The 56,470-nt window shown below is 66.8% G+C and carries 51 protein-coding genes (2 of these 51 running past the window's edge); 21 read left to right on the top strand and 30 right to left on the bottom strand.

The genetic code is table 11. The features are described 5' to 3' along the window. The 4 genes in view from fliF to flgB are tightly spaced (at most 35 nt apart) and all read right to left on the bottom strand, a layout consistent with a single transcriptional unit that may run on beyond the window. Positions 1-308, bottom strand: the start of a protein-coding gene (fliF, locus tag DND132_RS05555) for a flagellar basal-body MS-ring/collar protein FliF (protein WP_014321727.1). It extends 1,285 nt beyond the left edge of the window; 308 of the gene's 1,593 nt are visible here — the first part of the coding sequence; the start codon lies at positions 306-308; the stop codon falls past the left edge of the window. 35 nt (positions 309-343) lie between these two features. Continuing rightward, positions 344-673: a flagellar hook-basal body complex protein FliE gene (gene fliE, locus DND132_RS05550; RefSeq protein ID WP_014321726.1), complete on the bottom strand. Its 330-nt coding sequence runs from the start codon at positions 671-673 to the stop codon at positions 344-346. Between the two features lie 18 nt (positions 674-691). Beyond that, positions 692-1,129, bottom strand: coding sequence for a flagellar basal body rod protein FlgC (gene flgC, locus DND132_RS05545; RefSeq protein WP_014321725.1), 438 nt, complete (start codon positions 1,127-1,129; stop codon positions 692-694). Then, a complete protein-coding gene (gene flgB, locus DND132_RS05540; RefSeq protein WP_014321724.1) occupies positions 1,130-1,540 on the bottom strand; it encodes a flagellar basal body rod protein FlgB in 411 nt (136 codons plus the stop codon). A gap of 433 nt (positions 1,541-1,973) precedes the next feature. On the opposite strand from flgB, the gene DND132_RS05535 reads away from it, so the two are divergent. The 3 genes from DND132_RS05535 to hflX all read left to right on the top strand — a co-directional run bounded on the left by DND132_RS05535 (position 1,974) and on the right by hflX (position 5,519). Beyond that, entirely contained in the window at positions 1,974-2,537 is a 564-nt protein-coding gene (locus DND132_RS05535) for a tetratricopeptide repeat protein (RefSeq protein ID WP_014321723.1), read from the top strand. A 459-nt stretch (positions 2,538-2,996) separates the two neighbouring features. Continuing rightward, positions 2,997-3,593, top strand: a complete 597-nt coding sequence (locus DND132_RS05530; RefSeq protein ID WP_014321722.1) for an IMP cyclohydrolase — start codon at positions 2,997-2,999, stop codon at positions 3,591-3,593. A gap of 252 nt (positions 3,594-3,845) precedes the next feature. After that, positions 3,846-5,519, top strand: coding sequence for a GTPase HflX (gene hflX, locus DND132_RS05525; protein ID WP_014321721.1), 1,674 nt, complete (start codon positions 3,846-3,848; stop codon positions 5,517-5,519). 100 nt (positions 5,520-5,619) lie between these two features. On the opposite strand, the gene DND132_RS05520 is transcribed toward hflX, so the two are convergent. From DND132_RS05520 to DND132_RS05505, 4 genes are all read right to left on the bottom strand, one after another. Further along, entirely contained in the window at positions 5,620-6,105 is a 486-nt protein-coding gene (locus tag DND132_RS05520) for a hypothetical protein (RefSeq protein ID WP_014321720.1), read from the bottom strand. Positions 6,106-6,201: 96 nt separating this feature from the next. Continuing rightward, a complete protein-coding gene (locus tag DND132_RS05515) occupies positions 6,202-7,221 on the bottom strand; it encodes a cation diffusion facilitator family transporter (protein ID WP_014321719.1) in 1,020 nt (339 codons plus the stop codon). Positions 7,222-7,225: 4 nt separating this feature from the next. Beyond that, positions 7,226-7,813, bottom strand: coding sequence for a glycerol-3-phosphate 1-O-acyltransferase PlsY (gene plsY / locus DND132_RS05510; protein WP_014321718.1), 588 nt, complete (start codon positions 7,811-7,813; stop codon positions 7,226-7,228). A gap of 70 nt (positions 7,814-7,883) precedes the next feature. Further along, positions 7,884-9,938 carry a ribonuclease catalytic domain-containing protein gene (locus tag DND132_RS05505; RefSeq protein ID WP_014321717.1) on the bottom strand — a complete coding sequence of 685 codons (2,055 nt, stop codon included), beginning with the start codon at positions 9,936-9,938 and terminating at the stop codon, positions 7,884-7,886. An 87-nt stretch (positions 9,939-10,025) separates the two neighbouring features. Between DND132_RS05505 and DND132_RS05500 the strand changes: the two genes are divergently transcribed. Next, entirely contained in the window at positions 10,026-10,322 is a 297-nt protein-coding gene (locus DND132_RS05500) for a SemiSWEET family sugar transporter (RefSeq protein ID WP_014321716.1), read from the top strand. Positions 10,323-10,377: 55 nt separating this feature from the next. Here the strand turns inward: DND132_RS05500 and DND132_RS05495 are convergent, their stop codons facing one another. Beyond that, the gene (locus DND132_RS05495) at positions 10,378-11,652 is read right to left on the bottom strand and encodes a phosphoribosylaminoimidazolecarboxamide formyltransferase (RefSeq protein WP_014321715.1); all 1,275 of its coding nucleotides are present in this window, start codon (positions 11,650-11,652) and stop codon (positions 10,378-10,380) included. Positions 11,653-11,892: 240 nt separating this feature from the next. Between DND132_RS05495 and DND132_RS05490 the strand changes: the two genes are divergently transcribed. The 5 genes from DND132_RS05490 (at position 11,893) to DND132_RS05470 (ending at position 16,851) form a co-directional block, all read left to right on the top strand. After that, positions 11,893-13,596 (top strand): methyl-accepting chemotaxis protein, encoded by a 1,704-nt coding sequence (locus DND132_RS05490; protein ID WP_014321714.1) that lies wholly within the window; start codon positions 11,893-11,895, stop codon positions 13,594-13,596. A 152-nt stretch (positions 13,597-13,748) separates the two neighbouring features. After that, the gene (locus DND132_RS05485) at positions 13,749-14,144 is read left to right on the top strand and encodes a hypothetical protein (protein WP_014321713.1); all 396 of its coding nucleotides are present in this window, start codon (positions 13,749-13,751) and stop codon (positions 14,142-14,144) included. Between the two features lie 112 nt (positions 14,145-14,256). Then, positions 14,257-15,519, top strand: a complete 1,263-nt coding sequence (locus tag DND132_RS05480) for an adenylosuccinate synthase (RefSeq protein WP_014321712.1) — start codon at positions 14,257-14,259, stop codon at positions 15,517-15,519. Positions 15,520-15,529: 10 nt separating this feature from the next. Further along, a complete protein-coding gene (locus DND132_RS05475; RefSeq protein ID WP_014321711.1) occupies positions 15,530-16,369 on the top strand; it encodes a DNA polymerase III subunit delta' in 840 nt (279 codons plus the stop codon). 2 nt (positions 16,370-16,371) lie between these two features. Continuing rightward, complete coding sequence (locus tag DND132_RS05470; RefSeq protein ID WP_014321710.1) at positions 16,372-16,851, top strand: GNAT family N-acetyltransferase; 480 nt, start codon at positions 16,372-16,374, stop codon at positions 16,849-16,851. A 78-nt stretch (positions 16,852-16,929) separates the two neighbouring features. Here the strand turns inward: DND132_RS05470 and DND132_RS05465 are convergent, their stop codons facing one another. From DND132_RS05465 to DND132_RS05455, 3 genes are all read right to left on the bottom strand, one after another. Beyond that, positions 16,930-18,627: a Na+/H+ antiporter NhaC family protein gene (locus tag DND132_RS05465; RefSeq protein ID WP_014321709.1), complete on the bottom strand. Its 1,698-nt coding sequence runs from the start codon at positions 18,625-18,627 to the stop codon at positions 16,930-16,932. 177 nt (positions 18,628-18,804) lie between these two features. Next, positions 18,805-19,125 (bottom strand): antibiotic biosynthesis monooxygenase family protein, encoded by a 321-nt coding sequence (locus DND132_RS05460; RefSeq protein ID WP_014321708.1) that lies wholly within the window; start codon positions 19,123-19,125, stop codon positions 18,805-18,807. Continuing rightward, a complete protein-coding gene (locus DND132_RS05455; protein WP_014321707.1) occupies positions 19,101-22,943 on the bottom strand; it encodes a class I adenylate cyclase in 3,843 nt (1,280 codons plus the stop codon). The genes DND132_RS05460 and DND132_RS05455 overlap by 25 nt, the downstream gene beginning before the upstream one ends. A gap of 274 nt (positions 22,944-23,217) precedes the next feature. On the opposite strand from DND132_RS05455, the gene DND132_RS05450 reads away from it, so the two are divergent. The 4 genes from DND132_RS05450 to DND132_RS05435 all read left to right on the top strand — a co-directional run bounded on the left by DND132_RS05450 (position 23,218) and on the right by DND132_RS05435 (position 29,631). Further along, the gene (locus DND132_RS05450) at positions 23,218-25,386 is read left to right on the top strand and encodes an acyl-CoA dehydrogenase family protein (protein WP_014321706.1); all 2,169 of its coding nucleotides are present in this window, start codon (positions 23,218-23,220) and stop codon (positions 25,384-25,386) included. 289 nt (positions 25,387-25,675) lie between these two features. Continuing rightward, entirely contained in the window at positions 25,676-27,517 is a 1,842-nt protein-coding gene (locus tag DND132_RS05445; protein WP_014321705.1) for a 4Fe-4S ferredoxin, read from the top strand. Positions 27,518-27,802: 285 nt separating this feature from the next. Next, complete coding sequence (locus DND132_RS05440; RefSeq protein ID WP_014321704.1) at positions 27,803-28,612, top strand: electron transfer flavoprotein subunit beta/FixA family protein; 810 nt, start codon at positions 27,803-27,805, stop codon at positions 28,610-28,612. An 11-nt stretch (positions 28,613-28,623) separates the two neighbouring features. Next, entirely contained in the window at positions 28,624-29,631 is a 1,008-nt protein-coding gene (locus tag DND132_RS05435) for an electron transfer flavoprotein subunit alpha/FixB family protein (RefSeq protein ID WP_014321703.1), read from the top strand. A gap of 68 nt (positions 29,632-29,699) precedes the next feature. On the opposite strand, the gene DND132_RS17535 is transcribed toward DND132_RS05435, so the two are convergent. From DND132_RS17535 to DND132_RS05420, 3 genes are read right to left on the bottom strand one after another with little or no spacing between them, the layout of a single operon-like run. Beyond that, a complete protein-coding gene (locus DND132_RS17535) occupies positions 29,700-31,751 on the bottom strand; it encodes a GAF domain-containing protein (RefSeq protein WP_014321702.1) in 2,052 nt (683 codons plus the stop codon). Beyond that, positions 31,748-32,176, bottom strand: a complete 429-nt coding sequence (locus DND132_RS05425; RefSeq protein ID WP_014321701.1) for a response regulator — start codon at positions 32,174-32,176, stop codon at positions 31,748-31,750. The genes DND132_RS17535 and DND132_RS05425 overlap by 4 nt, the downstream gene beginning before the upstream one ends. A gap of 41 nt (positions 32,177-32,217) precedes the next feature. Next, positions 32,218-32,571: a DsrE family protein gene (locus tag DND132_RS05420; RefSeq protein WP_014321700.1), complete on the bottom strand. Its 354-nt coding sequence runs from the start codon at positions 32,569-32,571 to the stop codon at positions 32,218-32,220. 187 nt (positions 32,572-32,758) lie between these two features. Between DND132_RS05420 and DND132_RS05415 the strand changes: the two genes are divergently transcribed. After that, a complete protein-coding gene (locus DND132_RS05415) occupies positions 32,759-33,313 on the top strand; it encodes a cysteine hydrolase family protein (protein ID WP_014321699.1) in 555 nt (184 codons plus the stop codon). On the opposite strand, the gene hgcB is transcribed toward DND132_RS05415, so the two are convergent. From hgcB to DND132_RS05390, 5 genes are all read right to left on the bottom strand, one after another. Next, on the bottom strand, positions 33,310-33,600 hold the full coding sequence (gene hgcB / locus DND132_RS05410) for a mercury methylation ferredoxin HgcB (protein ID WP_476643947.1): 291 nt from the start codon (positions 33,598-33,600) through the stop codon (positions 33,310-33,312). The genes DND132_RS05415 and hgcB overlap by 4 nt on opposite strands. Before the next feature lie 11 nt (positions 33,601-33,611). Beyond that, complete coding sequence (gene hgcA, locus DND132_RS05405; protein ID WP_250697411.1) at positions 33,612-34,802, bottom strand: mercury methylation corrinoid protein HgcA; 1,191 nt, start codon at positions 34,800-34,802, stop codon at positions 33,612-33,614. Next, positions 34,799-35,143 carry an ArsR/SmtB family transcription factor gene (locus DND132_RS05400; RefSeq protein WP_014321695.1) on the bottom strand — a complete coding sequence of 115 codons (345 nt, stop codon included), beginning with the start codon at positions 35,141-35,143 and terminating at the stop codon, positions 34,799-34,801. The genes hgcA and DND132_RS05400 overlap by 4 nt, the downstream gene beginning before the upstream one ends. Positions 35,144-35,212: 69 nt before the next feature. Next, positions 35,213-36,145 (bottom strand): EamA family transporter RarD, encoded by a 933-nt coding sequence (gene rarD / locus DND132_RS05395; RefSeq protein ID WP_014321694.1) that lies wholly within the window; start codon positions 36,143-36,145, stop codon positions 35,213-35,215. A gap of 80 nt (positions 36,146-36,225) precedes the next feature. Then, positions 36,226-37,650 carry an aminotransferase-like domain-containing protein gene (locus DND132_RS05390; protein WP_014321693.1) on the bottom strand — a complete coding sequence of 475 codons (1,425 nt, stop codon included), beginning with the start codon at positions 37,648-37,650 and terminating at the stop codon, positions 36,226-36,228. Between the two features lie 139 nt (positions 37,651-37,789). Between DND132_RS05390 and DND132_RS05385 the strand changes: the two genes are divergently transcribed. The 4 genes from DND132_RS05385 to DND132_RS05370 all read left to right on the top strand — a co-directional run bounded on the left by DND132_RS05385 (position 37,790) and on the right by DND132_RS05370 (position 41,528). Beyond that, positions 37,790-38,500, top strand: a complete 711-nt coding sequence (locus DND132_RS05385) for an AzlC family ABC transporter permease (protein ID WP_014321692.1) — start codon at positions 37,790-37,792, stop codon at positions 38,498-38,500. After that, positions 38,485-38,811 carry an AzlD domain-containing protein gene (locus DND132_RS05380; RefSeq protein WP_014321691.1) on the top strand — a complete coding sequence of 109 codons (327 nt, stop codon included), beginning with the start codon at positions 38,485-38,487 and terminating at the stop codon, positions 38,809-38,811. The genes DND132_RS05385 and DND132_RS05380 overlap by 16 nt, the downstream gene beginning before the upstream one ends. Before the next feature lie 9 nt (positions 38,812-38,820). Continuing rightward, positions 38,821-39,510: an aspartate/glutamate racemase family protein gene (locus DND132_RS05375; RefSeq protein WP_014321690.1), complete on the top strand. Its 690-nt coding sequence runs from the start codon at positions 38,821-38,823 to the stop codon at positions 39,508-39,510. A gap of 125 nt (positions 39,511-39,635) precedes the next feature. Beyond that, the gene (locus DND132_RS05370) at positions 39,636-41,528 is read left to right on the top strand and encodes an AMP-binding protein (RefSeq protein WP_014321689.1); all 1,893 of its coding nucleotides are present in this window, start codon (positions 39,636-39,638) and stop codon (positions 41,526-41,528) included. Between the two features lie 95 nt (positions 41,529-41,623). On the opposite strand, the gene DND132_RS05365 is transcribed toward DND132_RS05370, so the two are convergent. The 3 genes from DND132_RS05365 to DND132_RS05355 form a co-directional block, all read right to left on the bottom strand. Next, positions 41,624-42,169, bottom strand: coding sequence for a peptidylprolyl isomerase (locus DND132_RS05365; RefSeq protein WP_014321688.1), 546 nt, complete (start codon positions 42,167-42,169; stop codon positions 41,624-41,626). A gap of 118 nt (positions 42,170-42,287) precedes the next feature. After that, a complete protein-coding gene (locus DND132_RS05360; RefSeq protein WP_014321687.1) occupies positions 42,288-42,674 on the bottom strand; it encodes a response regulator in 387 nt (128 codons plus the stop codon). A 168-nt stretch (positions 42,675-42,842) separates the two neighbouring features. After that, positions 42,843-43,085: a hypothetical protein gene (locus DND132_RS05355; protein ID WP_014321686.1), complete on the bottom strand. Its 243-nt coding sequence runs from the start codon at positions 43,083-43,085 to the stop codon at positions 42,843-42,845. A 143-nt stretch (positions 43,086-43,228) separates the two neighbouring features. On the opposite strand from DND132_RS05355, the gene DND132_RS05350 reads away from it, so the two are divergent. From DND132_RS05350 to DND132_RS05340, 3 genes are all read left to right on the top strand, one after another. Continuing rightward, entirely contained in the window at positions 43,229-46,099 is a 2,871-nt protein-coding gene (locus tag DND132_RS05350) for a sigma 54-interacting transcriptional regulator (protein ID WP_148266948.1), read from the top strand. 149 nt (positions 46,100-46,248) lie between these two features. Next, a complete protein-coding gene (locus DND132_RS05345; protein ID WP_014321684.1) occupies positions 46,249-46,593 on the top strand; it encodes a thioredoxin family protein in 345 nt (114 codons plus the stop codon). Positions 46,594-46,693: 100 nt separating this feature from the next. Beyond that, entirely contained in the window at positions 46,694-48,043 is a 1,350-nt protein-coding gene (locus tag DND132_RS05340; RefSeq protein WP_014321683.1) for a radical SAM/SPASM domain-containing protein, read from the top strand. A 158-nt stretch (positions 48,044-48,201) separates the two neighbouring features. Here DND132_RS05340 and aguB read toward each other — a convergent pair whose 3' ends face one another. The 7 genes in view from aguB to DND132_RS05305 are tightly spaced (at most 60 nt apart) and all read right to left on the bottom strand, a layout consistent with a single transcriptional unit that may run on beyond the window. Then, a complete protein-coding gene (gene aguB, locus DND132_RS05335) occupies positions 48,202-49,083 on the bottom strand; it encodes an N-carbamoylputrescine amidase (RefSeq protein ID WP_014321682.1) in 882 nt (293 codons plus the stop codon). A gap of 9 nt (positions 49,084-49,092) precedes the next feature. Continuing rightward, positions 49,093-50,163: an agmatine deiminase family protein gene (locus DND132_RS05330; protein ID WP_014321681.1), complete on the bottom strand. Its 1,071-nt coding sequence runs from the start codon at positions 50,161-50,163 to the stop codon at positions 49,093-49,095. Between the two features lie 49 nt (positions 50,164-50,212). Continuing rightward, positions 50,213-51,655, bottom strand: coding sequence for an aminobutyraldehyde dehydrogenase (locus DND132_RS05325; RefSeq protein WP_014321680.1), 1,443 nt, complete (start codon positions 51,653-51,655; stop codon positions 50,213-50,215). A gap of 11 nt (positions 51,656-51,666) precedes the next feature. Further along, on the bottom strand, positions 51,667-53,022 hold the full coding sequence (locus DND132_RS05320) for a putrescine aminotransferase (RefSeq protein WP_014321679.1): 1,356 nt from the start codon (positions 53,020-53,022) through the stop codon (positions 51,667-51,669). A gap of 60 nt (positions 53,023-53,082) precedes the next feature. Then, the gene (locus DND132_RS05315) at positions 53,083-54,639 is read right to left on the bottom strand and encodes an amidohydrolase (protein WP_014321678.1); all 1,557 of its coding nucleotides are present in this window, start codon (positions 54,637-54,639) and stop codon (positions 53,083-53,085) included. A gap of 49 nt (positions 54,640-54,688) precedes the next feature. After that, positions 54,689-55,729 carry a polyamine ABC transporter substrate-binding protein gene (locus DND132_RS05310; RefSeq protein ID WP_014321677.1) on the bottom strand — a complete coding sequence of 347 codons (1,041 nt, stop codon included), beginning with the start codon at positions 55,727-55,729 and terminating at the stop codon, positions 54,689-54,691. Next, positions 55,722-56,470, bottom strand: the 3' portion of a protein-coding gene (locus DND132_RS05305) for an ABC transporter permease (protein WP_014321676.1). Its footprint extends 73 nt past the window's final position; only the last 749 of its 822 coding nucleotides appear in the window; its start codon lies off the right edge, out of view; its stop codon occupies positions 55,722-55,724. Before DND132_RS05305 ends, DND132_RS05310 begins: the two co-directional genes overlap by 8 nt.

Raw genomic sequence — 56,470 nt, 5'->3', positions numbered from 1 at the left:
CCCTCGCCAGCCACCTTGAGGCGCAGCTCGTAGACCCGGTCCGCCGGGACCATGATGGTCGTGCCGTTGTTTTCGAGCTTGTAGTCCTCCTTCTGGGCCTGGAGCATGCCCACCACCCTGGAGGCGTCCTCCGGGTAGAGGTTGGTCATCAGGACCCGGTAGTCGGGCTTGTTCATCCAGTAGATCATCAGCGCAAAGGAGATGACCACGGCGGCGGTCAGACCGCCGATGAGGATGCGTTGGGACACGGTGCGGTCGGCCCAGATTCCCTGCATCTTGGACCAGTATTCGGCGACGAACGGGGGCATCTTCTCTTTCTCCGGCTAGCGTTGGCGGCAGCGCCCTAGAAGGACATCTGCATGATTTCCTTGTACGCGTTCATGATCTTGGAACGGACGGCGCCGGTCATCTGCATGGCCATGCCCGCCTTCTGCATGGAGATCATCAGTTCATGCACGTTCTGGGTCTTGCCCGAGGCGAACTCCTCGATCATGGTCTCCTTGGTCTCCTGAAGGTCGTTGACCTTGACCAGGGAGGACTTGAGGGTATCGCTGAAGCTGCGGACGGGTTCCTGGGGTTTTCTCAGGCTCTGGGAAACCGTGGAGTCCACCGTGCGGCGGCGGATATCCATGGCGTTCTGATAGGCGTTGAGGGCGACGCTTTTGACGACCATCTACCGTACCTCCTTGCCCTAGCTGCCTATGGTCAGGGCTTTCTGGAACATGTTCTTGACCGCCTGGACGGTCTGGACGTTGGCCTCGTAGCCGCGCATGGCCTGCATCATGTTGGCCATCTCCTCGACCACGTTGATGTCCGGGTAGAACACGTAGCCCTGGTCGTTGGCGTCCGGGTGGTTCGGCTCGTAGACCTGCTTGAACGGGCGGTTGTCGGCGAGCACGCCGGTGACCTTGACCCCCTCCAGGTTGCGGTTGAGCTGGTCCTGCATGGCCTGGTCGAAGGGCGAGTAGACCGGCGTGGCCTCGAAGGAGACCGTCTTGCGCTGGTATGGACCGCCCCCCGCCGTTTCGGTGGTGCGCATGTTGGCCATGTTCATGGAAATGACGTTGAGCTGCGCCCGCTGGGCCGTGAGCCCGGACGCGCTGATGTCGAGTGCCGTCATGAAGTCCATTTACTTGCTCCCTTCCTGGATGACCTTGCCCATGCCGTCGAAACTCTTTTTGATGACCGAGGCCAGGGCGTTGTACATCATGGTGTTCTTGGCGTTGGTGGCCATTTCCTTGTCCAGGTTGACCTCGTCCTGGCCGTATACCTCCCGCGCCTGGAGGTCCTGGATTCCGTCGCCCTTGAACCCGTTGGGGTCGAAGGCGATGGGCAGGTGGTCCTGCTGGGTGCGGGTCAGCTTGCCCAGGGCGTTCTGGTTCAGTGCGCTCTGGAGGCGTTCCTCGAATTCGAGACGGCGCGCCTTGTAGCCGGGCGTGTTCACGTTGGCGATGTTGCCCGTGACGATATTTTGACGTTCCAGGCGCAGGTCCATGACCTTTGCCGTGACGTTGAGGTTGTGCTCGAAAAGTCCTCGCATGCCTTGCTCCTCCTGCATTCGCGTGTCGGTTGCGGCCCGGCGCGGGCACGTTTTTCCGCCGGGGCCGCCAGACACTAAGCAACTCCCGTTCCAATCAAACAACCTATTGAAATTATGAATGAAGTGTGAAAAAGAACAGGGCCGACGTCAGACTCCCGGCCACGGACCGTGCCCGGGCCGGTCCCGGGCGGGCGGCGAAACAGGGCAGAATATTCCCTTTGGCCCGTTTCCGGCCGGTGCCGGGTGCGGACCGTTCACCGGGTGTATGATGTTAAAAGCGTTTTTATTCAGTATGTTGCAAATTTCTCGGCCGGGCGTCGGAACGCCGGCTTCCGCTCCTTGGCACATTGATTGCTAGATCGGAGTCGGCCGAATCGGCCAAGGAGATCTTTTCAGCCCGGCATCCCGGGTAAAGGAGAAATGGAGGGGAACTATGAGTGGTCATCTGGATTACGAAATCAACAAGGAACTCGGCGAATGCTACCTGTTCATGGGTGAGCTGGACAAGGCCGAGGAGTACTACAGGAAGGCCGTCAGCTCCAACGGCGTCCATCCCGACCCGTACCTCGGCCTGGCCACGGTCGCCGTCCAGCGCGGCGATCTGGAGGATGCCGAGGTCATGTACAGGAAGGCCCACAAGATCGAGCCTTCGGACAAGAGTCTTTCCGGGATAGCGCTCATCCGCATGGAGAACGGCGACAGGGACGAAGCCTTCACCCTGTTCGTCGAGGCCCTCGGCATGAATCCCGAAAACATGGTCGCCCTGTTCAGCCTGATCCGGCTCGGCCATGAAACGGAACGCATCGGCGAAATCATCCCGCACCTTGAGAACTATCTCGAAATCGACCCGGCCAAGCACGAAGTGCGCTACTCCCTGGCCGGGTGCCTCGCCTGCGTCGGGCAGATGGACGCGGCCATCCGGCATCTCGAGCTCATCCTGGACAAGGACCCCGAGAACGCTTCGGCCCGGGAAATGCTCGACCAGTTCCGGTCCTGATAACGGTCTCCCCTCCCGTTGATTTCCCGTCCCGCGCCGCGTGCGGAGGCGGGGCGGGAAATCAGCCTTGAGACCATCCCCGGCGCGCATCGGGCACGCCCACGCCCAGAGACGGCCCCTGCGGAAAGTCCGTGGGGCGGTGTCGTTTTTTCGCGTTCCTCCCGCGTTCGGCACCGGGCGCACCCTCCCTTCCGAACTTCCCCACGACTTTGCATCGGATTCCCGTTCTCCTGGCATTGCGGGCTGTTGAGACTCGTCGGCCCGCCCGTACCGGTCCGTCCCCGGCGGCTAGTCCCCGGTTTTTTCGCGGTTTTTGGACCCCGCCTCCGAAACGGTTTGCACACTTGTGGAAAAGTGGCCGGACCTTGCGCCGTTTTTCGGCGGAAACCGGGGCCTTCCGCGCCTTGCCTTTGGGCGGCAAATCTGGCAAGGGCTCTCAAAACATTAAGTGAGGTTGCGATGAATCTGTTGCCTGTTAAGCGAGCCATACTGTCCGTTACCGACAAGACCGGCCTGGCCGAGTTCGCCAAATTCCTGGTGGACCGGGGCTGCGAACTGGTCTCCACCGGCGGTACCAAGAAGATGCTGAAGGAGGCCGGGCTGCCCGTCACCTCGGTGTCCGACGTCACCGATTTTCCCGAAATCCTCGGCGGCCGGGTCAAGACCCTGCACCCGCACATCCACGGCGGCATCCTGGCCGACAAGGACGACGAGGCGCACATGGAGACCCTGCGCGACTTCGGCATCGAGCCCTTCGACCTGGTCTGCGTCAATCTCTACAACTTCGCCGACGCCGTGGCCAAGGGGCTGGACCTCAAGGCCGCGGTCGAGCAGATCGACATCGGCGGACCGACCATGCTCCGCGCCACGGCCAAGAACTTCCACTCCATCTGCGTGGTCCCGGACCCGAAGTACTACGAGACGGTCGAGCAGGAGATCGAGGAGCACGGCGGCCTGACCCTGCAGTTCCGCAAGGAGATGGCCACCCTGACCTTCCGGCTGACCAGCGAGTATGACGCCATGATCACGAAATACCTCAGCGAGAACGACGCCTAGGAATCACGCACGCGGCTTCCGATAGCGGGCCGTCTGCACATTTTGGGCTCGCGCAATCCGTCAACGTAGTCGGCTACGCCTCCGGTTGCGCTTCGCCCGGGAAAATGCACAGCCGACCCACTCTCGAAAGCCTTACTGTGGGATTAAAGAAAGAAATGCCCCTTCCGATCAGGGATCGGAAATCACCCCGAGGCAAAGAATCGGGATGATTTCCGGTCCCTGATCGAGTATGTGTCAATCAGCGTCGGTCCCATGGCCGAATCGGATCTTACCGGGAGCACGATCATAGCCCAGAAGCCCAAGGGCAACCTCCAGGGGTTGAAGCCCAACCAGATAAAGCGGCTGTCCCGCCTGTACCAGCGCCAGTTTCCGACCGGCGCGGTCTACACCACCGAGCAGGCCCGCGAGCTGGCCGAACTGTCCCAGGACACCGGCCGCCAGCTCGGCCTGCTCATCGACCGCCAGGGCAAGGTGGAGATGGTCCTGGTGGGCGACAATCGGTCCATCTACATCCCCGAGCTGCCCCGCGCGCGCATGGCTTCGGGCCGGTTGCGCGGCCTGCGGCTGCTGCACACCCACCTGGCCGAGGAGAGCCTGAGCCAGGAGGACCTCATGGACATGGTCTTCCTGCGCCTCGATTCCGTGGCCGCCCTGACCGTGCGCGAGGGGTTCCCGGTGGCCGTCGAGGCCGCCCACCTGCTGCCGCCCAACCCGGACGAGAAGAGCTACGAGCTGTTCCCGCCCGTGCGCTGGGACCGGTTCGAGCACGACCTGGGGGCCATCACCGCCGCCCTGGAGGACGAGTTCGGCCGCCAGGCTGACGGGCAGGGCACGGGCTCGGACGAGGACCGGGCCTTGTTGGTCAGCGTGGACGAGACCCCGCGCCCGGTGCAGGAACTTTCCCTGGCCGAGCTGGCCGAGCTGGCCGACACGGCCGGGCTGGTCGCGGCCGGGACCATGATCCAGCGGGTGCGCAAGCAGAACCCCAAGTTCATCCTGGGCAAGGGCAAGCTGGCCGACCTCGAGGTCCGGGCCCTCCAGGCCAACGCCTCGATCATCATCTTCGACCAGGAGCTGTCGCCCACCCAGATGCGCAACCTGGCCGAGATCACCGAGCGCAAGATCCTGGACCGCACCCAGCTCATCCTGGACATCTTCGCCCAGCACGCCACGAGCAAGTCCGGCAAGCTCCAGGTGGAGATGGCCCAGCTCAAGTACACCCTGCCGCGCCTGGTCGGAAAGAACCGGGCCATGTCCCGGCTCATGGGCGGCATCGGCGGGCGCGGGCCCGGCGAGACCAAGCTCGAGATCGACCGCCGCCGGGCCAACGACCGGCTGACCCGTCTCAAGGACGAACTCAAGCAGGTCCGCAGGCACCGCTCCCAGACCCGCGAGCGCCGCGCCAAGGCCGGGCTGCCCGTGGTCTCCCTGGTGGGCTACACCAACGCGGGCAAGTCCACCCTGTTGAATACCCTGACCAGCTCCAGGGTCCTGGCCGAGGACAAGCTTTTCGCCACCCTGGACCCGACCAGCCGCCGCATCCGCTTCCCCGAGGAGCGTGAGGTGGTCCTGACCGACACGGTCGGCTTCATCCGCCGCCTGCCTCCGGACCTGAAGGAGGCCTTCCGGGCCACCCTGGAGGAGCTGGACTCCGCCGACCTGCTGGTCCTGGTCTGCGACGCCTCCCACCCCGAGGTGGAGGAACAGGTGGAGGCGGTCCGGGCCATCCTGGACGAGATGGAGCTGTCCTCCATCCCGTCCATTCTGGTCCTGAACAAGTGGGACAAGCTCGACGAGGAGGGCCGCGCGGCCATGCGCAACGTCTACCCCGAGGGCATCCCGGCCGTGGCCGTGGACCGGCCGACCCTGGAGCCGGTGGTCCAGGCCATCCTGGCCAACCTCCCGTGGGATAAGCAGGTTTCCTAGAGGGTTATCGTTTCCCTTCTCGCCGCGCGGCCTTTCGGCGGCTGCGCCAGGCGTCCGCCACAAAGGCCAGCGAGACGAGCTGTTGGGCCATGAGGATGTATTATTCCTGGCTCCCCATCAGGGCCGCGCAACCGAGGTTGCCGAGGATGAACCCGAGGTAGCCGAGCGCGCTGCCCTTGGCCGACAGGTAGGCGCCCATCAGGAATCCGGCGGCCACGCAGAGTTCGAAGACCTGCGTCAGGGTCGTGATGCCCCCGAAATCGTGGAGGCTCGCGCCCAGGCCGAGGACCACCGACCAGCGGGCCAGGAGGTCGAGCCACCTCGGCTCGTGTCCCCGTCCGCGCAGGGCGATGATGAAGCCCATGAGCATGGCCGGGGACCCGCCCGCCTCCACGCTCGCCGCGATCCAGTTGCGTTCCATGGCGAAGACCGCGACCCAGGCGGGCAGCCCTGCCAGGAAGATGCCCCAGGACCACAGCCGCCATTGCCGGTCGCCTTCCGGCGTCGAGCTGCGCTCGGCGCCGCAAAAGCCTATCTTGTTGAGCAGGTAGCAGGACCCGCCCCATATCTGCAGGATGATATCCATACGAATGTCCCTCGTCCGGCCCGGGGCCGGTGTCGACGTTGCGAAAGACATGGGCCGGGGCCCATGACCTTGGTCGATGGAGAAGGGGAATCGGGGCTATTCGCCCGATTCGTCTTCGGGCGGGGGAGGGGGCGGCGGAGAGGCCTGGGAGGCCGGAGATGTCGGGGTTGCCGGGGAGGTCATGGGGCAGTCGCCGCCCAGGCTGGCCGCACAGGCCCCGCCCACGGACTTGCCGTCGTAGGAGGTCTCGCTTTCCAGCGGTTCCACGTGGATGGTCACCTCGGCGCGGGACAGCTTGGAGTGGATCAACTCTTCAATCAGTTCGCAGAGTTCGTGGGAATCGTGCACGGTCATGGAGCCGGGCACGAGGAGGTGGAAGTCGATGAACCGCTTGGGACCGGACTTGCGCGTCCTGAGCCCGTGGAAGGTGCACTCGTCCCCGGCGTAGCTCTGGATGGCCTTGGCGATGAGTTCCAGTTCCTCGGGGGGCAGGGAGTCGTCCATCAGTCCGCCCACGGACCGCTTGAGCAGGCCCAGGCCGGTGAAGACGATGTTCACGGCCATGAGCACGGCGATGATCGGGTCGAGAATCTTCCATTGGGGCATGACGATGATCACGGCCAGCCCGGCCACCAGTCCCACCGAGGTCCAGACGTCGGTCAGCAGGTGCCGGGCGTCCGCCTCCAGGGTGATGGAGTCGAAGCGGTCGGCCGCGCGGAGCATGATCCGGGCGACCAGGAAATTGATGACCGAGGAGAGCAGGGCCAGGAGCAGGCCGGGCCCGAGATGGCTCAGTTCCTGGGGCGAGAGGAAACGGTCGATGGCCGCGTAGCCGATGCCGAAGGCGGCCACGATGATCAGCACGCCCTCGATGCCGCTGGAGAAATATTCGGCCTTGCCGTGGCCGTAGGCGTGGTCCGCGTCGGCCGGGCGCAGGGCGATGGTGATGGCCGTCAGGGCGAGCACGCCCGCGGTCAAGTTGACCAGGGATTCGGTGGCGTCCGAGAGCAGCCCCACGGAGCCGGTCAGCCCCCACGCGCCGAACTTGAGCACCAGGGTCAGGATGGAGGCCCCGATGGAGTAGATGGCGTAGCGCTTGGGGGAGGCCTTCTGCACGGTCCTATCCCTTCTTGAGCCAGGGGTTTTCCTCGCCCCGGGCCAGCCGCCGGATGTTTTCCCTGTGCCGCCAGAACAGGATGAGCATGACGGCCAGGGCCACCGGGATGTAGGCGAAGTTGCCGGACAGGAGCATGAGCACGGGCAGGGACAGGGCGAAGGTCAGGGAGCCCATGGACACGTGGCCGGTCAGCCAGACCATGAGCAGGCACAGGACGATGCAGACCAGCGCGGGCCAGAAGGCCAGGCCCAGGAACGCGCCCACCGTGGTGGCCACGGCCTTGCCGCCCTTGAAGCGCATGAAGCAGGAAAAGACGTGGCCGAGGATGGCCGCCAGGGCGATCAGGGACAGGGCGAAGGGGGACTCGACCCAGGACGCGGCGAAGAGCACGGGCAGCAGCCCCTTGAGCACGTCGCAGGCCAGGGTGGCGATGCCGAACTTCATGCCGCACAGCCGGGCCACGTTGGTGGCGCCCGTGTTTTTGCTGCCGTCCTTCCTGGGGTCTATGCCGCACGCCGATCTGGCGATGACCAGCCCGAAGGGGATGGAGCCGAGGACATAGGCGAACAGGGCCCAGAAGATGAAGGTCATGGTGTTTTCTCCCGATAACTCGCGGTTGGTGCGTGATCCTACAGAGTTTTCGACACGTTGAAAAGCCCGGCTATTCCTCCAGGGCCTCGCTCAGTCGGATTTCGTTGGTCAGCGGGTCGATGCGCGAGAAGTTTATCATGAACTTCTGGCCCGGATAGAGCTTGTCGCCGAGCATCTTCTTGGGCGCGCGCACGTTGACCTGGAGGTGTGGCATGGCCAGGGTGGCCATGGGCCCGGCCTCGTCCACCAGCACGGCGGGCTGGAACTCGCGGCGGCGCTTGGCCAGGTAGACCAGCTTCCAGTACCGGGGGCGGAACCGCTGCACCGCGCTCACCGCCTGGATGCGCATGTTCAGGTGGGTGATCAGCTGGTCCAGCTCGTCGCGGTCCAGGCGCGGCGCGCCCGAGGCCAGGAACGAATCCACCTGGGCCATGTTGATGAAATCGGTGTAGCGCCGCAGCGGCGAGGTGATGGGCGCGTAGGCCGGGACGCCCAGGGCCGCATGCCGCTTGGGCGCGGTCTCCAGGGTGGGCGGCAGGAGCAGCTTGACCGAGCGCAGTATTTCGGCGGGCTCGGTGAAGATGCCCGCGGACTCCGGGGGCAGGGCGATGTCCTGGGTGCGGTGGAGCAGGGGCACGTCGTTGTCCCGCGCCCACAGGGCCAGCCCCGAGTTGGCCAGGATCATGAATTCGCTGACGAGGAGCTCCGAGCGCAGGCTCGGCGTCTTCAGGTCGATGTTCACCTCGGTGGCCGCGCCGCTGCCGGTCAGGCTGACCATGGGCTCGGGTTTGCGGATGACGCAGGCCCCCGAGGCCAGCCGCCGCTCCAGCAAATGGGTGGCCAGGTCGTGGGCCAGCAGCAGGGACGGGTCGGTGCGCTCTGCGATGGCCCGTTCCGCGTCCTCGTAGGTGGTGTTGGCCCTGATGCGGACCCAGGCCGTGCGCGGCGCGACCTTTTCGAGCACGCCGTCCGCGTCCAGGAAGAAGTCCGTGACCAGCGCCGGGCGCGCCTGCCCTTCGAGCAGGGAGTACAGACCGGTGCCGAGCCGCTCGGGCATCATGTGGCTGGTGCCCTCGGGCAGGTACAGGCTGGACACCCGGTGCAGGACCGCCCTGTCCAGGTCCGAGCCGAAGGTCCAGTGGGCCTCGGGCCGGGCCAGGACGATGGTCAGCCGGTAGCCCGTACCGTGCCTCGCTATGCAAAAGGCGTCGTCGATGTCCCGCGTGGTGCTGGCGTCGATGGACACCGCGTCCTCGATCTCGGGCGTCTGGGCTTGATTGGAAAAGCGCGTCTCCAAATCTTCGATTTCACTGATGAAGGATTCCGACCACCCGTCGCCCCAGGCGTACTCCGCCTCGTCCAGGTGGTAGTTGTGGTGGGGCGGCAGCACTCCCCAGGTCTGGGCCAGGAGCAGGGCCAGGTGCGGCACGTCGGGCAGCCCCTTGGCGATGGCCGTCCAGATCTTGCGGTCCTCCTCGTACAGGGTCTCGCCGACCTTGCCCTTGAGGATGCGGGCGAGCCCGTCGGCCAGGTCGGGCGCAAGCTCGGGCAGGCGCGGCTTGCGGCCCTGGTTGTAGGCCCCCCAGAGCTCGGCGAGCAGGGTCTGTCCCGCGCCGGTGATGGCCTCGCGCTCCTTTTCCTCGGCCTGCTGCCGGAGCTTCTGCTCCACCTTTTCGGCGGGCCAGACCTCGAACACGGGCGGGCGGAACTTGAAGTGGGTCTTGGCCTGGAGCATGGCCCGTCCCAGGGCGGCCAGGCGGTCCTCGTCCCACTCCTCCCAGAGGAGGTCCGCGAACCACGACAGGGGCGCGGACTCCACCTCGCCCTGGGCCAGTTCCCACAGCTCCATGACGTCCAGCCCGGCCTGGATCTCGCCGCGCGCCTCCTGGCGCTCGTTCAGGATGTTCTGGACGTCCTGGCGCGAGACCTCGGCGGACAGCGCCGGGCCCTGCCACGGCAGCAGCCGGGCGGCGGGCAGCTTCATCTCGCGCTTGTTGATGGTCAGCAGGCGGAGCTTGCCGGACGACTCCTCGAGCACCCAGGCGAGCTGGGGCTGGTCGCCGTGCATGAATTCCACCACCGTGCCGGGGCGGACCGTGGGACCGAGGGAGATTGGTTTAGCCATATGTCAGTCGATGTGTTTTCGTTGCGATAACGATCCGGTTAGCATGAAACGGTTGTCAGCGTAAGGGCGTGCGCGTATGGGAACGGCATGCGCATGGATATCCTGGAACTCCTCGGCCTTCTGGCCGGATGCTGCACCACGGCGGCCTTTTTCCCGCAGGTCCTGCACACCTGGCGGACCCGCTCCGTGGCGGACCTGTCCCTGCGCATGTACCTGCTGATGACCGTGGGCGTCTTCCTCTGGCTGGTCTACGGCCTCTTCATCGGGTCCCTGGCCGTGACCCTGGCCAACTCGGTCACCCTGGTGCTGGCCGCGTCCATCCTGGTCATGAAGCTGGTCTACGGCAGGCCGTCCGCCAGGGACTTCGACCACCGTCCCAAATAAAAGGCCTCGCCGAACTCCTGCCCGGCGAAGCCCATTTCCTCATGCAACGTCCGGCTTAGTGCTTGAAGGAGCGCTGCCCGGTGAAGACCATGGCCACCTGCGGCGTGGCCTCGTTGACCGCCTGGATGACCTCGTGATCGCGGATGGAGCCGCCGGGCTGGGCGATGGCGGTCACGCCCTGGTCGATGCACAGGTCCACGCCGTCGCGGAACGGGAAGAACCCGTCCGAAACCACCACGGAGCCGGGCAGGCCGCCGCGCGCCTCCTCGGTGCGCCTGTCGATGTCGTCGAGCTGCTTCTTCATCTCCGGGTCCTTGATGGCCGCCAGCTTGAGCTCGAACAGGGACTTGCCCAGTTCCTTGGAGGCCAGCAGGTCCGCGTACTTGATGTACGCCTTGGTCACGGCCAGGAGCACGCAGCCCACGCGGTCCTGCTCGCCGGTGCCGATGGCCGTGGTCACGCCGTCGCGGGCGAAGATCACGGAGTTGGAGGTCACGCCGGCCTCAACGGCCCAGGCGAAGAGCAGGTCGTCCGCCTCCTGCCTGGAGGGGGCGCGGGCCACGAAGGCGTTGCCGTCCTTCTCGGCCTCGGCCGGGAGAAAGTCGTCCGCGGACAGGATGGCGTTGCGGAAGGAGAACTGCAGGACCATGCCGCCGTCGGACAGGGACTTGATGTCCAGGAACGGTGTCCGGGACAGCTTCTCCAGCTCGGCGATGCCCGGAATCTCCAGGATGCGCAGGTTCTTTTTCTTTTTCAGCACGGCGAGCGCGTCGGCGTCGAACTCGGGCGCGGCAACCACCTCGAAATACACGGAGTTGATCAACTCGGCCGTGGCCAGGTCGAGCTTGCGGTTGACCACCACGGCCCCGCCGAAGGCGGCGATGCGGTCGGCCTCGAAGGCGCGCTTGAGCGCCACGGCCACGCCCTCGTCGGTCCAGGCGGCCCCGCAGGGGTTGTTGTGCTTGAGAATGAGCGCGGCCGGCTTGGCGGACAGGTACTGCAGGATGTTCAGGGCGTTGTCCACGTCGGTCAGGTTGGTCTTGCCGGGGTGCTTGCCCGCCTGGAGCATGTGCTCCTCGGTCAGGGCGGAGACCAGTCCCTGGCCCGCGCCGATGAACTTGACCCCGCCGATCTCAAGCTGCCCCTGAGCCAGCTCGTAGAGCGCGGCGGGCTGGTCCGGGTTCTCGCCGTAGCGCAACCCCTTGGTCTGGCCGTCGATCTCCCAGGTCCGTTTCCGGAAGACCAGTTCCTGGTCGCCCAGGGTCAGCTTCATGTCCGCAGGGAACGGGTCCTGCTGCAAGGTGTGGTACATTTTCTTCAGATCGCTCATCGCTAGACTCCCTGTTGTTGCCGTGTGAGGGGGCGTTCATAACACACCTTCCCAGGGCGGGCAATGATTGGGGGTCGACCCTTCCCGGCATTCAAGCATCCGTTTGAAATAACCTGTAAATAATAATTGTTATAACGTCCGGCCGGGGTATTGTTGAGGCAAACGAAAACGCTCCGGACGGGCCGGACTCGTTACCCCGCGTGTATGACGCCGCAGTAATTTCAGCGAACAGGAGGAATTATGCGCATCACAAGATTCAAGGACTGGGGACTGCAAAGCAAGATTCTCAGTTTCTTCCTGGCCGCAGTGGTTCTGGTCCTGGCCGGACTGCTCGGTTATTTCCTGCCGGTGGTGGGCGATTCCCTGATGCAGGAGAAGCGGGTGGCCACCAAGAGCGTGGTCGAGGTGGCCTACGGCGTCATCGCGTCCTGGGCCGGCAAGGCCGATTCCGGCGCCGTGACCGTGGAGGCCGCCCAGGAGGCCGCCAAGGCCGAACTGGCGACCCTGCGCTATCAGGGGCAGGAATATTTCTGGGTCAACGACCTGCACCAGGTCATCGTGGTCCACGGGGTCAACCCCGACCTCAACGGCAAGGACCTGTCCGACATGAAGGACCCCCACGGGGTCTATCTCTTCCGGGAGATGGTCAAGGTCGCCAGGGACAAGGGCGAGGGGTTCGTCAACTACATGTGGCCCAAGCCCGGTTCGGACCGGCCCGTGCCCAAGATTTCCTTCGTCAAGCTGTACCAGCCGTGGGGCTGGGTGGTCGGCTCCGGCATCTACGTGGACGACGTGGAGGCTCAGGTCAGCTCCATGCGCTGGCAGATCCTCATTCCCACCCTCGTGGGCATGGGCATCCTGATCCTGGTGGTCGTCTGGGTCCTGCGCGGCATCATCCGGCCCCTGCACGAGGCCGTGACCGTGTCCAACGCCATGGCCGAGGGCGACCTGACCGTGGACATCGTCTCCCGCAGCCGGGACGAGGTGGGCCAGCTGACCACGGCCATGGGCAACATGCTCAAGGCCCTGCGCAGCGTGGTCAGCGATGTCACCGTGGCCTCGGAACAGGTCACCTCGGGCAGCGAGGAGCTGGCCTCCTCGGCCACCGACCTGTCCCAGGGGGCCACGGAACAGGCCTCGGCCGTGGAGGAGGTCTCGGCGGCCATGGAGGAGATGATCTCGTCCATCGGCCAGAACGCCGAGAACGCCCAGACCACCAACAACATGACCAACAAGGCGGCCCGCGACACCGAGTCCGGCGGCCGGGCCGTGGCCAAGACCGTGGAGGCCATGAAGCAGATTGCGGAGAAGATCTCCATCATCGAGGAGATCGCGCGGCAGACCAACCTCCTGGCCCTGAACGCGGCCATCGAGGCGGCCCGGGCCGGGGAACACGGCAAGGGATTCGCCGTGGTCGCGGCCGAGGTGCGCAAGCTGGCCGAGCGTAGCGGCGCGTCCGCGGCCGAGATCAGCGAGCTGTCCTCGTCCAGCGTGGAGGTGGCCGAGGAGGCGGGCAACCTGCTGGCCCGGATCGTGCCGGACATCCAGAAGACCGCCGAACTGGTCCAGGAGATCTCCGCCGCCACCAACGAGCAGAATGAGGGCGGCTCCCAGGTCAACGCGGCCATCCAGGACATGGACAAGGTCATCCAGCAGAACGCGGCCGCCTCCGAGGAGGTCGCCTCCACGGCCGAGGAGCTTTCGTCCCAGGCCGTGCAGTTGCAGAAGACCATCAGCTTCTTCAGGCTCGATGCGGACGGCTACGTCCCGCCCGTCCAGGTCAAGGTGGCCGAGCCCGCCAGGCCCAGGCTCGCCGGGGGCAGGCCCAAGCTCGCCGGTGGCAAGCCCAGGCCGGTGCCGCCCGGTGCGGCCGGGAATGCGCCCAGGGGCGGCATGGACCTCGACATGGGCGAGGTGGACGACACCGATTTCGAGCGCTTCTGACGCCGTTGCGCGCAACACGAACCACAGGGCCGCCCGATTTTTCGGGCGGCCTTTTTGTCCGGAGCGGAGCGTGATTTTGCCTTGGCGGGCCGGGCTGATATTTGCTATGCAAAGACTCCCGGCATGCGTTTTTCACCTATCAAGGAACATCGATGTCAGAAAGCTACATGGAAAAGGCGCTCTTGAAGCTCGCCCGTCAGATCAATGCCTACGACGAGGCCTCGCTCATGAGCCTGTGGGAAAAATACGCGGAGAAGGTGCGCCATTTCGAGCCCACCAAGCGGTGGGAGGAAGCGGTTCTGGTCTTCAATCTCATCCAGTCCACCCGCCTGAAAAACCAGCTTTTCAACTACAACTGGGCCCAGTCCCGCCACCCCGGCGAGGGCCCGGTGGAGATCGACCTGGCGGCCCTGACCGCGCCGGAAAAGCCGGTCGGCCCCGTGGACGGCACCCTGGTCAACGGCGACGGTCCCGGCGCCGGACACAAGCCGGACAAGAAGGACCGGCGCGGCAAGCTGCTGACCCTGACCCCCAAGAACGGCAAGTGATCGGGGCATCCTCCGGTTGACACGGACACCCGTTTATATTTACGGAACATAACCGTTTGTGCGCGCTTTCCCGGCCGGGGGCCGCAATCCCGGTATTTCCAAGGAGCTAACAATGTCCAATATGGTGGTTTTCGGTTCCCAGTGGGGAGACGAAGGTAAAGGCAAGGTCGTCGATATGCTCGCCGAGAAGGCGGACGCCATCGTCCGTTTCCAGGGCGGCAACAACGCGGGGCATACCCTGGTGGTCGACGGCGAGCAGTGCATCCTGCACCTGATCCCCTCCGGCATCCTGCACCCCGGAAAGCAGTGTCTCATCGGCAACGGCGTGGTCCTGGACCCGTTCGTCTTCTGCCAGGAGCTGGACAAGCTTGCCGCCAAGGGCGTGGACGTGTCCGCCTCCCGAGTGATGATCAGCAAGAAGACCCACGTGATCATGCCGTATCACTGCCGCATGGACGCGGCACGCGAATCCTCGCGCAGCGAGGACGGACGCATCGGCACCACCGGGCGCGGCATCGGCCCGTGCTACGAGGACAAGATGCACCGCTGCGGCATCCGCGCGGGCGACTTCGCCGATCCCGAACTGCTCAAGCAGAAGATTTCCACGGCCCTGGAAGAGAAGAACGTGCTCTTCAAGCACCTCTACGGGGTCGAGCCCATGGACGCCCAGGCCGTCTTCGACGAGGTCCTGCCCGTGGCCGAGCGGCTGGTCCCGTATCTCGGCGACGTGTCCTCGGCCATCCAGGCCGCGGACTGCGTGCTCTTTGAGGGCGCCCAGGGCACCCACCTGGACATCGACCACGGCACCTATCCCTTCGTCACCTCGTCCAACACGGTCACGGCCAACGCGGCCTCGGGCTCCGGCTGTTCGCCGCGCGTCCTCGACCGGATCATCGCCATCGTCAAGGCGTACACCACCCGCGTGGGCAGCGGCCCGTTCCCCACGGAACTGCTCGACGCGGACGGCGACTACCTCCAGTCCCAGGGCCACGAGTTCGGGGCCACCACCGGGCGCAAGCGGCGCTGCGGCTGGCTCGACCTGGTGGTCCTCAAGGAATCCGCCCGGCTGAACGGTCCCACCGAGCTGGCCATCACCAAGCTGGACGTCCTGTCCGGCCTGAAGGAGGTCAAGCTCTGCGTGGGTTACGAATACAAGGGCGGAACCATCGCCTACCCGCCCCAGGAGCAGAACGGCATGGCCTACGTCACGCCGGTCTACGAGACCCTGCCCGGCTGGGACGAGGACATCTCCGACGCGCGCAGCTGGGACGACCTGCCCGAGAACGCGGTCAAGTACCTGCGGCGCATCGAGGAGATTTCCGGCGTGAAGATCGGCATCGTCTCGGTGGGCCCGGACCGGGTACAGACCTTCTAGGGAGCGCGGCATGACGTTGCACGACGACCCGCTGGCCGCCCTCAAGGGGCAGGAACATGCGGTCCGGCGGCTCAACGCCATCGCCCACGACCCGCCACAATCCATCGTCATAGAGGGGGGCGACGCGGATGCCCGCGTCGCCCTCGCCCTGTACTGGGCCATGCGCCTGAACTGCGCGTCCGGTTCGGTCCCCTGCGGCCAGTGCCCGGCCTGCCGACAGATCGCGGACCTGGCCTTCAACGACCTCCTGTTCTTCGACGGCCGCGAGGGGCTCATCAAGGTGGACTCCGTGCGCGAGAAGCGCTCCACCTGGGGCCAGCCGCCCCACGGCGACGGCTACCGCGTGACCATCTTCGCCGAGGCCCAGATGTTCATGACCGAGGCGGCCAACGCCCTGCTCAAGTCACTGGAGGAGCCCCGGCCCGGCAACGTCTTCGTCCTGGCCGCTCCCCAGCGCGAGCGGCTGCTGGAGACCCTGGTCTCGCGCTCCTGGGTGGTCACCCTGGCCTGGCCGGACGTGCGCGTGAACCCGCCCGAGGTGACCGAGTGGACCACGGCCCTGGTCCATTTCTGGCAGACCGGACGGGGCTGGTTCGAGCGCACCCAGGTGCGCGGCGCCGTGGACCGCGACCTGGCCATGAGCGTGGTCGTCGGCATGCAGCGCGAGCTGCGCGAGGCCCTGTCCGGCAGTTGCGGGACCCCGCTCTCGGCGGGCATGGCCAAGATTTACGGTCCGGCGGACCTGCGGCGCATCGGCCTGGTCCTGGAACAGGCCCAGGACGCCCTGAACACCCAGGTGCCGGTCAACCCGACCATGGTCCTGGACTGGGTCGCCACCCGCATGGCCTGACCGTGCGCATCCTCGAATACGCGGGGCACGACCCCGAACCCATCGTCGAGCTGATCACCACCATCCAGATCGCGGAATTCGGCGTGGCCACCTCGGCCGAAAAACAGCCGGACCTGCGCACCATCCCGGACTACTACCAATACGGCGCGGGCAATTTCTGGCTCGCCTTCGAGGGCGACGAACTCATCGGGACCATCGCCCTCAAGGACGTGGGGGACGGGGTCTGCGCCCTGCGCAAGATGTTCGTGAAAAAGGCGTGGCGCGGCAGGGAGCGCGGCGTGGCCGCCCGGCTCATGCGCACCCTGCTCGACCACGCGCGGGCCCACGGCGTGCGCGAAATCTTTCTCGGCACCGTGGACGTGTACCACGCCGCGCACCGCTTCTACGAGAAGTCCGGCTTCGTAGAGGTCCCGAGGAGCGGGGTCCCGGCCTTGGTCCCGCTCATGGACGTGGACGTCAAATACTACCGCTACCGGTTTTAGCGTTGCGCCCGCCCGCAACGGAAAACGCCCGGATCGGCAAACCGATCCGGGCGTTTTTTCGTCGTTTCGGAAGGGGGGCTAGGCGTCCACCTTCTTGCCCGCGAAGCGGATGATCAGGGCCGTGGCCAGGATGCCCAGCGGCAGGGTCAAAGACACGGGCAGCCCCAGGCCGGCGGGCAGGTAGCCGGTGACCACGGCCAGGCCGGCAACCACCAGGGCGTAGGTCAGCTGGGTGCGCACGTGGTCGATGTGGTCGCAGCCCGCGCCCATGGAGGACAGGATGGTCGTGTCCGAGATAGGCGAGCAGTGGTCGCCGAAGATGGCCCCGGTCAGGACCGAGCCCACGGCCAGGACCACAAAGTCCGGGGACGGGTTCAGGGCGTAAGCCAAGGGGATGGTCAGGGGCATGAGGATGCCCATGGTCCCGTAGGACGTGCCGGTGGCGAAGGAGATGATCGCGCCGAGGATGAAGATGATGGACGGCAGCAGGTAGGCGGGCAGGGCGTCGGACAGGGTGCCCACCAGGTAGGTGGCCGTGCCCAGCTCCTTCATGACCCCGGACAGGGACCAGGCCAGGAGCAGGATGACGGCGGTGATGTTCATGGATTTGATCCCGGTGACGAAGGTCTCGATGGCGTCCTTCAGGGGCATGATCTTCTTGAACACGGCCATGGCGGTGGCCACCAGGGCGGCGAGCAGGGCGGCCTGGAACAGGACCACCGAGGCGTCCGAGGCCCCGAAGCAGATGCGCATGGATGTGAAGGACAGGGGCGAGGCGTTCACGGCCGCGAGCATGGCCGGGTCGTCGAGGTTTGCGTAGCCGTTGAAGTAGAAGCCCAGGAACGCGGCGACCATGAGGGTGCCGATGGGCAGGATGGCGCTCCACACGGAGGGCCGGACGTGGGCGGCGGGCTCCAGGGTGGTGGCCTCGTCCGAGGCCATGGGCACGGCGTGGTCGCCCAGGACCTTGCCCTCGGTTCGGGCGCGGTGCTCGGCCGCGTACATGGGCCCGAAGTCGCGCTTGAGCCACACGGCCAGGAGGATGAAGAGCAGGATGTAGATGTTGTAGAACCGGTACGGGATGGTCTGGACGAAGATGCCGTAGGCGTTGCCGGTGATGCCGATGGCCTGGTAGCCGTCGCGGATCAGTCCGACCTCGTAGGCCACCCAGGTGGAGATCAGCGCGATGCCCGCGATGGGCGCGGCCGTGGCGTCGATGATGAAGGCCAGCTTCTCGCGCGAAACCCTGAGCCGGTCCGTGACCGGGCGCATGATCGGGCCCACGGTCAGGGAGTTGGCGTAGTCGTCGAAGAAGATGAACAGCCCCATGCACCAGGCGGCCAGCTGGGAGGACCTGGGCGTTCGGGCCCAGCGCGAGATGGCCTCGGCGATGGCCTGGGCCCCGCCCATCCTGGAGATGAGGGCGATGAGCCCGCCGATGGCCAGGACCTGGAGGACGATGCCCGCGTCCCACGGGTCGGCCAGGGAGGAGAGGACCTGGCCCGACAGGTGCAGGAAGCCGCCGATCATGGCGTGGTACACGTCCCAGCCCTTGAGTTCGAGCATGAAGCAGCCCGAGAACACGCCGATGAACAGCGACAGGACCACGTTCTTGCTGGCGAAGGCCAGGGCGATGGCCAGGAGCGGCGGGATCAGGGTCAGCAGCCCCCATTGTTCGGCGTTGGCGACGGCCGTGGCGGCATCGGCGGCCGGGGCGGAGGCGGGCAGGAGCGAGACCGCCAGGCAGACGGCCGAGAGGATGAGAATATTGCGCATGAACTTCCCTTTGAAATTGGCTCGTGGAGCGTGAAAAAAACGGAATCTACGCGATCATACAAAATTGTATGCCGCTTCGGTGGGGAAAGGGCGTATATCATTCATCAGATTTTGTCGATGGTAAGAAGCCATCAACCGCTGACGAATTGCCAAAAAAAGGAATTTTTTCAGCCCGGATCAGGGGAAGCGGGTCTCCCGCTCCACCCGGCAGACGCGGGTGGTGAAGGAGGCGTACCATTCCCGGCGGCCGCGCGCCTGGGCGGTCCGGTGTTCGGGGTGCTCGCGCCAGACCCTGATGGCGTCGAGGCTCTCCCAGTAGGACACGGTGATGCCGACCTCCTCGCGGGCGGAATCCACGCCCAGGAAGCCGGGCATGGACCGGGCCAGTTCGAGCATGCGTCCGGCGGTCTCGGCGTAGCCGTTGTCGGCGTCCGTGCGCACGGAGGTGAAGATCACGGCCCAGCAGGGCGTCTTCAGGTCAGGCTGATGCGTCGGCATTGGGACCCCTTGGGCGCGAACAGGCCCAGTTGCGCGGCTTCGGCCAGGGGCTGGCCGATCTTTTCGGACAGGAACCGGGCCGGGCTGTGTTCGAACAGCTGGCCGGGCCGGACAAAGGTGCGGCAGAACATCTCGCCCCAGTTGGTGGCGTAGATCACGGCGGCCTGCTCGATGCGCCCGGTCTCGGGCGGGGAGGCCAGGTTGAGGATGAAGAAGGCCCGCAGCACGGTCTCGGCGCGCAGCCCCTCGTTGATGTCCGGCTCGAAGGTCTCGGCAAAGGGGAAGAATTCGTGCAGGGAGCCCATGAGCCGCTGCAGGTCGGCCAGGGCGATGGGCGCGATGGTCCGGTCCGCCTGGAGCAGGCTCTTGGGGTGGTAGATGCGGTTGGCCAGCAGCCAGGCCAGCAGGTGCACCGGGTCCTGGTTGCGGTGCAGCAGCTGGAGATGCACGGCGGACTGCTTGGCCTCTACCCGCTCGCCCCCGCGCACGGTCCAGGCGGGCGGCTTGCCCGGCGTCTTTTCCGCGGCGAAGTGCAGGATGGGGAAGCCGTTCTCCCTGGTGTCCATGAACGGCACGCGCAGGATCTTGTTCGGCTTGGAGGCGAAGTTGGCGGCGATGCGGCGGCCCATGCGCGTCAGGTCCTCGGGGTTGATCAGCGCCTTGGTCCGGCCCGTGGAGCGGCCGCCGGCGGCCAGCCCCTCCTGGATGCGCCGGTAGGTATCGACCATGTAGCGGCGCACGTGCGAGCCCATGCGCAGGGACTTGTCGAAGGGCCAGGTGCGGTGCGTCTCGGCCAGCCTGCCCGGTTCCACGTAGCCCGAGCCGAACAGGACCGAGATCAGGGATTCGTCCTCGGGCCGGGTGGGCAGGTTCATGAACAGCGGGATGTCCGTCAGGTTGGCCTTGAGCCGGAAGGACTCCTTGAGCAGGGCCGCGGCGTTGTCCTCCCCGCGCCCGCTGTAGTAGTCGTGCAGGGTGGAGTACAGGGCGGTGTACGGGTCGGTGTCGAGCTTGCCCTGGCGGTTGCGGATCAGGTTGCGCTTGATGCGGTCGCACAGGGGCAGGGCGGACGCGCCGGGTGCGGCGTAGGTCTCGAGCAGGCCGAGCTTGAGCACGGACTTGAAGGGCGCGTGCACGGCCTTGACCATCTGCCACAGGGAGCCGCCGAAGTATTCGTCCGGCGGCACCTCGGCCAGGTGGCCGAAGTCCTCCAGGCGCGGCTTGCCGCACAGGGGGTAGCGCCGGGCCGCGCGGATGCACGACTCGTACATCTTGCGGCTGGCCCCGGCCGGGATGACCCACCAGGCGATGTTCTTGCCCGCCAGCTTCAGCGCCGTGCGGTAGAACTCCTCCTTGAGCAGCAGGACCTGGGCCGAGCCCGAGCTCTCCTCGTCCCCGGACAGGAAGCGGTTGTCGCGCACGTCGTCCATGCGCATGGGGTAGAAGTGGACCTCCAGCCCGTACTCGCTCTCCGCCCACAGGGCCATGGCGTTGAGTTTGCGCGTCAGGCCGTGCTCCATGGTCATGGTCACGTCGCCGTCGTAGCAGACCCAGCAGTCCAGGTCCGAACTCGACGTCTGGGCCACGGTGCCAAGACTGCCCATGGCGTAGACCGCCAGGATGCGCACCTCGGGCGAGGGGTCGGGCTCGGGCTCCATGTCCAGCCGCTCGCGGACCAGCTCCAGGTCGCTCAGGCAGGGGTAGTAGCCCCAGACCCGGCAGGAGGGGATGTTGCCGAAGTTGTAGCGCCGCTCGAACACGTCGCAGTCCAGGAGCAGGGGGAGCATGCGCAGGAAGGCCTGCTGGTCGCGGGACAGTGTGCCCATGGCCCGGTGCATGCGCTGGCGGTTGTTGTCGAGCATGCGCCGTTCCCGGCGCATGAAGGTCAGCTCGCGCGACCAGGCGGTCAGGGCCTTGCGGGCCGTGAAGGGGTCGGTCTCCCGGCCGCCGGGCATGCCCCCCTTCTCCGCCTCGCGGGCGAACAGGGTCATCTGGCGTAGCCGGTTGGCCAGGAACTGCGGGTGCCCGGCGTCGGAATTCTTGATCACGGACCGGGTCACGAGCGAGCCGGGCAGCTCCATGGACAGCAGCACGCAGTCCCGTATGTACAGCCCGTGCAGGCAGGTCTGGCGCAGCTCCACGCCCCGGCAGTCGTCGCCGACGAGCTCGGCGAAGGACAGGTCGCAGGCCTCGAACCTGACGGCGCGCAGGGAACAGCCGTGCAGGGCGCTGCCCGCCAGGGAGCAGGCGGTCAGGTCCGTGCCCGTCAGCCGGACGTCGCGGAAGGAGGCCTCGCTGAAGACCGAGGAGCGGAAGCGGCATCCCTCGAAGGTGCAGCCTGAGAAGACCGCGCCGGTGAAGACGCAGTCCGTGAACACGCACTCCTCGAACCGGGTGTCCGCGAACTCCGCGCCGTTGAAGCGGACCTCGCGGAACTCCGTGCCGGACAGGACGCAGTCGCGGAAGAGCCCGCCGGTCAGGTCGGCGTCGCCCACCTTGCCCCGGAAGAAGCTGGTCCGGACAAAGGCGGTTCCGGCCAGCCCCAGGCCGGTCAGCTCGCGGTTTTCCAGCTGTTCGCCGTCCACCATGGAGCCGGGCAGGTCCATATCGCGGATGTTTCCCGGCTTGGGCAGCAGCTCCTGGAGGGTCTTGGGCCGGGACTTGAACAATCCCTTGAAGAAGCCGGTCCTGGCCGGTTCGGGCTCTTCTCCGGGCTGTGGAGGCGGGGTCGAACCCTCGCGGGCGCGCGGCGAGTTCGTGCCCCGGGGCGGGCAGGCGCCGGCCGCGTTGCGTACGAAGTCCGGGGCGATCGTCTCGAGCACGCCGAACATCTCCAGCAGGGCGTCGTCGCGGCGCTCCTCGGGCAGGGAGGAAAGATACTGGACCAGGCCGATGTCCCCGAGCAGCGGGGCGCGGGACACGGCGGCGGCGCGCAGGGCCGGCATGCGCGAGCGGATGGAGGCCAGGACCTTGCCCATGGCCGGATGGTCCTGGCTGATGAGCGCGTCCAGGCACGCCCCGGCCAGCCTGGCGTCCGCCTTGGGCAGGATGTTCAGGAGCATGGCCAGGATGGTCTTGTTGCCCGCCTCGCCCACGGTCGCGACGGTCCGCAGGACCTCGACGTCGGCCTTGATCCGGCCCAGGGACACGGCCTTGGCCAGGGCCTCGGCATAGGCCGCGTCGCCCATGCCCCGGATGACCCGGCAGAGCTGTTCCAGGTCCGTGCCCGCCACGCCGTTGGTCAGCTGGGAGTTGATGAACCGGCCGAACAGCCCGCCCACGATGACCTGGCGGACCGGAAAGGCCAGGAGCTCGCCCTGTTCGCCGAGCCGCGCCACGAACGGGACCAGCTCCTCTGGGTCCGTGCCCATGAGCGGCTTGAGCACCCCTTCGAGCCAGGTCAGCAGTTCCTTGTCCTTGTCGCCGGGCAGGTCCAGGAGCATCTCGTGGACCAGGGTCAGCCGGTCGCGGGCGGGCCAGGCCGCCACTTTGGGGTCCAGCCGGGCCAGGGGCGCGTTGCGGGCGGTGATCAGGCGGGCGCACAGGGTCCGCCCGAACCGTCCCGAACGGACCAGGGCCTGGAAGCAGGTCTGGATGGTGTGGATGTCGCCGGAGTTGGCGGCCAGGCGGTACATGGCCAGCACGGCCTCGGCCAGGAGGACGGCCTCGGCATGGGCCGGGCGCGGGGTGCGGTCGCACCATTCCAGGAACTCCACGGCCAGGCCGCCGATGCCGGGCCCGCCGCTCGGGGCGCGCCCCTGGGCAAGGGTCTCCATGGCCGTGGCCAGTGTGCGTATGTTCGGAATCTCTTGGCTCATCACCGCTGCCGCCTTTTGGATGGCGCGATAGTGCAGGGAATCGGGGGCGAAGTCAAAGCGGGATTCCTGTCCTGGCAAACGGCATTTGTTGAGCCCCCCGGACGGACCGTTTCCGGGGAGGGGAAAACGGCCCGGAACCGCCCGGGAAGCCGCTGAAACGCTTGTTTAAGGGATAAAAACACTTTGACTCACCAGGGACAATGGCCTATCGTCCCCGACTATTATTGATAACTGATAATCTCAGTCCAAAATCAACCTTTCGGGGAAGACACCTATGTATACTCTTCGTACTCTTCCGGGAGACGACGTCCGGCAGATCATGTGGCGTTTTGCCGAGCGTTTCGACCTCCAGATGTCCGTGCAGAGCGCCCGGTCCATCGCCCGCTCCACGGTAGCCAAGCTGGTGGCCGGGGGCGCGCGCAACACCCATGAGTGGACCGAGCAGAAGAACGAGCTCCTGGCCGCCTTCGACCAGTCCGGGCTGACCGCCCTGTTCATGGACCCCCACCAGGGCGGCTTCATCGAGGGCCCCAAGAATCTGGCGCTGGCCCTGGTCGCCTTCGAGCTGGCCTGGGTCGATGCCGGTGCGGCCACCTCCTCCCTGGCCTCCTGCCTGGCGCTCGCCCCCATCCACGAGAAGGGCACCCCTGAGCAGCGCGACAAGTACATGTCCGCCTGCGTCCCGCCCCAGCCGGGCGAGGACCGGACCATCTGGCGCGGGGCCTTCGCCCTGACCGAGCCCCTGCCCTACGTGGGCGTGGACACCGGCGTGCTCTGCGGCAAGGCCGCCGTGGCCGAGTGGAACGAGGGCGAGGAGCCCATGCTTCAGATCGACAAGCGCGGTCGGTTCATCACCAACATGGACTTCGCCAACTTCGTCACCGCCGCCGTTGAGTCCAAGGACGAGCGCATCAAGGGGACCTTCATGGTCATCCTCGAAGAGGGCGACGAGGGCGTCTTCGACCGGGGTGCGCCCACCCTGAAGATGGTCCACCAGCTTTCCTCCACCCGCGACCCCGTCCTGAACCTCAAGGTGCCCGCCTCCCGCATCATCGGCGGCTACGAGGTCGTGGACGGCGTGATCGTGCCCAAGTACAACCACTCCGAGATCATCGGCGCGGTCTTCCACCGCACCCGCATCCCCGTGGGGCTGATGACCTCGGCCAAGCTGCTCTCCGCCGTGGAGCCGGTCATCCGCTACCACCGCAACCGCTTCCGGGGCGGCGACGCCTGCAAGGAAGGCTCCCCGCGCTACGACAAGGGCCTCCAGATCAACGAGGACGCCCTGCAACGCCTGGTGGACGTCTGGGCCGCGGGCGAGGCGGGCTGTTCCCTGGCCCTGGGCGCCGCGCGCCTGGCCGACCGCTTCGACCCCATTGAAAAGGCCAAGGAGGCTCACTTCGAGGCCGAGGGCGTGACCTCCATCCGCAAGCAGATGGCCGCCCTGCGCAAGCTCCACGACCAGGTCCGCGAATTCATCAGGCTGGAATACTCGGCCCCGGCCGAGCGCGACGAGGCCCGGTACAACGAACTTTCGAACGACACCCTGGTCCAGTACGCCTACATGGAGGCCCTGGCGGGCATCCTCAACCCCGGCGTGAAGCTCTGGAACACGGGCGAGGGCGCCAACAAGATGCGCGAGGCCGTGGCCCTGGTCGGCGGCTACGGCATCACCGAGGACTGCCCCGGCTTCCTCATGCAGAAGTGGACCGACTGCCAGCTCGAGGCCACCTACGAGGGCCCCGAGGCCGTGCAGCGCCGCCACCTGACCATGACCATGACTTCCGACATCTTCGGCTGCATCATGGAGAACTGGATCGCGCAGATGCGCCGCGCGGGCCGCGACGTGCCCGGCCTGGGCGGCTACGTTCTGGCCGCAGCCATGGAGCTGTGGCAGTGGACCCTGGGCCACCTCCAGGAGGCCGTGGACCAGGACGGCCGCAAGCTCTACCACAACAAGCGGCAGGGCGTGACCTTCCCCATGGCCGACGCGCTCGGTTGGATTCTCGGCGCCTACCACCTGGCCTCCGACGTCCTGGAGCTCATCGAGAAGGGCCCCCTGTCCATGACCCTGGCCGAGGGAATCGACGACCTGACCGGGTTCTACAAGGACCTGTGCCACGTCCAGGCCGCCCGCGCCGCCGGTGAAGTGGCCCGCATCTGTTCAGAACTGGTCTACGGGTACAACTGGAACCGTTGTCCGACCCCGGACGGCGGCATCGCCGAGAAGTGCGAGCCCGAGCTGAAGTCCAAGGCCGAATGCGCCGAGGACGGCACCCTGGGCGACCAGTCCAAGTGCGCGCGCCCGGACCTGATCCGGTTCCGCGAACTCAAGGCCACCGTGGACATGTGCCTGGCGGGCTGCCGCCTGGCCAAGGACCGCGCGGGCAACGCCCTGGCCGAGGTGATGATTCCCGAGGCCCTCGACTACCCGCAGGGCTAGCAAAACGACGACCACGCGGGAGGGAGGCCTTTTCGAAAGGCTTCCCTCCCGCGTTTTCCCTTCCAAAACTTTTTGTCGCCACGCCGCCGGGAAGGGTGCAGGATAGGCAGGCCCGGTCGGGCGGCGTGGAGGGCAGGGGCCGAATCCCCGCCCCGAACGATAACTTCAACCCACCCACCCCCCAGGCGTACCGGGAAGGAAAACGCCTGGTCACTCCCCCCGATTTTCGCGTAGCGACATAAAAAGTTCAGGAGGGAAGAGGGGCTGGGGGTCCGGGGGAGGCGCACCCATGAGCGACGAGATGCCGCGTGTCGAGATGGAGACGGATATTGTATGTGTGGGCTTCGGCCCTGCCGCGGGCGGGTTCCTGACGACCCTGACGCGCGGGCTGATGAACGACGACGGCACCTTCGCGGCCGAATCCAAGGTCATGCCGGGCATGCCGCCCCAGGTCATCTGCTACGAGCGCGCCGACGACATCGGCTTCGGCGTGTCGGGCGTGGTCACCAAGGGCCGCTCCATCCGGGCCACGTTCCCGGACCTGGACCTGTCCCAGATTCCCATGGCCTGCGAGGTCCGGGAGGAGAAGGTCCTGTTCCTGACCGATCCGGTGGGCGCGAGCCGCAGGCCGGGGCTGTTCAGGCTGGCCGACAAGATCCTGGGCGGGTTCATGAAGGACGGCGCGTATGAGCTGCCGTACATCCCGAAATTTCTGGAAAAACATCCCGGCATGTTGTTTTCCATCGGCCAGCTCAACCAGTGGGTGGGCGCGAACCTGATGGGCACGGGCCTGGCCCAGATCTGGCCGTCCAGCCCGGTGGCCGAGCCCCTGGTCGAGGGCACGGCGGTCAAGGGCGTGCGCATGGCCGACCAGGGCGTGGACAAGGACGGCACCCCGAACGCGGGCTACATGCCGGGCATGGACATGAAGGCCGCCCTGACCGTGGTGGCCGACGGCCCGGTTGGGCCGGTGGGACGGGAGCTCAACCGCAGGCTGGGCATGCCCGGCGACAATTGCCAGCGCGAGTGGGCCGTGGGCATGAAGTGCGTGGTCGAGCTGCCCGAGGGCTGCGACTGGCAGCCCGGCACCGTGCTGCACACCATCGGCTACCCCGAGCCCGAGATCTTCGGCTTCCTGTACGTCTACCCCGGCAACGTGGCGAGTTTGGGCATCTTCGTGCCGTCCTGGTTCGACAACCCGGTGCGCACGGCCTACCGCTACATGCAGCACTGGATGCTCCATCCCTACCTGTGGAAGCGCCTTCAGGGCGGCACCCTGCGTTCCTGGGGAGCCAAGTCCCTGAACGAGTCGGGCAAGCACGGCGAGCCCATCCTGTGCGGCGACGGGTTCGCGCGCATTGGCGAGGGGTCCGGCTCCACCAACGTGCTGACCGGCTCGGGCGTGGACGAGGCCTGGGCCACGGGCGTGCAGCTCGGCGAGGCCGTGCTGGAACTGCTCAAGTCCGGCCGCGCCTTCACCAAGGAAAATCTCGAGAACACCTATGTTTCCCGCCGCCGCGCCTCCTGGGTCGAAAAGGAGGCCGAGGTGGCCAAAAAGTCCCGCGACGGCTTCACCCGGTCCGTCCTCTCCGGCTTCCTCGGCATGGGGCTGACCGGGCTGACCAACGGCCTGCTGAACATGCCGGGCAAGGCACTGCGCCCCCAGGAGCGCATCCCGTCCGTGGAGGACTACTACCGCGACGTCATCCCGGCGGGCGAGATCGCGGCCATCCGCGCGGACTGCGCCAAGCAGGGCAAGTCCCTGCACGACGCGCTCATGGACCGCGCGGGCTGGCCGGAAATCCCCCTGGACGGACAGCTGCTGGTCTCCCACCAGGACGCCCTGCTCATGGGCGGCAAGGTCCAGGCCAACCCCGGCTACGCCGACCATGTGCGCTTCGCGGACCCGGCCCGGTGCGCGACCTGCCGCGAACAGGTCTGCATCGAGGCCTGCTCGGGCCAGGCCATCTACACCAACCCGGACGGCGGCGCGCCGCTCTTCGATCGCGAAAAGTGCGTGCACTGCGGGGCGTGCCTGTGGAATTGCAGCAAGTCCGACCCGAACGACCCGGAACGGACCAACGTCCAGTTCCGCGCGGGCTCCGGCGGGCTGCATTCCGTGGAGAATTAGGATAAAGACAGGGTGGAATCGCCTGCGGCGAATGCGACAGGTGATTTCGCCTCCGGCGGCCAAAGGGCGAGCCCTTTGGAGTCCCGCTGTCGCCTTCGGCGAAATAGTTCATTAAAAAAGAGCCAGATATTCGCGGCCAACCCCGCGAAGCGGCGCCAATAAGTTTTGGAGATTCTTAAGAACCTTTTTCAAAAGGTTCTTAAGCCGCCGGAGGCATTCGCCGAAGGCGGTAAATGGACGGCATGAGAAATGCGATTGCCGCCGCTAATCTAAGGAGAACAATGCATGGGTAGTGAATTCCACATCGTGGTCTGCGGGTCCATCGTTCCGGACCCGCTCCAGACGCTCGCGCCCCAGGACGGGCCCGCCGGGCCGTCCCTGAAGAACGAGATGATGCTCCCCGCCGTGCTCGACCCGTGGGCCGGGCACGCCCTGTACGAGGCCGCGAGCCTGGCCGCCAAGAATCCGGGCAGCCAGGTCTGGCTGGTCAGCCTCGGCCCCAAGGCCAAGCTGCAGCAGGTCATGATGTCCGTGGCCCAGAAGGTCCCGTTCCAGCTGGTGGTGGCCGACGGCTCCGCCTCGGGCTTCACCGACGCCTACGAGACCGCCAAGGTCCTGGCCGCGACCATCGAGGGCATCGGCGGGCTGGACAAGTCCAGGCTGCTGCTCTTCGGCGGCTGGCAGTCCGCCTCGCGCGGCTCCGGCGCGGTCATCCAGATGGTCGGCGAGATGCTCGGCGTGACCGAGCAGTTCCAGGGCGTGGACAGGCTCACCGTGGGCGACGACGGCTCCCTGGAGGTGCTTGAGCGCGTGGAGGGCGGTGCGTACCAGAAGTCCGTGGTGGACGGCGCTCCGGCCGCCTTCGGCTGGGCCACCGGCGAGCTGCCCGAGCCGCCGAACAACCCGCAGGTGGGCATGCAGAACATGCAGAAGAACATGCCCGCCCTGATGCAGGCCAAGCCCGCCGACCTGTCCGGCACCAGCCTGAAATTCTCCTCGGTGGAGCTGCCCAGGCAGCGCCGCGAGACCCGCATCGTCAAGGACGTGCCGGTGGAGGAGATGGCCAGGGAAATCGTCGAATGGATCAAGGGCTAGGGGGTATCGCCATGACTGTTTTGTTTCTTGCACACACGGAATGCGACAATTCCCTGCACAAGTCGGCCCTTGAGGTCCTGACCGCCGCCAAGGCGCTGGCCGACGGCCTGGGTGCCGAGCTGGCCGTGGGCCTGATCGGCGCGGACGTTGCCGAGGCCGCCGGGACCATCGGCGGCTGCAACGCCAAATTATACGCGGTGTCCGGCGCGGACTTCGCGGACGGGCGCTACGCCTCGGACCTGGCGGCCGCGGAGGCCATCGCCAAGGCGTGCAGCGCCGAGATCGTCGTGGCCCCGGCCACCTCGCGCTTCAGCCGCGCCCTGCCGGGTCTGGCCGTGCGCCTGGGCGGCCGGGTGGACACCCACCTGTCCGGCCTGTCCGTGGAGGACGGCAAGCCCGTGGCCAAACGCTGGTTCTACCGCCAGCGCATGGAGGGCACCCTGACCCGCGACGAGCGGCCCTGGGTCCTGACCCTCGATTCCGGCTGCGCCGAACCCTTCGAGGGCGCGGGCGCGGCGGACGTGGAGACCCTGGACGTGGCCGTGGCCTCGCGCACCAGGGTGGCGGGCATGGAGTGCGCCTCCGAGGACCAGCAGACCATCCGTCCGGACGCGGCGCTGCTCTTCGTCGCGGGCGCGGGCTGGACCAAGAAGCAGGCCGACGGCGCGACCCACGTGGACGTGGCCGAATCGACCATCCTGTCCTTCTTGGACGCCACCAAGTCGTCGCTCGGCTCATCCAAGTCCCTGGTGGACATCTCGGGCGAGGGCGGCGCGGTCATCTCGTTCCTGACGCACATGCACCAGGTGGGGCAGACCGGCGCGACCCCGCGCCATCCCAAGGGACTGTCCACCTGCTGCCACGGCGAGGAGCCACACGTGGTCGGCTGGCGCTTCATCAAGGAGCGCCGGGCCATCAACCTGGACGCCGGTTGCGGCTGGGCCCAGGGCAAGTGCGACGTGCTCTACGTGGCCGACGCCTTCGCGGTCATGAAGAAGGTCAACGAACTGCTCGGCTGATCCGGGCTCATGGATGCATGATTGAGGCCGTGCCCGCGAGGGTGCGGCCTTTTTTGCGCGGGCCGGGCTCAGACGCGTCCGCGGGTCCGGGCCACCAGGCGCACGGCGTCCAGGAGCCGGTGGGCGTCGAAGGGCTTGGTCACGACATCGTCCATGCCCGCGTCGAGGAACCGGGCGCGGTCTCCCTCGTCGGCAAAGGCGGTCAGGCCGATGATCGGGATGCCCGCGTCGATGCCCTCGGCCGCGCCCGAACGGATGATCTCCGTGACCTCCAGGCCGTTGATGACCGGCATCTGCACATCCATGAGGACCATGTCGAAACCGCCCCGCATCAGGGCGTCGATGGCGCGCTGGCCGTTGTCCACCACGATGGCGGCGTGGCCCTGCGTGCGCAGCAGGCGCGAGGTGGCCAGGGCGTTGATCTCCTCGTCCTCGGCCACCAGGATGTTCAGCTTCGGGTCGGTCGTTTCGTCCGGGGCAGGGAACTCGGTCCAGTTCGTCCGGCGCAGCAGGGGCACCTTCAGGGTGAACACGGACCCCTTGCCCGTGTGGTGTTCGAGTTCGAGGGTTCCGCCCATGAGTTCGGCCAGCTTGCGGGAGATGGTCAGGCCGAGGCCCAGGCCGCTGTACCGCTTGGTCATGTACTCCTCGCCGAGCATGAAGCTCTCGAACACGGCCTCGCGCTTGTCCTCGGGGATGCCCACGCCGGTGTCCGCCACCGAGACGGACAGTGTGATCCCGTCCGGGACGTCCTCGCGCGGCGCGCAGGAGGCGGTCACCGTGACCAACCCCTCCTGGGTGAACTTCACCCCGTTGTGCACCAGGTTGACGATGATCTGACGCAGTTTTTCCCCGTCGCCGTGAGCCCGCGCCGGGACGGAGCCGTCCAGGCGGCAGGCGAGTTGCAGCCCCTTGAGTTCGGCCTGGGGGAGCTGGGGGGTCACGGCGGACCGGATGACGTCGGGCAGGTCGAAGTCCGTCCGGGTCAGCCCGGTGCCGCCGGATTCGATGCTCGACAGGTCGAGCAGGGAGGTCAGCACCCCGGACAGGTTGATGCTCGATTCCAGGCTGAGGGACAGGTATTCCCGCTGTTCCTCGGTCAGCCCCCCGCTGCCCAGGAGGAGTTGGGTCATGCCCATGATGCCGTTTAGGGGGGTGCGCAGCTCGTGGCTCATGTTGGCCAGGAACTGGCTCTTGGCCCGGTCGGCTTGGCGGGCCTCGCGCATGGCCCGGATCAGGTCGGCCTCCATGCGCTTGCGCTGGATGATGTGCCAGACCCCCTCCATGATCAGGGAGAGCTGGACCACGTCGGATTCGGTGTAGTCCTCGTCCTTGTTGGCCACGCCGACCAGCATCCGGATGCGGTTGTTGTCCATGACCGGGACGTTCATGTGTCGGACGAGCGGCACATGCCCTTCGGGGGTGCCCCGCCTGTTCGGGGCCGAGGCGTAGTCGTTGGTGATGATCGGTCGGCGCTGGCGCACGGCCTCGGCCCACAGCCCGGCCCCTTCGATGGCGAAGACCCGCGATCTGTCCTTCACGGTGCACTCGCCCAGGCCGGGCACGGTCCAGGGGCGCAGGAGCAGCCGGGACTCGGTTTCGTCCAGGAAGCCGATGTAGCCCATGCGGCTGTCGGTCATGTACACGCTCTGCACCAGGGCGTAGTCCAGGATGTGCTCTTCGGGTCGGTTGATCATTCGCGACAGGCTGTACAGGGTCTTGAACCGCTGTTCGTCCAGGTCGTTCTTCATCTCCCGCCGTCGCCGCACGGTGATGTCCCGGAGGATGAGGACGAAGAGGGGATCGCCGTCGAGGTCCAGGCCGTGGGAGCGGATCTCCACGGGCGTGGCCCGGCCTTTGCCGCACAGGGTGTGCTCGATGCGCTGGGAGCCGGTCTCGAAGGCGGGCGCGTCTCCGGCCAGGGCCGCGAAATTGGTGATGACCTCGCCGGGCGTCCGGTCCAGCAGTTCCTCCCGGCTCAGGCCGAGCAGGGCGCTGGCGGCCTCGTTGGCCTCGATGATGCGCGCCTCGCCCGGCGGTCCCCCCTCCGTCCGGCAGGCCAGTGCGGCTTCCGGTTCCTGTAGTTTGAGGATGTTGCGGAGGAGGGCTGCGCGGGTCATGGCAGCGGTTTTTTGCCGAGGGTGTCGGCGAGAAACTTGAGCAGCGGAATCTTGCGGATGGGCTTGGCCAGGAAATCGGAGCAGCCCGCCTTCATGGAGCGCTTCCTGTCCTCGTCAAAGGCGTTGGCCGACACGGCCACGATGGGCACCGGGGCGAGCCCCCGCTCCTTTTCGAAGGCGCGGATCTCGCGGGTGGCGTCCAGCCCGTCCAGGACGGGCATGAAGATGTCCATGAGCACCAGGCCGTAGGAGCCGCTCTTGAAGCGTTCCACGGCGTCGCGGCCGTTCATGGCGAAGTCCAGGGCGTAGCCGGAATCGTTCAGGTACAGGGAGAGGAGCATCTGGTTGCTCTCCGAGTCCTCGGCGACGAGGATGTGCACGGGGTTGTCCGGCGCGTGGGTCGTATGGCGCTGCGTGTCGTTCACCTGTGTCTCCGCTCTGTACCCGTTTCCTGCGTCGGCCCGCCTCAGAAGGTCAGCTGGGTCCAGCCGCCCTTGAGCATGTCGGTGAAGGGTTTGCCCACGTAGAGCACGTGTGCGCCCAGCGCTTCGAGGGAGTCGACCACGCCGTAGTTCTCTGCGCAGGCCCGGCAGGCCCAGACCTCCACGCCGTCGTCCAGCATCTCCGTGATCCGCGCCCGGATGTGTCCGTCACGGGCGGCCAGGGCGGCCGAGGGTCCCCAGATGATCAGCCGGACCCGTTCCCACCACCCCTCGCGCAGGGCGTTGTGCGCATACATGAAGGCCAGGTTGTCGGCCACTTCGGGGTCGGAGGAGGTCCAGACGACGCACAGGGAATCGTGCGCGGGCAGGTCGGTCATGGTCGAATCCGGGGCAACAGGGTTTATGTTCGGGTACTTGTCCGATTCTTAATTGTATAGCGCAGGGCCAACGTTCGGGCAAGCCTTCAGATTAGGAAATCGGATATTCGAAAGGGCACATCGGGGAAAGCGATTGGACCCCGTCGCGGCGAGGCGGGTACCGTGACGAAAAAAAACGGAGGCCCACATGCTCACGGCGCTGTTGCTCATCGATCTGCAAAACGACTATTTCCCCGGCGGACGCATGGAACTCGTCGGCGGCCCGGAGGCTTCGGCCCGCGCGGCCGAGGCTCTCGCGTTGTTCCGGAAGCGCGGCCTGCCCGTGTACCACGTCCGCCACGAATCCACGTACGAGGGCGCGACCTTCTTCCTGCCCGGCACCGAGGGCGCGGCCATCCACGGGTCGGTCCGCCCGCTGGAGGGGGAGTCCGTAATCACCAAGCACTATCCCAACAGCTTCCGGGACACGGACCTGCTCGCGCAATTGCGTGCGGCCGGGGTGGAACGGCTGGCCGTGGCCGGAATGATGACCCACATGTGCCTGGACGCCGGGGTACGCGCGGCCGCGGACCTCGGCTTCGATTGCCTGGTCCTGGCCGATGCCTCGGCCACCCGCGACCTCGTCTTCGCCGGGCGGACCATCCCGGCGGGCCAGGTGCACGGCGCGTTTCTGGCCGCCCTGGGCGCGGCCTACGCGCGGGTCCTGACCGTGGCCGAGCTGCCCGCCCTGCTCGCGGACTAGCAGCAGGCGGCGTCGATCTTGCGCCCGGTCAGCCGGTGCAGCCAGACCGAGACCAGGTAGGCGGCGCAGCCCGTGCCGGGGGTGACGGTGATCGCCTCCACCGGGCAGTTGCGGGCGCAGGCCCCGCACTCCATGCAGGCGTCGAAGTCGAGGATGGTCGTCTTGCGCTCCCGCACGGCCAGGATGCGGTGCGGGCAGACGTCCACGCAGGACCCGCAGCCCACGCACTTGTCCGTGTCGAGCGCCAGGCTGGACACGCCGTCGATATAGCGGAAATCCTTCATCATCAGTCTCCCGGTCAACCGAGGAACGGCCCGGCCAGCCACAGCCCTGCGGCGGCCAGCGCGGCCAGTGCCTGGAGCGGCATGCCCCGGCGCATTTCCTTTTCCACGCCCGAGGGCGAGGTGTAGGGGGTCGAGCCCGTGAAATTCATGGCCTGCCAGGAGGCCACGGCCGTGGCCCAGAGCGTCAGGGCCAGGGGGTCGGCCCAGCCGTGCACGGGCAGGTACAGTGCCGCCAGGGTCCCGGCGGCCCCGCCGACCAGCGCGCCTTTGGGCCAGAACTGCCGCCAGGGCAGCCTGTTCAGGAACAGGGGGACCAGCACGCTGCCCGCCAGCGCGCCGACCAGGGTGGCCGTGACGGCCGAGATGCCCCGCTGCCACAGGGCGGGCGGGGAAAAGAGGTCCGGCCCCAGGGCGGAGAGCAGGAAGAGCAGCGGAATGGCCGCGAACAGGGGCTTGCGCAGCTGGTACAGTTCCACCGGGATGAGCGCGGCCCGTTCGCGTAAGGTGAAGGTCACGCCGCGCATGGCCTCGTCCGCCTTGTTGCCGTTGCGCAGGAAGGCGGGCAGGTCCCTGGCCCGGATGGGGCCCCATAGGACCTTGAAGCCGCAGATGCGCTCCACCTCGCGGGCGGCCACGCCCGTGGCGGCCAGCTGGGGCAGGATCAGTTCGCGGTGCTCGACCACCTGGTGCAGCCGGACCGCGTTGACGCTGAAGGCCACCTCGGAAGCGGTGAACAACCCCTTGCCCGCCGCGCACCAGACGTTGATGCCGCGCGTATCCACCACCAGCAGCCAGGCGTCGATGGAGGTCAGCCGCTCGCGCAGGGTGTCGAAGGTCAGCTTGTAGTTGGCGGTGACCAGGACCGGCGAGGTCCGGTCGGGCTCGCCCACGCAGTACAGGCCAGGCACCACCTTGAAGTCGTGGCGGTTGGTGCCCAGGCGGGCGCGCAGATCGCCCACGCGGTCGTCGCGGCGCAGATAGGTGCGCACGCGCGGCACCGGACCGGCCGCCGTCCTGGCGAAGCCGTCCACAAAGGGTTCCACGGCGTAGCCCGGCTTTTCGAAGACCCCGGCACGGGGGTCGGGCCTGGGCCCTCAACAGGGCGCGTCGTCTCGGGCCGGAACGTCCGGCGGGGCCATCAGGGCCAGGGGTTCGAGGGGCTCGGGGGTGGTCCCGGTCAGGGGCTTGTCGTCGAGTCCTTTCATGACGCCTCCTTGGCGAGTCCTGCGCGAAGCAGGGAGCGGACGAGGGGGGCAAAGCGGGCCAGGGTCTCGCGGTCGATGCAATAGCAGGTCCTGGGACCTTCCACCTCACCGCGCACCAGACCGGCATTCTTGAGAATCTTGAGATGCTGACTGACCGTGGACTGGGCCAGGGGCAGCCCTTCGACCAGGCGGCCGCAGACGCAGCGGTCCTCGGCAAGCAGTCGCCGGAGGATGCTGACGCGCGCCGGATGGGCCAACCCCTTGCACACGTCGGCAAGGAACGTCTCGTCGTCGGTCCGGGCCGTGGGGTTGGTCTGCATGGCGTCTTCAGTCTCTTTCATCGTACATCGACGATAGGCGATGAAGCTGCGGTTGTCAACGGTGCGGGGACGGGGCGCGGGACCGGGCCGTCAGGCCGCGTGCCGGGGAGCCGCCGGGCGGCGCAGGCGGCGCTGGTGGCGCATGGTCAGGACCGATTCCACGGTGTAGACGATCAGCCCTGCCCAGATCAGGGCGAAGGTCAGCAGGTGGCTCGGGGTGAACGGCTCCCTGTAGACGTACACGCCGAGCAGGAAGGCGATGGACGGGGAGAGGTACTGGAGCAGCCCCAGGGTGGTCAGTTGCAGCCGCCGGGCCCCGTAGGCGAAGCCGATGAGCGGCGAGGCCGTGACCACGCCCGCGCCCAGGAGCAGCAGGTCCACGGAGAGCCCCTGGTGGAACAGGGCGGACGCGCCGTGGGCCTGGAGCCAGAGGATGTAGCCCAGGGCGAAGGGCCCCAGCACCATGGTCTCGAGGAATAGGCCGGGCAGGGACTCCACTGAGGCGATCTTGCGCAGCAGCCCGTACAGGCCGAAGCTCACGGCCAGGGCCAGGGAGATCCACGGCAGCTCGCCGTGGGCCATGACCGAGTTGGCCACGCCCAGGGCGGCCAGGCCGATGGCCACTGTCTGGAGCGGGCGCAGCCGCTCGCGGAAGAAGACGAAGCCGAGCAGGACGTTGACCAGGGGATTGATGTAATAGCCCAGGCTGGTCTCGAGCACGTGGTCGGTGTTCACGGCCCAGATGTACAGCAGCCAGTTGCAGCCGATCATGAGCGAGCTGGCCGTCAGGATGAGCAGGTCGCGCGGCGACTTGAGCGGGGAGAAGGTCTCGCCCCACCCCCGGCGCAGGGTCAGGATGACCGCGATGAAGACCAGGGACCAGACCACCCGGTGGCAGAGGATCTCGAAGGGGTTCACGGTGATCAGGCCCTTCCAGTAGACGGGCAGGAGGCCCCAGCCCAGGAAGGCGGCCAGGGCGGCGGCGAAGCCGTAGGATGTCTGTTTCGGGTCGATGGGGCGCATGGTCTCCTCTCGGGGTTTCGGAAGCGCGAAGATACTCGGGGAGGCCCTGGCGGTAAAGTCGGAAAACGTGATGGCCCCGATCAGGACGCGCACATGGACCCGGCCAGGCGGCCCAGGGTGCGCACGCCCTGTTCCAGTTCGTCGGTCCACGGGCAGCCGCAGCTCAGCCGGATGTAGTTGGCGAACTTGTCCTGGGTGGAGAATATGGCCCCCGGTGCGATGCCCACGCCCTCGGCCCGGGCCTGGAAGAACAGCTCCGCCCCGTCCACGGACCGGGGCAGCTCCAACCACAGGACCGCGCCGCCCACCGGGTGCGTCACGCGGGTCCCGGCCGGGAAATGGCGGCCCAGGTGGAGCTGCATGGTGTCCATCTGCCGCTCCAGGTCCGTGCGCAGCCGCTTCAGGTGCCGTTCCAGCCGCCCCTGGCGCAGGTATTCGGCGATGGCCATCTGGGCCGGGGCCGAGCTGGACACGTTGGTGGTGGCCTTGATCTCGAGCGCCTTCTGCCGGTACCGGCCGGGCAGCATCCAGCCCACCCGGTAGCCGGGCGCTATGGTCTTGGAAAAGGAGGAGCAGAGCAGGACCAGCCCCTTCCGGTCGAACTGCTTGTAGGTGCCGGGCCGCTTCGGGCCGAAGTGCAGGTCCGTGTACACGTCGTCCTCCACCAGGGGGATGTCGCGCTCGGCCAGCATGGCCACGATCTCCGCCTTGGCCTCGTCCGGGGTCAGGCTTGAGTCCGGGTTGTTGAAGTTGGGCGCCAGCACGCAGGCCGCGATGTCGAAGGTCTTGAGCGCGCGGGCCAGCTCCTCGGGCGCGACCCCGCGCTCCGGGTCGGACGGCACCTCGATGGTCCGCAGCCCCAGGGTTTCGAGCAGCTGGAGGAAGCAGTAGTAGGTGGGCGACTGGATGAGCACGGTGTCGCCCCGGCGGCAGATGGAGCGCAGGGAGAGGTACAGGGCCTCCATGCACCCGGCGGTGATCAGCGGGTCGTCGGGCTCGGCCGGGATGCCGAACTCCATGGAGCGGTAGGCGATCTGCCGGATGAGCTTGGGGTCGCCGGGGATGGGCGCGTAGCCCATGGCCCGCTCGGGCTCGGCCCGGACCATGGCCGCCGTGATCCGCCCCAGCTCGCGTAGCGGCATGCGCTGGGGGCCGGGCGCGATGACGTCCAGCGCCACGCGGTCCGCCGCGCCCACGGATTCGAGCACGGTCTGGATGAGCCCGATGCGCGTCACCGGCCTCGGTTGCCTCATGGGCGTGGGCGCGGTCTCGGTGCGCGGCAGCCGCCGGGACTCCCGGCGCACGAAGAACCCGGACCGGGGCCGGGACTCGATGACCCCCTTGCGTTCCAGTTCGAGGTACGCCTGGTTGACCGTGGACACGGACACGCCGAGCTTGACGCTCAGGGAGCGCAGGGAGGGCAGCTTGTCGCCCAGCGCCAGCGCGCCCGCGTCGATCATGGTCATGACGTTCTTTTCCACGGTGCGGTAGCGGTAGGTGTCCATGGTTCCCCGGAATCTGTTTCGTATGATTTTTGTTTGAACTGTATCTGTACCGATTACAGATTTTCGGCTTTACTGCAAGGCGTGGATACAGCAGATTAACCGGGCCATGGCCCGAAAAACGCTCAGAGAGACGCTTGTCATGACCACCCAAGCCCTTGCCGGGGAGCAGCCCGGCTCGCCCATGCTGTCCGCCGCCCGCCAGGTGGCGCCCATCGTCATGGGCTACCTGCCCGTGGGCGCGGCCTACGGCGTCCTGGCCCAGCAAGCCGGACTGTCCCTGCTCAACACCGTGCTCATGTCGGTCCTGGTCTACGCCGGGTCCGCCCAGCTCATCGCCGTGGCCATGTTCGCGGCGGGCCTCAACCCGGTGTCCATCATCGCCACCACCTTCGTGGTCAACCTGCGCCACCTGCTCATGAGCGCCTCGCTCGCCCCGAACCTCAAGTCCTGGAACAAGTGGGAGCTGGCCCTGTTCGCCTACGAGGTCACGGACGAGTCCTTCGCCGTGCACTCGGTGCGCTTCGCGCGCGGCGACCTGAACAAGACCACCTGCTTTGGCATCAACGGCCTGGCCCAGGTCTCCTGGGTGCTGGCCTCGTTCGCGGGCTATTTCGCCGGGGCGTCCATCCCGAGCGTGGAGCCGCTGGGCATCGACTACGCCCTGCCCGCCATGTTCATCGCCCTCCTGGTCATGCAGATGAAGAACGGCCTGCACGTCCTGGTGGCCGGGTTCAGCGGGCTGCTCGCCCTGGTCCTGAACCAGGCGGGCGCGGCCCAGTGGTCGGTCATCCTGGCCACGGTCATCGGCGCAACCTTCGGCGCGGGAGTGGAATCATGGACCAGAAAATAGTCTTCCTGACCATCGTCGGCATGCTCGCCGTGACCTACATCCCGCGCATGGTCCCGCTGGTGGCCCTGGCCTCCCGGACCCTGCCCGAATCCGTGGTCCGCTGGCTGTCCTACGTCCCGGCGGCGGTCCTGTCGTCCATGCTCTTCCCGGCCCTGCTGCTCCGGGACGGCAGGGTGGACGTGTCCCTCGACAACTACTTCCTGTGGGCCGCGGTCCCGGCCTTCCTGCTGGCCTGGCGGACCAGGTCCTTTTTCGGCACCGTGGCCCTGGGCATGATTCTGGTGGCGGCGGGCCGCTACTTCCTCGCATAGGAGCGCATCATGAAGACCATCGGACTCATCGGCGGCATGAGCTGGGAATCCTCCCTGGAATACTACCGGGTCATGAACCAGGCGGTGAAGGCGGAGCTGGGCGGCCTGCATTCGGCCCGCATCCTCATGAACTCCGTGGACTTCGCCCCCCTGCGCGAACTGATGTGCGCGGGCGACTGGGCGGGGGTGGGCAATCGGCTGGCCGACGCGGCCCGCACCCTGGAGTCGGCCGGGGCCGAACTCATGGTCATCGGCACCAACACCATGCACAAGGTGGCCGACCGGGTGGCCGAGGCGGTCTCCGTGCCCCTGGTGCACATCGCCGACGCCACGGCCGAGGCCGCCCGCGCGGGCGGCTATGCCAGGGTCGCCCTGCTCGGGACCATCTTCACCATGGAGGACGATTTTTACGTGGGGCGTCTCCAGGACCACGGCTTCGAGGTCCTGGTGCCCGAGGCCGGGGACCGCAAACTCGTGGACCGGGTCATCTTCGACGAGCTGTGCCGGGGCGAGTTCCTGGACGGCTCACGCGCCGAGTTCCTGCGCATTATCGAGGAACTGGCCGCGCGCGGGGCCGAGGCGGTCATCCTCGGCTGCACCGAGATCGGCCTGCTGGTCCGGCCCGGCGACACCGACGTGCCCACCCTGGACACCTGCCGCATCCACGCCGAGACCGTGGTCCGGGCGGCCCTGGACTGATCCGGTCCGGCCCGGCCTTCGGTCCCGCATCCCCATCCCGTGCTTGACGCGGGCCCGTAACGTGATATGGCATGTTGGCGCGCCGCTGGGGCCCGCTTTTGTCTCATGATCATCGGGGAGGGTGCGTGAGCGATACTGCCGACATGACCTTGAAGGATTTGCTGGATCGTTCCGTGGAACGGTTCCCGGACCGCATCGCCCTGGCCTTCGTGGGCGGCGAGCCCATGACCTATGCCCGGTTCGGCCGGAACGTGCGTGAATTGCAGACCGTGCTGCGCGGGCTGGGCATCAAGCCCGAGGACAAGGTCGCCCTCATCGGCGAGAACATGCCCAACTGGGCCGTCAGCTATTTCGCCGTGACCACCATGGGGGCCGTCGTGGTGCCCATCCTCCAGGAGTTCCACCCCAGCGCGGTGCAGCACATCCTGCGCCACTCCGAGGCGCGCATGGTCATCGCCTCCCGCCGCTACATGGACAAGGTCGAGGGCGAGGACGAGTCCTTTGTCGAGATCGTCATGGTCATGGACGACTTCTCCATGGAGGACGGGGAGGGGACCCGGACCACCTTCCGCGAGGCCCTGGACAATGCGGGAGGGCGCATCGAGCAGTTCGCCGAGGCCGCCCTGGACCGGGTGGAACACCTGGGCGAGGCGGCCCGCGACAAGCTGCCCGAGACGGCCCGTGAGCGCATGAACCGGTTCAGCGACACCGCCCGGGAAAAGATGGAGAAGTTCTCCGATTCCTACAAGGAGACCGTGGAGCGCTTTTCGGACACGGCCCGCAGGCCCGTGGAGTGGTTCAGCGCCTCGGCCCGCCGGTTCATCGACCGGAAGACCGGCGCGCCCTTCGAGCTGACCGCCGATCACGTGGCCGCCATCCTCTACACCTCGGGCACCACCGGCCACTCCAAGGGCGTGGTCCTGACCCACCGCAACCTGGTCCAGAACTGTATTTCCGGGGTCGGGACCATCGAGGTCCTGGCCACCGACCGCTTCCTGTCCGTGCTGCCCATGGCCCACACCTACGAGTGCACCGTGGGCCTGCTCATCCCCATCCTGTCCGGCAGCGCGGTCTACTACCTGCAAAAGCCCCCGACCCCCAAGACCCTGCTGCCCGCCATGCAGCAGGTCAAGCCCACGATCATGAACGTGGTCCCCCTGATCATCGAGAAGATCTACCGCAGCCGGATCAAGAAGAAGCTGACCGGCTCGGGCGTGGCGCGGGGGCTGATGAAGATCGGCCTGACCCGGCGCAAGCTTTCCCAGGTGGCGGGTAAAAAGCTCATCGAGGCCTTCGGCGGCGAACTGCGCTGCCTGTGCATCGGCGGCGCGCCCCTGGCCCCGGAGGTGGAGCTCTTCCTGATCGACGCCAAGGTGCCCTACGCCAAGGGGTACGGCATGACCGAGACCGCGCCGCTCCTGGCCGGGATCAACATGCAGGAGCAGCGCTTCCGGGTCATCGGCCCGGCCATTCCCGGCGTGGAGCTGAAGATCGACGACCCGGACCCGGCCACGGGCGAGGGCGAGATCCTGGCCAAGGGGCCCAACGTCATGCGCGAGTACTACAAGGCCCCCAAGGACACCGAGGCGACCTTTACCGAGGATGGCTGGCTGCGTACGGGCGACCTGGGCAAGTTCGAGGACGGCTACCTGTGGCTCAAGGGGCGGCTCAAGAACGTCATCATCGGGCCCAGCGGGGAGAACATCTACCCCGAAGAGGTGGAGTCGGTCATCAACGCCAGCGACTACGTCCTGGAATCCCTGGTCTACGAATCCGCCGGTCGGCTGGTGGCCCGCGTGCACCTGAACTACGACGTCCTGGACGAGCAGTTCGACGTGCGCAAAATGATCGAGTCCGAGGTGCGCGACAAGGTCCGCAAGATCCTCGACGACCTCCACAAGGAGGTCAACGCCAAGGTCTCCACCTTCGCCCGGCTGAACCGCGTGGTCGAACAGGTCGAACCCTTCGAGAAGACGCCCACCCAGAAGATCAAGCGGTTCCTGTACACCGACCAGTAGCGTCCGGAGGGGCGTCCGGTCCGCTCCATGCGCAGAAGGACGAAAAAGTCCCCGGTTCCGTTGGGAGCCGGGGACTTTTTGTTACGCCGTGGAGGCTACTGCGCGTCGGCGGCCACGCGCAGGCTGATGATCTTGTCGGGGTTGCTGACCATGCCGTTCTGGCCGGTCCCCTTCTTGATCTGGTCCACGAACTCCATGCCCGAGACGACCTGGCCCCAGACGGTGTACTGGCCGTCGAGGAACGGGGCGGGCGCGAAGCATATGAAGAACTGGCTGTCCGCGCTGTCCGGGTCCGAGGCGCGGGCCATGCCCACGGTGCCGCGCTGGAACGGGGCGTTGCTGAATTCGGCGGGCAGGGTCATGCCGGAACCGCCCCGGCCGGTGCCGGTGGGGTCGCCGGTCTGGGCCATGAACCCGTCGATGACCCGGTGGAAGACGATGCCGTCATAGAATTTCATGCGCGCCAGCTCCTTGATTCGGGCCACGTGTCTGGGGGCCAGGTCCGGTCGCATCTCGATGACCACCCGGCCGGAGGCCAGATCCAGGTACAGGGTGTTTTCCAGGTCCTGGGCCAGGGCGGCCGGGCAGACCGTCAGGACGAGCAGGGCGCAGACAAAGAGGGATTGCAGCAGGCTTTTCATTTCGCTCCCGTGGGTTGTGTTGGAGGTTGGGCGCAACGTTGCCGCGCCGCGTCCATACGGGTGTAGCGATTTTCGCCGGGGAAGGGAAGCGGCGCGCCCGGTTTTCCGCGCGGGCCGGTCAGTTGCGGCAGGTCTTGCCTGGCCCCAGGCAGCGGGTGATGTAGTCCTGAAGCTCCTCGCGCTCCAGGGGCTTGGCCAGGAACAGGGTGGCCCCGAGCTTGAGCAGGTTGGAGATGTCGTTGATGCCGACCACGGCGGACATGATGATGATCGGCAGGTCGTCGAACTGCTGGTCGCCGCGCAGTGTCTTGATCAGTTGCTGGCCGTCCATCTCGGGCATCATGATGTCGGTCAGGAGCAGCTCGAAGTCGTTGTTGGCCATGAGGGATTCATAGGCGTGCCTGCCGTGCGGGCTGACAAAGGCCGTGTGCCCGAGTTCCTCGACGATCTTGACGGCGAGTTTCTGGGAAATGCGGTCGTCCTCGGCGATCAGTATCTTGGCCATGGCTCCCCTCCTGGTTGCGCGGCGTGCGACTGTGCGGACGTACCGAAGGCATAGCAGACAACCCACACCGTGTCATCGGCGTTAGAATTGTTCCGCATGGAAAATAATGGGTCGGGGAAGGAGGGGAGGGGGTTGGCCGCGTCCGCCGGGGCGGGCGCGGCCGGGAAATCAGATCTTCTTGATGTGCATTACATCGCCGAATTCACAGGTAATCTGGTAATTGCCGTCGCCGGTTTCGACGACGAAATCGTTGCCGGGGAACAGGGTGCAGGCCGGGGCGAACCCGTCGTTGACCATAATGTCCTTGGCTTCTCCGTTGGATTCGAACCTGACCGTGGTCCCGTCCGCCAGAGTAATCATTTCCCCATGATGGACGTCAACGGGCAGATCGGCTTCGGTAAAAGATGACATACAATCCTCCTGAGTTATGGATAAGGCTCCACCATATGTGGGGCTATACACCCTGAAAAGGGAAATGAACAGTCAAAAAGGAGGTGTATCGGTACGGGGCTGGTTTTCGCGGGACAAGTGATGTATGGGTCATTCCAGGAGATATGCCGGTGAGCTCGACCATCCTTGTCGCCGACGGCGACGCTTCCATACGCGCCCTGATCAAGGACATCCTCGAAGCCCGGGGATACGAGGTGGAGACCGCCTCCAGCCCGGCCTCCGCGGCCGCGCTCATGGCCCGGCGCGGACCGGCCCTGGTCCTGGCCGCCCACGGCAAGGACGAGGACGGCGGCTCCCTGGTGCACGAGGCCGCCCGGCTCGGCCTGGTCACGCCGGTCATCCTGCTCATCTCCGCGGCCATCGACAACCCCGGACGCCTGGCCAGGGACTGCGGTGCCATGGCCTACGTGCAGAAGCCCGTGGTCCGCGCCCAGCTGGAGATGCTCGCCCGCCTCGGCCTGGCCGAGAACGAGCTGCGCTCCACGGCCCTGGTGCAGGAGGCCCGGCTGTCCACCGCCCAGGCATTCCTGCGCTCCCTGCTCGACGCCGACGAGGGCGTCACCTTTCTGCTGGACGAGACCGCCTCGGTCATCGAGTGCAGCGGCCCGCTGGAGAGCCTGCTCGGCCGGGACGTGGGCGAATGCGCCGGCCGGGCCTATCCGTCGCTCTTCCCGGAGTCCGTGATGAACCTGCACGAGGGGGCCATCGCCAAGGCCCGGACCACCGGCGAGGCGGCCCGGCTCGAGGAGCACCGGGGCGGCATGGTCCTGGAGACCCGGGTGCGGCCCGTGTTCCGGGGCGACATCCTGTCCGGGTTCGTGGTCTCCCTGCGCGACATCACGGCCCGGCGGCGCAGCGAGGTCGGCCTGGCCGAGAGCGAGAAGCAGTACCGCAGCGTGTTCGCCGGGGCCACGGACGCCATCATCCTGGTGGACCGCGAGGCCGGTGCGGTCATGGAGTGCAACGACGCGGCCGCCCGCGCCCTGGGCTATGAGCCGGGCGGGATGCGCGGCGTGTCCATCCGGGGGCTGGTGGCCCACCCGGAGCAGGTCCTGTCGGCCATGACCCACGGCGGGGATCGGGTCTCCTACGACTATCTCAAGCGCCGCAACGGCACCTCCTTCCCGGTGGAGCTGTCCATCAGTCATTTCACCAACGCGGGCCGGGAGGTGTGCATCCTCTACGCCCAGGACATCTCCCGGCGCAAGATCGTGGAGGAGGCCCTGCGCGAGGGCGCGCGGCTGTACCGGGCCGTGGTCGAGGACCAGACCGAGCTCATCTGCCGCTACGGCATGGACGGCCGGCTGACCTTCGTGAACAACGCCTTCGAACGGTTCGCCGGTCTGGACGAGGACGAGATTCTGGGCCGGGAGGTCTTCGACTTTCTGGGCTCCATGGACCGCCGGGCCCTGGGCGAATGGCTGGAACATTTCGATCCCGCGCGGCCCGTGTTCGATCGGGAGGTCCGCCAGGTCCGCTCGGACGGGGAGGAGCGCTGGATCTCCTGGACCCACCGGGCCGTGCTCGACGACCGCAACCGGGTGGTGGAGATCCAGGCCGTGGGCCGCGACGAGACCGAGCACAAGGCCGCCGAGAGCGCCCTGGCCCTGGCCACCGAGGAGAAGGAGCAGTACCGCCTGAACCTGGAGGCCACCTTCGCCTCCATCCCGGACGCCATCCTGACCGTGGACTCCGACCTGTCGATCATCACCTCCAACAACGCGGCCAAGGCCCTGTTCGGGTTCGACGAGGAGCGCTCCAGGGGGCACAGGTTCGAGGAGGTGGTCGGGGACGAGTCCAACCCCTGCGTCCAGGTGCTGCGCCAGGTCCTGGCCACGGACAAGCCCGTGCGCGGCTACGAGATCGAGTTGAGGACCCCGGTCATGGGCGAACGCATGGTCGAGATCAACTGCTCGCCCCTGGAGGACAGGGAACGCCACCATGCGGGCGCGGTGCTCATCGTGCGCGACATCTCCCACATCGCGGACCTGGAGAAGCAGTTGCAGCAGCGCCACGGGTTCCGGAGCATCGTCGGCCGCAGCGGCCCAATGCAGGACATCTACCAGCTCCTGGAACAGCTCTCGTCCCTGGACTCCATCGTGCTCATCCTGGGCGAGTCCGGCACGGGCAAGGAGCTGGCCGCCGAGGCCCTGCACCACGGCGGGGTGCGCGCGGGCAAGCCGCTCATCAAGGTCAACTGCTCGGCCCTGTCCGAGAGCCTGCTGGAGAGCGAGCTGTTCGGTCACGTGCGCGGGGCCTTCACCGGTGCGGTCCGGGACAAGGTCGGACGCATCCAGGCGGCCCAGGGCGGCACCCTGTTCCTGGACGAGATCGGCGACATCTCCCCCATGCTCCAGCTCAAGCTCCTGCGTTTCCTGGAGAGTCGCGAATACGAACGGGTGGGCGAGTCCAGGACCTATACCGCGGACGTGCGCATCATCGCGGCCACCAACGCGAATCTGCGCGAATCCGTGCGCCGGGGGGCCTTCCGCGAGGACCTGTACTACCGGCTCAACGTCATGCCCGTGACCATGCCGCCCCTGCGCGACCGGCAGGCGGACATCCCCCTGCTGACGGACCACTTCCTGGGCGTGTTCGCGGATAATTTCGGCAAGCATTTCGACGGGGTGTCCGAGGAGGTCATGGACCTGCTCCTGACCTATTCCTGGCCGGGCAATGTGCGCGAATTCAAGCACGCCCTGGAACACGCCTGCATCCTGTCGCCGGGCAAGACCATCGAGGTCAAGCACCTGCGCAAGGACCTGGTGGATCAGATCCGGGGCCAGGTCCGCGAACCTTCGGTCCAGCCCGAACCCCTGGTCCCGGCCTCCTTCGCCGTGCACAAGCCGGGCCGGGAGGACGTCCTGGCCGCCCTGGTCGAGTGCGGGGGCAACAAGGTCCGGGCCGCGCGCCTGCTGGGCATGCACCGGGCCACCCTGTACCGCAAGCTCAAGGGGTGGGGCCTGGACGGCTGAGCCCGGACCGTCGCGTCCCGCATCCGGCGGGATGAAGTTATAACCATACTAACGAGTTGATGTAATGCAACACGGCTCGCTCCCTGCTATGTGTCGGAGTAAGCCCGGACGGCGGACCTTCGGCCCGCGTTCCGGCGAGGAGCGAACGCATGCGCACGATCAAGATCATCGAGCCACAGGCCATCGACATGGAACTGCACAGCGGCGGCTCTCCTCTGCTGATCGCCTTCCTGAAACGGAATGAAAAATATTCCGTGCAGTTGCAGGTCCTGGAAACGGCTCACCGGGCCCACGGCGACACCGTTCGGTTCTTCCTGTACAACGCCGACTACCTGGACACGGCCACCGAGCGCTTCGCGGTCAAGGGCACGCCCACCTTTCTGCTGTTCCACGGCGGCCGCGAGATCAACCGGCTCATCGGCGAGTCGGACGGCGCGACCCTGGACGAGTTCATCGGCACCTCGGTGTCCGGTCTGACCTCCCCGGCCGGATAGGGGGACCCCGCCGGGAACGGGCCGCTTGCACCCCTCGACGGCGCGTCCGCTTTGCCGTATACAGGCGGTTCCCCCGACCCAACCCCATGGAACCGCCGTCATGAACCGCCCCCAGACATTTCCCGCTCCCGCCGCCACCCGTCCGGAACCGTCCTTTCCGTCCCGGCTCCAGGTGGAGGTGACCACGCGCTGCAACATGCGCTGCGCCATGTGCGTCAAGTCCGCCCCGGACAGCGACATCCCCGAGACCGACCTGGACCTCGACGCCTTCCGGCGGCTTGAACCGGCCCTGGCCCGGTGCGAGGCATTGGTCCTCAACGGCATCGGCGAGCCCCTGCTCAATCCCGACCTGCCGGACATGGCCGCCTTTGCCCGGTCCGTCATGCCCGCGTCCGGCTGGATCGGCTTCCAGACCAACGGGCTGTTGGTCACGGAATCCCTGGCCCACCGTCTGGTCGAATCCGGCGTGGATACCTTCTGCGTCTCGGTGGACACCCTGGAGATGGGCCTCGCGGCCGGGGGCGAGCTGCACGGCATGACCGGGGCGGCCCGCCTGGAGCGCGCCTTCCGCCTGCTGCGCCGGGCAGGGGAGCGGTACGGCCGGAGCCTGCGCCTGGGCCTGGAATTCGTGCTCATGCGCGACACCGCCGACCAGCTGCCCCTGGTCGTCCGCTGGGCCGGGGAGATCGGCCTGGACTTCGCCATAGTCTCCCACGTGTTGCCCTACGACCAGGCCATGCAGGATCAGTCCCTGTTCAACCCCAACACCCCGGCGGCCACGGCCCTGTTCGAAAAATGGCAGGCCAGGGCGGCGGAACAGGGGCTCGACCTGCACGACCAGCAGGGCGTGGCCTGGAAGTTCGTCAAGTCGGACCGGGAGAAGCGGCTGCTCGAGCTGGTCAAGGGGTTGCTCGCCGAGGCCGAGGCCTCGGGCGTGTGGGTCCACCTGCCCCACCTGCTCGAATGGGACCGGCGCAACCTCGACGGGGCGGAGCGGGACTTGGCGCATCGTTTCCGGCAGGCCGGGGACGCGGCCCTGCGCGCCGGGCTGGAGCTGCGCCTGCCGCCCCTCAAGGCCCGCGACGAGCGGCGCTGCCATTTCGTGGAGGATGGCACGGCCTTCGTCACCTCGCAGGGGGACGTCAGCCCGTGCCAGTTCCTGTGGCACCAGTACGCCTGCCACCTGGACGGCGGCAAAAAGGTGGTCCGGCCGTGGCTCTTCGGGAACATCCGCGAGCGCGACCTGGTGGACATCTGGCGGGGCGCTTCCTACGCGGATTTCCGCCGCCAGGTGCTGGAATACGAATACCCCTATTGCTCCAACTGCCCGTTCGTGCCCTGCGACGACATCAAGGGAGCGCCCTTCGATTTCGACTGCGACTGCCTGGGCGCGACCATCCCCTGCGGCCATTGCCTGTGGTGCATGGGCGGCCTGCAGTGCCTGCTCTGACCCATTCCCCCAAGGCGTAGGGGGGGCAGCGGGGTGAACCCCTGCACGCCGGAGGCGAAGCCATCCGATAACGCCGCCAAGCGATTTCCTCCCCCGATTGCAACAAAAAAGGGCGCCCGGCCAAACCGGGCGCCCTTTTCGTTGCGGGGTCGCTTCCCCTAGTCGGCCGGGGTGTGGCCGTCGAGGGTCAGGAGGGTCCGGTAGTGTTTCGGCCGCCGGTCGCGGTAGAAGCCCCAGCCGGTGCGGAAGTTGCGGATCTCGTCGAAGTCCACCTCGGCGGTGAACACGCCCTGGGTGGTCCGGTCGGCGTCGGCCAGGAGCGCGCCCATGGGGTCGGTGATGAAGGACGAGCCGTAGAAGGTCATGGTCACGTCGTCGTCGGTCTCGGTGCCGATGCGGTTGGACGCGCAGACCGGCAGGATGTTGGCGGCCGCGTGGCCCTGCTGGGTGCGCCGCCAGTGCGGCATGGAGTCGCAGTCCGGCATGGTCGGCTCAGAGCCGATGGCCGTGGGGTACAGGAGCACGTCCGCGTCCATGAGCGCCATGCACCGGGCGGCCTCGGGGTACCACTGGTCCCAGCAGATGCCCAGGCCGACCTTGCCGAAGGCGGTCTCCCAGACCTTGAAGCCGGTGTCGCCGGGGTTGAAGTAATACTTCTCCTCGTAGCCCGGTCCCTGGGGGATGTGGGTCTTGCGGTACAGCCCGAGCATGCGGCCGTTCGCGTCCATCATGGCCATGGAGTTGTAGTACGCCTTGCCCGCGCGTTCGAAGAAGGACACGGGCAGGACCACGCCGAGTTCCTTGGCAAGGGCGGAGAAGCGGGCCAGGAGCGGGTCGTCGGGGCGCGCCTCGTGGGCCAGGGAGAAGTACTCGAACTTCTGCTTCTTGCAGAAGTACGGTCCTTCGAACAGTTCCTGGAGGAGGATGATCTGCGCGCCGCGTGCGGCCGCCTCGCGGACCAGGGCTTCGGCCCGGTCCACGTTGGCTTTGAGGTCGTCGGTGCAGGCCATCTGGGTGACTGCCAGAGTGGTTTTGCTCATGCTGCGCTCCTAGAATACCGGCAGGGGCGTGCCCTTGGGTTGCTGCTGGGTGATGCAGTGGATGCCGCCGCCCCCGGCGAAGATGTCCAGGCACGGGAGCTGGATCACCTCGTGGCCGGGGAAGGCCTCGCACATCAGCCTGTACGCCGTCTCGTCCATGGGGTCGTCGAAGGAGGACATGACGATGCCGCCGTTGGCGATGTAGAAGTTGATGTAGCTCAGGTCCATGCGCCAGTCGCCGTTGAAGCGCGGCGCGGGCTGGGGCATACGGATGATCTCGAAGGACCGGCCGCGCGCGTCCGTGGTTGTTTCGAGCCGCTGTATGGCGTCCCGCGAGACCTTGTAATTGGCGTCGTCCGGGTCGGTGCAGTCGTGGACCATGACCACGCCGGGCCGGACGAAGCAGGCCAGGATGTCCACGTGGCCGTTGGTCTCGTCGTCCTCCAGCCCGTTGCCGAGCCAGACGACCTTTTCCGTGCCCAGGTAGGCGGCGAACAGGGCCTCGAAGTCGCCCTTCGAGAAGCCCGCGTTGCGCCGGGGGTCGAACTGGACCTGCTCCGTGGTCAACAGGGTGCCCTCGCCGTCCGAGTGGATGCCGCCGCCCTCGATGATGCAGGGCGCGGCGTAGCGGCGCATGGACAGGTGTTCGAGCACGGCCTGGGCCATGGGCTCGTCGTACTTGCCCTCATACCGGGCGATGTGGCCCCAGTCGTTGAAGACCCAGTCCACGCCGGCCACGCCGCCCCTGCCGTCGATGACGAAGGTCGGGGCCGAGTCGCGCGCCCAGGAGTCGCGGGTGTCCATGGGCACCAGGGTCACGGCGTCGCCGCACAGGGCCTTGGCCTGGGCCATGAGTTCGGGGCGGCACATCATGTACACCGGCTCGAACCGGCTGATGGCCTTGGCCACTTCGGCGTAGGCAAGACGGGGCTTGTCCATGCCGAAGGGCCAGGCCGACGGCTTGCACGGCCAGATCATCCAGGTGGCCTCGTGCTCGGCCCATTCGCCGGGCATGAAGAGCCCGTCGCAGGCCGGTGCGCGGACCGGGACGCGGATGGGGGTAACGGGGGTGTTCGCCATGTCGCTCTCTGCCTGCCTCGGGCAGGCGGTTGAATGTTTTTTCGCGCCGCTAGACGGCGTTGTTGATCATCACGTGCTTGGTCACCAGGTAGTCGCCCACGGCCTCGGCGGACAGATCCTTGCCGAAACCGGACTGCTTGAACCCGCCGTGCGGGGTCTCGGAGGCCAGGGGCAGGTGGTCGTTGACCCAGACCGTGCCGAACTCCAGGGCCTTGGCCACGCGCATGGTCCGGGCCACGTCTTTGGTGAACACGGACGACGCCAGGCCGAAGACCACGTCGTTGCCCATGGCGATGGCCTGGGCCTCGTCGTCGAAGGTCTGGATGGTGATGACCGGGCCGAAGACCTCCTGCTGGACGATCTCGGAGTCCTGGCGCACGTCGGTGATGACCGTGGGGGTGTAGAAGTGGCCGGGCCGGTCGATGGCCTGGCCGCCGCAGAGCACGGTGGCCCCGTCGGCCCTGGCGCGTTCCACGAAGCCGGAGACCATCTCCAGGTGGCGGCCGGAGATCATGGAGCCCATCTGGGTGGCGTCGTCAAAGGGATCGCCGACCACGATCTTCTTCATGGCCTCGGCCATGACGTTGCAGACCTGCTTCTCGACGGATTTGTGGCAGATGATGCGCGTGGCGGCGGTGCAGTCTTGGCCGGAGTTGCAGATGGCCGCGATGGACAGTTTCTCGGCCACGAGGTCGATGTTCGCGTCGCTGAAGACCAGGCACGGGGCCTTGCCGCCCAGCTCCAGGTGGACCCGCTTGACCGTGTCGGCGCAGCTCTTCATGACCGACTTGCCGGTCTCGGTGGCTCCGGTCAGGGAGACCATGCGGATGTCCGGATGGCTGGTCAGGATGTGGCCCACGGAACCCGCGACCACGTTGACCACGCCGTCGGGGATGCCCGCCTCGGCGGTCAGTTCGCCGAGCATGAGCGAGGTGCGCGGGGTCAGGGAGGCGGGCTTGAGCACGGCGGTGCAGCCCGCGGCCAGGGCCGGGCCGAGTTTCCACACGCCCATGAGCAGGGGGTAGTTCCACGGGGCGATCTGGCCCACCGGACCCACCGGGTCGCGGCGGTACAGGGAGGTGTAGCCCGGCGCGTACTCGCCCGCGTGGTGGCCGCCGGTGTCGCGGGCGGCCGTGGCGAAGAAGCGCAGGTTGTCGATGCAGAAGGGCAGGTCCGCCCCCAGGCTGAGGAAGGCGAAGGGCTTGCCCGTGTCCTCGGATTCGATGCGGGCGAACTCCTCCTTGCGGGCCTCGAGCAGGTCGGCCAGCTTCCACAGGCACTTGGACCGTTGGGACGGGGTCAGGCCGGACCAGCGGCCGTCCTCGAAGGCGGTCTTGGCCGCGGCCACGGCCTTGAGCACGTCCTTTTCACCGGCCTTGGCCACAGTGGCGGCCACTTCGCCGGTCGCGGGATTCTCCACTTCCAACACGCCGCCGTCGGCTGCGTCGGTCCACTGGCCGTTGATCCAAAGCTTCATCTCGTTCGTGTTCATGGGAATCCTCCTTAGCTGACGGGCAGCGATTTAAAGACGTCTTCCATTCTGTTCAGGGCTTCGTCAAGCAGTTCCATGGGAATGTTCAGGGCGGGCTCGAAGCGGATGCACCGGGCGTTGGTCAGGGTCCCGGCGGTGATCACGCCGCGCGCGAACAGGCCGGAGGCCACGTGGTAGCCGATCTCGTCGTCCATGAAGTGCATGCCGATGAGCAGCCCCTTGCCGGTGACCTCCTTGAGGATGCCCGGGTGTCTTTCGGACAGTTCGGCCAGGCGGGCCTTGACATACTCGCCCTTCTGGGCGGCCTGGGCGGGCAGGTTCTCCTCGTGCATGACCGTGATGGCGGCCAGGGCCGAGGCGCAGGCCAGGGGGTTGCCGCCCGTGGTGGTGGTGTGCATGAACGGGTTGGGCTCCATGACCTCCCAGAACTTGGGGGTGGAGAAGAAGCCGGACATGGGCACCACGCCGCCGCCGAGCGCCTTGCCGAAGCACATGATGTCCGGGGCCACGTCCCAGTGGTCCACGCCGAATATCTTGCCCGTGCGGCCGAAGCCGGTCTGGACCTCGTCGGCGATGAGCAGCACCTCGTACTTGTCGCAGACCTCGCGCAGGCCGGGCCAGAATTCGTCGGGCGGGACGATGGCTCCGGCCTCGCCCTGGATGGGCTCGGCCACCACGGCGGCGATGTCGTCGCCCACGGCGGCCGCGTACTTCAGCTCATGCTCCACGGCCTCCAGGTCGCCGAAGGGCACGTGGCGCATGCCTTCGAGCAGGGGCAGCAGCGGGGCGCGGTAGTCGGTCTTGCCCATGAGCGACAGGGAACCCAGCGTCTTGCCGTGGAACCCCTTGAGCATGGAGATGAAGCCCTTCTTGCCGGTGTAGAACTTGGCCAGCTTCATGGCCCCTTCCACGGCCTCGGTGCCGGAGTTGGCGAAGAAGCCGTACTGGATGTCGCCGGGGGTCAGCTTGGCGATGATCCGGGCGAGCTTGGCGCGCAGGGGGTCGAGCATCTCCTGGGAGTACTGGGGCGAGCGGTCGAGCTGAGCCTTGACCGCCTCCACGATCCTGGGGTGGCGGATACCGTAGCTGTACAGGCCGAACCCGCCGAGGATGTCGATGTACTCGCGATCCAGGGCGTCCTTGAGGATGGACCCCTGGCCCATCCACTCGGTCACGGCGAACTCGCCCGCCTCGGTCACGGACTTGCGGTACTCCAGGAACCCCTTGTTGATGTAGTCGCGGAAGTTCTCCACGGTCTCGGTGGCGATGTTTTGGCGCTCCTCCAGGGAGACACTGCCCACAGGCTTCGTAATAATATCAATAAATTCAGTTGCTTCCTTAAATGCTTCGTCAATGTTACGGGTCATGATTCCACTCCGTGTTTCTGGTGGTGCTTTCGGGACTTCGGTCAGGGATGGGGGGAGCGGTCAGGCCGCGGGCCCGTCCCTGGGATCTTCCACCGGTTTGCCTTCCACGACGGTCTTGACGATCTTGATCTCGCGGATGGTTTCCGGGGGTACCTCTGTCGGGTCGGCGCTCAGAATCACCAGGTCGGCGATCTTGCCCGGTTCGATGCTGCCACGATTGGCCTCGTCAAAGGCGCTGTAGGCGGCGTCGATGGTGAACATGCGAATGGCCTCCATCGGGGTAAGGCGTTCCTCCTCGATGGGGTGGAGCACGGCGGTCTGGATGCCGGTGAGCGGGCCGTGCGGGGTGACCGGGCAGTCGGAGCCGCCGGTCATGATGACGTTGTTGTCGAGCATGGTCCGGTAGGGATGCATCCAGCGCAGCCGGTCCCAGCCGAAGCGTTTTTCGTAGTCTTCCATATCCACCAGGTAGTGGATGAAGGCGGGCTGCATGCCCGCCAGGATGCCCGCCCGGCCCATGCGCTCCACCTGGTCCACGGTGGGGATCTCGCAGTGCTCGATGCGGTGGCGGTGGTCGGCGCGGGGGTAGGCCGCGATGGCCTTTTCCATGGCGGACAGGACCTGTTCGATGGCCCTGTCGGTCTCGCAGTGCACGGCCACCTGGAGCCCGGCCTTGTGCGAGGCGAGGACGAAGGCGTCCATCTCCTCCTGGGTGAAGTTCAGGGTCCCGCGGTTGCCCGGTTGGTTCAGGTAGGGCTCGAACAGGGCCGCTGTGTAGGCGTCGATGGCACCGTCGGCGCAGATGCAGCCGCCGATGCGCGTGAGCCCCATGCCCACGGTCTCGTCCACGTCCATGACCTGGTTCCAGAGAACCACGTTGACCGGGAGTTTGTCCAGATTGTCGTGGACGATGCGGGTGTCGCCCGGTCCGAAGCCGCCGCCCTCCAGGCAGTGCAGGGTGGTGATGCCCTGCTTGAGGGCCGCTTCGCACGCCTTGCGGAAGCTCGCGAGTTTGACCTCCACCGGGGTGCGCGTGGACACGGCCGGGAAGATGAAGTCGGGCGCGCCGGGGTCGCGGACCACGCCGGTGGGTTCGCCGTTCGGTTTAAGGTCCATGCCCGGCAGGTCGGCGGGCGGGGCCAGGATTTCCAGCGCCAGGGAGTTCAGGGCGCACATGTGCCAGGAGGAGTGCACGATCATGACCGGGTTGTCGGCGCAGACCGCGTCCAGCTCCTCCTTGATGGGCATCCGCCCTTCCTCGAGGGAGAAGTCGTTGAGGGTGTAACCGAGGACCCAGGCACCGGGCGCGGCGATGGTTGCCGCCTCCCGGACCTTCTCGAAAACGGTTCTGAGGGTCCTGGTACCCTGGAAGTCGATACCGTTCAGGACCTGGCCGGTCAGGCCGAGGTGCTGGTGGGTGTCGATGAAACCGGGCAACACCGTTTTGCCCTTGAGGTCGGTGACCGGCCAGCCCGCCTCGGCGAGGTCGGCCATGTCGTCGTTTGCGCCGACCCGGAGGATGCGGCCGTTTTCCACGGCCATGGCTTCGTACCGGTTGTCCCGGCCGTCCATGGAGATGATGTTGCCGTTGATGAGCAGATAATGGTCTTCTAGCATGATGAGTATGGCGGCCGGGGTGTGGTCCCCCGGCCGCCGGGTTGGAGGATTAACGGGTCTTAACCATGGTCCAGATCTGGTCGTACATCTTGTTGTCGTTGCCCAGGTCCTTGATGAACTGGATCTTGGACATGTAGGACTCGGCCGGGTAGATGGCCGGGTTCTTGAAGTCCTCGGGGGTGATGTACGGGTAGGCCGCCTTGTTCGGGGTGGCGTACTGGGTCCAGTTGGACAGCTTGGCGCCGACCTGGGGCTCGAGCACCCAGTTGATGAAGGCGTAGGCCATGTCCGGGTGCGGGGCGCCGATGGGGATGGACATGTTGTCCACCCAGCCGATGGTTCCCTCGTTGGGGTTCACGAAGGCGCAGGTGTCCGGGTTGTCGGCCACGGCGCGCAGGGCGTCGCCGTTGTAGACGATAGCGGCCACGGCGGTGCCGGCCACGACCTTGGAGCGGCCGCCGGTGCCCACGTCGAAGCCGGCGAAGTAGTCGGACTTCTTGGCCTCGAGCATCTTGTCGAGCAGGGCCTTGAGGTCGGCCTTCTGGGTGGTGTTGACGTCCATGCCCATGGCGCACTGGGCGCAGCCGAGCATCTCACGGATGGAGTCGATGAAGATGAACGGACCCTGGCGCTTGGCCGGGTCGAACATGACCGACCAGGAGCCGTCGAAGTCCTTGAGCTTGTCCTTGCGGTACATCATGCCCAAGGTGCCCCACTGGTAGGCCACGGTGTACTTGTTGCCCTTGTCCCAGGCCGGGTCGATGAAGGTTTCCTGGAGGTTCTTCAGGTTGGGCAGCTTGGAGTGGTCGAGCTCCTTGAGCAGTTCCAGCTTGATCATGGCCGGGATGATGTAGTCGGACGGGACGACCACGTCATACTGGTTCTTGCCGCCCGCCTGGAGCTTGGCGACCATCTCTTCCATTGATTCGTAGTATTCCGCGCGCACCTTGATGCCCGTATCCTTTTCGAAATCCGTCAGGAAATCTTCGGGCATGTATTCGCTCCAGATGAGCAGGCGCATTTCCTCGGCCGCGAAGGCGGAGGGGACCATCACCAGGACCATGAGCATGGCCAGCAGCAGTTTACGCATCATCTCTCTCCTTTTCATTGAAACTGTTTGTTATTTTCTGCGAGGCGATCACCAGGACGATGGTCAGCAGCAGGCCGACCGTGGACAGGGCGTGGATCTTCGGCGTGATGCCGCGATGCACTTCCGCATATATGTAAAGCGGCAGGGTCACCGAGGTCGGCCCGGCCGTGAAGAAGCTGATGATGAAGTCGTCGAGCGACAGGGTGAAGGCCAGCATGGCCCCGGACACGATGCCCGGGGTGAGCATGGGCAGGATGACCTTGCGCAGGGTGTACCAGTTGGTGGCGTAGAGGTCGTGGGAGGCCTCCTCGATCTCGTTGTTGAAGGCCGCCAGGCGCGAGCGGACCACCAGGGCCACGAAGGCCACCTGGAAGGTCACGTGGCCGATGATCATGTTCAGCATGCCGGGCTCGAAGGCCGAGGAGACGTAGCGCAGGGAGGCGAAGGCGATGACCAGGGCGCCCGCGAAGACGATCTCCGGGGTGATGACCGGCATGTACAGGTTGAACTCGAAGAAGGCCGAGGTCTTCTTCGACCACGGGAAGCGGCTCATGCCGATGGCCAGCGCCGTGCCCACCACCGTGGCGACGGCCGTGGAGACCAACCCCAGGAGCAGGGTGTTGCCCACGGCCTCGAGGATCTGTTCGTTCTGGAAGAGCTCCAGGTACCACTTCCAGGTGAACCCGTGCCAGGTCAGGCCGAACCGGGAGTTGTTCACCGAGAACGAGGCCACGGCCAGGA

This window comes from Pseudodesulfovibrio mercurii (genome assembly GCF_000189295.2).
Classification (GTDB): Bacteria; Desulfobacterota; Desulfovibrionia; order Desulfovibrionales; family Desulfovibrionaceae; genus Pseudodesulfovibrio; species Pseudodesulfovibrio mercurii.
Note: the sequence above shows the minus strand (reverse complement) of the source record. Positions and strands in the feature narration are given on the sequence as shown.

Bases quoted from the DNA above. Each gene is read 5' to 3' on its own strand.
- fliE (WP_014321726.1), bottom strand. From the start codon at position 673: ATGGTCGTCAAAAGCGTCGCCCTCAACGCCTATCAGAACGCCATGGAT.
- flgC (WP_014321725.1), bottom strand. From the start codon at position 1,129: ATGGACTTCATGACGGCACTCGACATCAGCGCGTCCGGGCTCACGGCC.
- flgB (WP_014321724.1), bottom strand. From the start codon at position 1,540: ATGCGAGGACTTTTCGAGCACAACCTCAACGTCACGGCAAAGGTCATG.
- DND132_RS05535 (WP_014321723.1), top strand. From the start codon at position 1,974: ATGAGTGGTCATCTGGATTACGAAATCAACAAGGAACTCGGCGAATGC.
- DND132_RS05530 (WP_014321722.1), top strand. From the start codon at position 2,997: ATGAATCTGTTGCCTGTTAAGCGAGCCATACTGTCCGTTACCGACAAG.
- hflX (WP_014321721.1), top strand. From the start codon at position 3,846: ATGGCCGAATCGGATCTTACCGGGAGCACGATCATAGCCCAGAAGCCC.
- DND132_RS05520 (WP_014321720.1), bottom strand. From the start codon at position 6,105: ATGGATATCATCCTGCAGATATGGGGCGGGTCCTGCTACCTGCTCAAC.
- plsY (WP_014321718.1), bottom strand. From the start codon at position 7,813: ATGACCTTCATCTTCTGGGCCCTGTTCGCCTATGTCCTCGGCTCCATC.
- DND132_RS05505 (WP_014321717.1), bottom strand. From the start codon at position 9,938: ATGGCTAAACCAATCTCCCTCGGTCCCACGGTCCGCCCCGGCACGGTG.
- DND132_RS05500 (WP_014321716.1), top strand. From the start codon at position 10,026: ATGCGCATGGATATCCTGGAACTCCTCGGCCTTCTGGCCGGATGCTGC.
- DND132_RS05495 (WP_014321715.1), bottom strand. From the start codon at position 11,652: ATGAGCGATCTGAAGAAAATGTACCACACCTTGCAGCAGGACCCGTTC.
- DND132_RS05490 (WP_014321714.1), top strand. From the start codon at position 11,893: ATGCGCATCACAAGATTCAAGGACTGGGGACTGCAAAGCAAGATTCTC.
- DND132_RS05485 (WP_014321713.1), top strand. From the start codon at position 13,749: ATGTCAGAAAGCTACATGGAAAAGGCGCTCTTGAAGCTCGCCCGTCAG.
- DND132_RS05480 (WP_014321712.1), top strand. From the start codon at position 14,257: ATGTCCAATATGGTGGTTTTCGGTTCCCAGTGGGGAGACGAAGGTAAA.
- DND132_RS05475 (WP_014321711.1), top strand. From the start codon at position 15,530: ATGACGTTGCACGACGACCCGCTGGCCGCCCTCAAGGGGCAGGAACAT.
- DND132_RS05465 (WP_014321709.1), bottom strand. From the start codon at position 18,627: ATGCGCAATATTCTCATCCTCTCGGCCGTCTGCCTGGCGGTCTCGCTC.
- DND132_RS05460 (WP_014321708.1), bottom strand. From the start codon at position 19,125: ATGCCGACGCATCAGCCTGACCTGAAGACGCCCTGCTGGGCCGTGATC.
- DND132_RS05455 (WP_014321707.1), bottom strand. From the start codon at position 22,943: ATGAGCCAAGAGATTCCGAACATACGCACACTGGCCACGGCCATGGAG.
- DND132_RS05450 (WP_014321706.1), top strand. From the start codon at position 23,218: ATGTATACTCTTCGTACTCTTCCGGGAGACGACGTCCGGCAGATCATG.
- DND132_RS05445 (WP_014321705.1), top strand. From the start codon at position 25,676: ATGAGCGACGAGATGCCGCGTGTCGAGATGGAGACGGATATTGTATGT.
- DND132_RS05440 (WP_014321704.1), top strand. From the start codon at position 27,803: ATGGGTAGTGAATTCCACATCGTGGTCTGCGGGTCCATCGTTCCGGAC.
- DND132_RS05435 (WP_014321703.1), top strand. From the start codon at position 28,624: ATGACTGTTTTGTTTCTTGCACACACGGAATGCGACAATTCCCTGCAC.
- DND132_RS17535 (WP_014321702.1), bottom strand. From the start codon at position 31,751: ATGACCCGCGCAGCCCTCCTCCGCAACATCCTCAAACTACAGGAACCG.
- DND132_RS05420 (WP_014321700.1), bottom strand. From the start codon at position 32,571: ATGACCGACCTGCCCGCGCACGATTCCCTGTGCGTCGTCTGGACCTCC.
- DND132_RS05415 (WP_014321699.1), top strand. From the start codon at position 32,759: ATGCTCACGGCGCTGTTGCTCATCGATCTGCAAAACGACTATTTCCCC.
- hgcB (WP_476643947.1), bottom strand. From the start codon at position 33,600: ATGATGAAGGATTTCCGCTATATCGACGGCGTGTCCAGCCTGGCGCTC.
- DND132_RS05400 (WP_014321695.1), bottom strand. From the start codon at position 35,143: ATGAAAGAGACTGAAGACGCCATGCAGACCAACCCCACGGCCCGGACC.
- rarD (WP_014321694.1), bottom strand. From the start codon at position 36,145: ATGCGCCCCATCGACCCGAAACAGACATCCTACGGCTTCGCCGCCGCC.
- DND132_RS05390 (WP_014321693.1), bottom strand. From the start codon at position 37,650: ATGGACACCTACCGCTACCGCACCGTGGAAAAGAACGTCATGACCATG.
- DND132_RS05385 (WP_014321692.1), top strand. From the start codon at position 37,790: ATGACCACCCAAGCCCTTGCCGGGGAGCAGCCCGGCTCGCCCATGCTG.
- DND132_RS05380 (WP_014321691.1), top strand. From the start codon at position 38,485: ATGGACCAGAAAATAGTCTTCCTGACCATCGTCGGCATGCTCGCCGTG.
- DND132_RS05375 (WP_014321690.1), top strand. From the start codon at position 38,821: ATGAAGACCATCGGACTCATCGGCGGCATGAGCTGGGAATCCTCCCTG.
- DND132_RS05365 (WP_014321688.1), bottom strand. From the start codon at position 42,169: ATGAAAAGCCTGCTGCAATCCCTCTTTGTCTGCGCCCTGCTCGTCCTG.
- DND132_RS05360 (WP_014321687.1), bottom strand. From the start codon at position 42,674: ATGGCCAAGATACTGATCGCCGAGGACGACCGCATTTCCCAGAAACTC.
- DND132_RS05355 (WP_014321686.1), bottom strand. From the start codon at position 43,085: ATGTCATCTTTTACCGAAGCCGATCTGCCCGTTGACGTCCATCATGGG.
- DND132_RS05350 (WP_148266948.1), top strand. From the start codon at position 43,229: ATGCCGGTGAGCTCGACCATCCTTGTCGCCGACGGCGACGCTTCCATA.
- DND132_RS05345 (WP_014321684.1), top strand. From the start codon at position 46,249: ATGCGCACGATCAAGATCATCGAGCCACAGGCCATCGACATGGAACTG.
- DND132_RS05340 (WP_014321683.1), top strand. From the start codon at position 46,694: ATGAACCGCCCCCAGACATTTCCCGCTCCCGCCGCCACCCGTCCGGAA.
- aguB (WP_014321682.1), bottom strand. From the start codon at position 49,083: ATGAGCAAAACCACTCTGGCAGTCACCCAGATGGCCTGCACCGACGAC.
- DND132_RS05330 (WP_014321681.1), bottom strand. From the start codon at position 50,163: ATGGCGAACACCCCCGTTACCCCCATCCGCGTCCCGGTCCGCGCACCG.
- DND132_RS05325 (WP_014321680.1), bottom strand. From the start codon at position 51,655: ATGAACACGAACGAGATGAAGCTTTGGATCAACGGCCAGTGGACCGAC.
- DND132_RS05320 (WP_014321679.1), bottom strand. From the start codon at position 53,022: ATGACCCGTAACATTGACGAAGCATTTAAGGAAGCAACTGAATTTATT.
- DND132_RS05315 (WP_014321678.1), bottom strand. From the start codon at position 54,639: ATGCTAGAAGACCATTATCTGCTCATCAACGGCAACATCATCTCCATG.
- DND132_RS05310 (WP_014321677.1), bottom strand. From the start codon at position 55,729: ATGCGTAAACTGCTGCTGGCCATGCTCATGGTCCTGGTGATGGTCCCC.